Source organism: Hymenobacter lapidiphilus, assembly GCF_013377885.1.
GTDB lineage: Bacteria > Bacteroidota > Bacteroidia > Cytophagales > Hymenobacteraceae > Hymenobacter > Hymenobacter lapidiphilus.
In genome coordinates, this window is sequence record NZ_JABKAU010000014.1 from 1 (window position 1) to 57,671 (window position 57,671).

Consider the following 57,671-nt stretch of genomic DNA (forward strand, 5'->3'; position numbering starts at 1 on the left):
CGGGCTTTTCTGTTGGGCAGCGGGGTTATGTTAGGCCAAACTCCGCACTCGGGGTTGCTTACCGGCTCGGCAGCAGGTAGCCCAGCGAAACCTGGAACACTTGGTTACGGGCATTGGTCAGCTCGCCGTTGTTATAGGTATCGTTCTTGGCGAAATCGGTGAGGGCTCCGTTGTAGCGAACCCCCAGCATGATGCCCGAATCCGACTGGAAACCCAGACCGGCCACGTAGCCGAACTCGTTGCGGTTCACGTTTTTCAAGTCTTTCTCGGACTCCGTGCGGGCAATTACGGTGCCGCCGAGCGAACGGGTCGACTCATCTTTCACCTTCAGCAGGTAGCTGTACTGCGGGCCGGCTTCAAAAAACAGGTTGCCGGCTTTGACTTTCAGCAGCACCGGCACGTCGATGTAGTTGTACGTAACGTCGCCCTCGCGGCGGAACGCACCGAACGCCTGGTTGCTGTCGTACTTGTAGCCTTTCTGCGAGTACAGCACCTCGGGCTGCAGCGAAAGGAAGCCGTCGTCAACCAAACCAACGTTGAGCATCAGGCCGCCGTGGAAGCCGACTTTGTAGTCGTAGCCATCCTTGTTAACCAGGTCGCCGGAAAGATTGGAGAGGTTGGCACCGCCTTTCAGGCCAAGGCGGATGCCCTGCGCTTTGGTTTCGGTAACGGCGACAGTAGCGAGCAGAGCGGCCGCAGCCAGCAGAGACTTTTTCATAGGAGAAACCCGTTTAGTTGAGAAAAGTGGGTATAAACATGGGCAGGACGAAAAGCGTGCCAGAATAGCGGGTTTTCTCAGCTGGCGCATACTGGCCACCCGAATACGCTGTCCTGACACACTTTCCGGTGAATAAGTGCTGTTGCAGGCCAGCGCCCCGGGCAGCCCATCGGAAGGGCCGTGGCCAATCAGTTGGGCAGGGCGGGCGGCGTGGCGGCAGGAGCCGGTAATGGGGCGGGCGGGCGTTGGCGCCGCTGCACGACCCGGAACAACGCGCCTGGTGCCCGGCCTATCAGCCGTACTGCTCCAAGCGCACCCCGCCCAATGCCCCGGCCAGTGGCCACGGTAAGCTGGCCCACCTGCCGGGGCTCAAACACAAAATTCAGGTACAGCTCCAGGCTGCTGTTGCGCAGCCGGCGCTGGCCGGTACCGCTTATTTCGCCGGGCTGAAACACGGTGTTGAGCCCGCCCACGTAGCGCCAACCCACCGACACGCCCGAGCTGTCCTGAAAGCCTAGGCCCAACACGAAGTTCAGGTCGCGTGGCTCAAAGGCCAACTCGCTCAGCCGGAAAATGGGGGGCTCGTTGGGGGTGTCCTGCAGCAGGTGGCCGTATTGTGCGCCGCCCTCCACAAACAACCCGTCGCGGTGGTACTGCAACAGCAGCGGCACGGCCAGGTAGTCGAGGCGGTGGCCCACCGAAAAGCCGTAGCTGTTGCCGTTGTCGCCGCGCTGAGCGTACAGCCCTTCGGCCTGCAGCGCCAGGCCCGCCGGCAGTTCCAGGCGTAGCAGCAGCCCCGCAGTGGCTCCCAGGCGCAGCCGGCTGGCAGTGGCATCGGGGCCAATAGCGTTACTAAAAGCTCCGCCGCCTTTCAGGCCCAGCAGCACCCGCTGTCCCGAAGCAGCAGTACTCAGCAACAACAGTACAGGCAGCAGCAGCCGGCCAACGAGCAACATGGGCAAAGCGGAAATAATGGCTGGTGGCACTACCGGCCCTGGAACGAGAACGTGGCGTAAAGCTGGAATACACTGTTGCGGCGCTGGTTCTGGAACGTGACGTTGCCAACTGTTGCAGACTCAAGCACGTTGGTGAAGCCGCCGTTGTAGCGCAGCCCGATGCCGGGGCCGGTTTTGCGTTGGTATCCTAACCCAAACAGGTAGCCGAAATCGACTGTGTTGTAGAAGTCTTTCACATCGACAGTAGCATTGCCGATTTTGTCCTTCGCTGACACCAGGAAGCCCACCTGCGGCCCCGCCTCAAAGAACAGCCCGCCGGCGTTGGCGTGGAAAGCCAGCGGCACATCTACGTAGTCGAGCCGCGTGGTCAGGTCGGGCGTTTCGAGCTTGGCGCCTTTGCGTGAGTAGATAATTTCGGGCTGGAAGGCGAACAGCTTGGTGAAGCCGATGTTGGCGAAGCCGCCGGCCTGAAACCCCACAATGTCCTTGTAAGGCTTGGCATCCTTCCCCACAAAATTGGACAGTGAAGCCCCTGCTTTTAGGCCTAACGACACGTTGCGCTGGGCAACGGCCGTACCCGACAGGCCCACGGTGGCCCCGGTTAGTATCAAAGAAAGGAAAAGCTTGTTCATGTGCGTTGGCTTCGGAAATAGGCGGTAAAATCGGGGGCGAAGCTACGCGGAAAGTTTGTAGCGCTTCATCTCCCGAAGCCGTTTTCATAAGGCTCACAAGCTCTTTTCGGTCGCCGGCCGGTCGCCAATCTGGCTAACGGCTGCTCGCTAAACCCGCCCAGGCGGCCGGCACAGCCGGCTTATAAGCACACAAAAAAGGCTGCTCTCCCAGTAGGAAAGCAGCCTTTATAATTGCGACGCGTAGCGCCGGTTTAGCGGGTCGGAATCAGGTAGCCGACCTGCAGGGTGAAGGCGTTGTTGAAGGCCTTGGGCTCGTTGTCCTGGTTCTTGGTGTCGATGAGCGAGTTGAAGCCGCGGGCATAACGCAGGCCCAAGCTAATGCCGCCCTCCGTCATGTAGCCTACGCCAGCCACGCCGCTGATGTCGAACTGGGCCAAGTCAGACTTGTAGGCATCGTCGCGGCTTACACCGGTGTAGTCGCGGAAGCCGCTGTTGCTTTCTACTTTATCCTTGCTACCGTCCGTATACTTGGTCGTCACCTGGTTTTTCACCTTCGAACCGAACAGGTAGCTCACCTGCGGACCCAGCTCAAAAAACACTCCGCCGGCATTAATTCTGGCCAGCAGTGGCACATCGAGGTAGTGCAGCACGCGCTGCTGCTCGGTTTCCTGCTTGTCGATGGTTTTGCCGTTGACCGTGCCGGGGTTGAAGCCGCTCGACTGGGTAGAGGTCAGCTCGTAGCCCTTGCGGTTGTAGAGCAGTTCGGGGGCAAACGAGAAGAATCCATCGGACGAAATGGGGATGCTTGCGCCGATACCGGCATTGTAGCCCAGCTTATAGTCGCCCAGGTCGGCGCTGTAGTTGGCACCGGTAATCTGGCTCACGTTGTCGCCCGAGATGTTGGAGTAGGTACCACCAACTTTCAGCCCAATGCGGAAGCCACCGGCGTTCTGAGCGTGTGCAGCGGAAATGGAGGCAACGCCGATGGCGGCCAGGAGAGCAATCTTTTTCATAATCGTAAGGGAATTAAAAACGCGGGTTACAACCACTTCGCCGCCTATCACAGTCACGCTCCTCGTGGTTTCAGGGCCTCATATCGTAAGAGTGGCAGGCAAGGTTACTTCGCAGCCGAAGGTTGATACAATTGAGACTCAGTGGTTTCCCGCTAATCTGCACATTGCTAACGAATTGCCACAATTTGAAATACCTCAGGTTTCCGGCCCACGCTTTGGGCGCGTTTCATTACTTTTGATCTTTATGCCCGCACGCTTTTTATGATGAATCGGTACGTTTTGGGGCTGGTCGGCGGGCTGGCGGTGCTGGCCCTACGTGAGGCCCGGGGCCAGCAGTCGGCTAATGTACCAGCCGGGCCGCTGGTGGTAGGGGTACATGGGCTGGGCAGCTTTATCATTCCGCACACGCCCTCCATCCGCCACCTGGCGGTGTCACATCCTACGGGTATCGAGTTGAACGTGCAGCGCCAAACTAACGGCCAGGAACCCTGGCACGCCTGGTACCGCTACCCCAAAGTAGGCCTGGCCCTCACATATTATGACTACCACAACCCTACGCTGGGCCGCTCCTACGCCGCCGGGTTCTACCTCAACAAATCGTTCTGGCGCAGCCGGCGTACCGAGCTCAACTTCCGCATCGGCACCGGCGTGGGCTACTTTCCGAAGCGCTTCGACCAGGCCACCAACCACAAAAACAACATCATCAGCTCTCGGCTCAACGCCACCATCCAGGCCCGCCTGGAGTACGATATAGCACTCACCGAGCAGTTTGGCCTGCTGCTGGGGCTGGGGCTGAACCATTACTCGAACGGGGCTACCACCAAACCCAACTTCGGTATCAACCTCCCCACGGTGCTGGTAGGCATCAACTACCACCAGCAGCGCCCCTTCCGCCCCCTCAACCAACCGCCCGAGCCGATGCCCGAGGACGTGGGCCGCAACTTCCTCAACATCAGCACATCGGCTGGCTGGAAGCAGTGGAGCCAGTCGGACAACCAGAGCTACCTGGTAAACTCGGTAACCCTGGCAGCGGGCCGCCGCATCAACCGCAAATCCAACATCGTAGTCGGCCTCGAAGGCTTCTACGACCGGAGCCTGAACGCCCAGCAGCGCGACTCGGCCCGCACCACCGACCGCCTGACCGACGTGAAAAAGGCCGGGGTCTACGTGGGCCACGAGTTGCTGTTCGGGCGGCTGGCCTTCGTTTCGCACCTAGGCTTTTACGTCTATAATCCCTACAAGTCCAACAAGTTCTACTACGAGCGCCTGGGCCTCAAGTACCACTTCACGCCCCGCGTTTTCGGCAGCGTCGATTTGAAGGTACATCGCGGGGCAGCCGACGTGGTTGAGTGGCGGCTCGGCATGAAGCTGTAGCAGTTAGCGAACGAGGCAGCGCATGCAACACACCGGCTCGGCCCCTGCAGTTGCCGGTTGAGGCGGCCTATTTGTTAATTCGGTGACAAATACGTGCAATTAAACGGCCGAATGCTGTGCTTTGGTTTCTCATCTACCCAAGCTCGTTCGCCGATGGAAACCTTTCTGCACCTCAACCGCTGGCTGCATATTGCGGCGGGCTTCACAGGCTTTTTCGTGGCCCCGGTGGCACTACTTGTGCGTAAGGGTGGGGCAGCGCACCGACTCTGGGGACGCGTATTTTTCTGGGCTATGCTCGTGGCCGGTAGCACAGCACTGGTAGCAGCCATTTTCAAGGGCCTCACCTTCCTGCTCCTGACGGGTATTTTCAGCCTTTATCTGGCCCAGTTTGGCTACCGCTCGCTGCGCCACCAGGGCATGGGCCAGAGTACACGACCAGCACTGTACGATTGGGCCAGCGTACTGTTAGGGCTACTGATTTTTGCCGGTACGCTGGGCTACGGCCTGCTAAGCCGGCCTTTTAATGTGGTAGTGGTTATGTTCGGGGCCATCGGCATGTTCCTGACGGTACGGCAGCTGCAAGGGTTCCGGCGACCGGGGCCGTGGCCCGCCGGCCAGTGGCTACGCAACCACATTGCGGGGTTTGTGGGTGCTTACATTGCAGCCGTGTCGGCCTTCTCGGCTACCAGTCTCACCTTTATCCCCTTCCCCCTAAATTTCCTATGGCCCACGCTGGTTTTTGTGCCCCTGCTCGTCTGGCTCCAGCGGCATTACGTACCTGCCACTGGTATTCTTCCACAAGTAATTGTTACTCCATAAAGCAACCAACAACCTCACACAAAAAGCGCCACCCCGGCTGTGGGGTGGCGCTTTTTGTATTGCAGCCGGCTCAAAAGAAGCAGGCAACAGGGAGGAGTACTGGAAAACGAGCCGGCGGAAATGGGAGCATAACCAGCTACGTATACCTTCAGTTATTAATTAGTTACGGTAAGCTACTTCAGGTTCCATGCTTTTGGCGCGGTTTACAATATCGGCCATGTGGAGCATGTCCGGCACCTCATCTACCAGATTGCGTTTTTGGTTGATGGACACCATTTTACTGTGCAGGCTGAACGGTGAACGGCCGCGCAGATCCAGCATCGTTGTAATGCCAGCTTCCTCTAATAGGGTGGTCAGTTCCGGGTCCAGTCCGTCGATACGCGACAGGTCGGCATAATTGACCCACTTGAATAGCTTAATTTCCTCGATGCCTGTGGCAGAAGCCAAGGCCCGGCGGTCGGCTGGAGTGCGACCGGCATCCAACAAAGCATCGGCAGTTTTAATACCTTGCTCTTGGAGCTTCTTTACTTGATTATTGGGGATACTAGTAATTTCATTGATTGCGTACTGCATTTAATAGGATTAAGTGAATGATTTATTTTTGCTATAGTACAAATATAGATAAAAATAATATAAAATCCAAATATTACCTGAAATTACGCTTTGCTAAACACATACAAATCATTGTTTATTTGTTACAAAACATTGACCATATGCGTGTTATATTAAATTATCGTTAATTAATAAATATACTGATGCGAGTCAATTCATCTTAAATATTATTACGTCATATTAATAATAGATATTTCTTCATAATTATCGAGCGGTAAATATTCGATTGCACACTACCACCCATAAACAACAGACTAGGTTGCAGAGCATCCCGTCGTTCGCGCCGTTGGTTCGTCATCGTTCACCGAGAAGAAGCAAAGATGCAACTCGACAGCAGGCAGGGTACACTATTCGCAAACCTGCTAGCCTTATTGGTAGCCTGCTACTACAGTCGCTCAGCTGTTGCCTCTATTAAGGCTTGGTTGATTTGCTTGGTGAGCCCCGGGCCTTCGTAAATAAAGCCCGAGTACAACTGCAGCAATGACGCTCCGGCTTCGAGCTTCTCTTGCGCATCGGCCGCCGAATGAATGCCACCGACGCCAATGATGGGCAGCTGCCCGCGGCTGTGGCGGCTGAGGTAGCGGATAACGTCGGTGGCCCGCTGCCGCAGTGGGCGCCCACTGAGCCCCCCAGCCCCCAACGCGGCTACATGGGCGGTGGGCGTCGTCAGGCCGGTGCGGGCAATGGTAGTATTGGTAGCTACGAGGCCGCTGAGGTTGGTTTCGCGGGCAATGAGCAGAATATCGTCCAACTGCGAGTCGGTGAGGTCGGGCGCGATTTTGAGCAGCAGCGGCCGGGGCGTGGGCAGCGTCTGGTTGCGCTCCTGCACCTGCTGGAGCAGCTCAATCAGCGGCTCCCGCTCCTGCAGGGCCCGCAGGTTGGGCGTGTTCGGCGACGATACGTTGACCACAAAATAGTCTACCACCTCGTGCAGGGCCTCTATGCAGGCCACGTAATCGTGGGCGGCCTGCGCATTGGGCGTATCCTTGTTCTTGCCAATGTTGCCGCCGATAATCAGTCCCCGGTCGCGGCGGTGACGCAAGCGGGCGGCCACGGCTTCGGCACCGTCGTTATTGAAACCCATACGGTTGATAAGCGCGCCATCGGCCGGGAGCCGGAACAGCCGGGGGGTGGGGTTGCCCGGCTGGGGGCGGGGCGTTACCGTTCCTATTTCCACGAACCCAAAGCCCAGCGCCCCCAGTTCGTCCGTCAGCTCGGCGTTCTTATCGAAGCCAGCGGCCATCCCTACCGGGTTGCGGAATGGCAGCCCCAGTACCTCGCGCTCCAGGTTGGGGTGTCGCAGGTCGTAGAGGCCCCGTAGCAGCGCCCGCGCGCCCGGCACTTTGTAGGCCCGCCTCAGGTTGTCGAATACCAGGTGGTGCGCCTTCTCCGCATCGAGCTTAAAGAGCAACGGCTTAACGAGGGCGTGGTACATGCGGTGGGTGGATGACTCGATGGATAGAGAGGGCAAAGCTACTGCGCCGGCGCAGCACTGCCATCCTGAGCGCCGCGAAAGACCGGGCAAGAAGCTGTTACTTGCTGTTAGCTTCTTGCCCGGTCTTTCGCGGCGCTCAGCATGACACGAACTCGCCTCCCTCCTGCTCCGTCTTACCCGGCCCAGCCCTCCCGGTCGAGGCTGCGGTATTGGATGGCTTCGGCCAAGTGGGGCAGCTCGATGTGCTCGGCGGCGGCCAGATCGGCAATGGTGCGGGCTACTTTAAGAATCCGGTCGTAGGCGCGGGCCGAGAGACCGAGGCGCTCCATGGCCGTTTTGAGCAGCGCCCGACCGGCATCGTCGATGCGGCAAATATCCTTCACCATCTGCGAAGGCATCAGGGCGTTGGAATGGATATCGGGAAAGCTCTCGAAGCGCGCTGCCTGGCGCTGGCGAGCCTCCGCTACGCGCGCCTGCACAGCCCGGCTGGTTTCAGCGGGGCGCGTTTCGGTCATTTGGTCGAACGTAACGGGCGTTACCTCCACGTGCAGGTCAATCCGGTCGAGCAGCGGGCCGCTCACCTTGTTCAGGTACTTCTGCACCACGCCGGGGCCGCACACGCACTCTTTTTCGGGGTGGTTGTAGTAGCCGCAGGGGCAGGGGTTCATGGAGGCAATCAGCATGAAGTTGGCCGGAAATTCGATGCTGAGCTTGGCCCGGGCAATGGTTACCCGGCGCTCCTCCAAGGGCTGGCGCATCACCTCCAGCACCGTGCGCTTGAACTCGGGCAGCTCATCCAGAAACAGCACGCCGTTGTGCGCCAGCGAGATTTCACCCGGCTGCGGGTTGCTGCCCCCTCCCACCAGGGCCACATCGGAAATAGTGTGGTGCGGTGCCCGGAACGGCCGGGTATGGATGAGCGAGGCGTGGCTGCCGAGCCGGCCGGCCACCGAATGAATCTTGGTAGTTTCCAGCGCCTCCTGCATGTTAAGGGCCGGCAAAATACTGGGCAGGCGTTTGGCCAGCATCGTTTTGCCCGCACCGGGCGGGCCTATCATAATCACGTTGTGGCCCCCGGCGGCGGCAATTTCCAGGGCCCGCTTGATATTCTCCTGGCCCTGCACATCGGCGAAGTCGGCTTCGTACTGGTTGGCCGTCTGCTGGAACAGGTCGCGCGTGTCCATCGTGACTGGCGCAATTTCCAGCCGGCCCTCCAGAAAGTCCACGGCCTCCTGCATGGTGCCCACCGGAATAACGTCGAGGCTATTGACGATGGCGGCTTCCTGCGCATTCTCGCGGGGCAGAATCAGCCCTTTAAAGCCCTCCTTGCGGGCCTGAATAGCAATGGGCAGCACGCCCTTTATCGGCCGCAGCTCCCCATCGAGGGCCAACTCGCCCATAATCACGTAGTCGGACAGCCGTTCGGTATCCAGCTGCTGCGAGGCGTGCAGAATGCCCAGCCCAATGGGCAGGTCGTAAGCCGAGCCTTCCTTGCGGATGTCGGCCGGGGCCATGTTCACTACCACTTTGGTGCGCGGCATGCGGTAGCCCCGGAATTTCAGGGCCGCTTCTACCCGCTGCTGGCTTTCCTTGATGGCATTATCGGGCAGCCCCACCACGAAAAACCCGGTTCCCTGCGACACCACCACCTCGATGGTAATCGTGTAGGCATTCACGCCCTGCACGGCCGAGCCAAAGGTTTTCGTGAGCATAAGGTGGAGAGTTAGGCAGGAAAAGGCTTTGTGTGAGCAGCGCGACAACCGCGCATTTTCGGCAAGATATTACGTGCAGGTCAACCGATTGATATTCGCTCGTTTATCTACCAGTTTCCAGTCCTCAGCTATTCACGCGCCCACTTTTTACCTTAGGGCGGTAGCGCGACTTGTTGAGGATGCGTTGCGCGTCTTTTTCCACCATCAGCTGAGGCAGCGTCACCTTGGGGTTTTCGGCCATGTACTTGCGCACAATCTGCCAGCCCAGCCAGGCCCCTACCCGGCCAGGGGCCGTTTTATCGATTTCCGGAATATTAGGCCGTTCGCCAATGTACTTCTGAATCGTGAACGGGGCAGTATTGTAAAGCAGGCTTTTCTCGATGAAGTGGGCCCATATTTTCCCTTCATTGAACCCAACGCCCGCCATTTCGGCGGCGCTATAGCCGATCAGCAGCGAGTCGGGGGTGCAGGGCAGCATCTGCTCGGCAAAATACAGGGCCTTGCCAAAGTGCAGCATCTCGCCGAGCATTGTCTGGCCGGCGGCGGGCTTCTGGTTGTACTTGGTGCTGATGGCCAGCGCCAGCCCCGGCACCAGGTGCTCAGGCGTGTAGCGCCGCTGAATGTAGCCCGGTACGTTGGGCCGGTAAGCCGCCGTAGGCCCCACAAAATAGTCGGTGCTGATAACAATCAGGCTGTCGTTGACAAACAAATCCTGGCTCAGACCGCTCACGAATGTTTTTACGGGTGGCACCCGGAAGCCAGGATAATAGTAGCGGACGTGCTGGAACAGCTGCGTCAGGTTTTGCTGCAGCTGCGGACCCTGAAATGTGCTGTCGGCCTGGACGCCCAGCTTCTGGAGGCCGGCATTGGAGGCCAGCCGGGCCAGCGTGGTGCTCAGTACGCCCGGCGGGTATTGCCCGGCCTGCAAAAACTGCCGCGCAAACAGGCCGTTGTTTTGCAGAAACTGCTCGGCGTCGGCAGGAGTTTTCAGCTTGAAAAAAGGGGCTTCGAGCCGTTCAAGCGCAACGGGAGCTTCTACCTTGGCCACCTCGGGGTTCAGCTCACACCGGTCGTCGTTATTCGAGCAGGCTCCCAGACTTAGACCAACGGCGGCCGACGCCACGAGCAGCAGGGTACGCAAACGGGCAGAAATATGCATCACGGTTCTATCTTTGAGTCAAAAGTAGCCAAATCTACCGGCCTATCGTCGGCATTTGGCCTTACCCAACGCTTTTCCTCTCCCTTTATGAAAAAGGCTCTGTTTGCTCTTCTTATCAGCGCCGCCACACTCGGCACCGCCTCCGCTCAGGTCGAAATTGGCATCAAGGTATCCCCCTCGCTCACCAGCCTGCGGGCCGCCTCGCCCAACGGTGACGAGCTAAAGAATGAAAGCGCCAAGTTCAGCTTGGGCGGCGGCCTGATCATTGACTACTTCTTTGGCCAGAACTACGCTTTCAGCACCGGCCTGGAGTTGGTGGGCAAAGGTGGAACGGTTGGCTTTTACGATGCGGCCAGCCGTAGACGTTACGAGCAGAAACTGGGGCTGCAGTACCTGCAGGTGCCGCTTACGGTAAAGCTGTTCACCAACGATGTAGCCGAGGACACCAAGGTGTACTTCCAGCTCGGCGGAGCGCTGGGTGGCGTTATCGGAGCCCGTGTCGATGGCGACAAGTACTATACCCGCCCCGGCACAACCACTCGCACCAAGGCCACCAAGCACGTCATCATCCCCGATGCCAACCTGCGCCTCGGCGCCGGCATCGAGCGGCAACTGGGCCAGACGACCCGCTTCCTGCTCGGCGTCAGCTACCACCGCGGCCTGCTCAACATCGATAAGTACTTCGAAGACAACGCCGGTATTCAAGATGCCGAGCTGAAAAACAGCGAGTTCGCGCTGGATTTCGGTATTAAGTTTTAAGGAAATAGGGAGAAAACAGACTGTCATGCTGAGCTTGCCGAAGCATCTCTACCGCTTCGTTGCAATGGTGAGAATCCAATACAAGGATTACTCTTGCGGTAGAGATGCTTCGGCAAGCTCAGCATGACAGTCTGTTTCCTCGGATACCAACCATACCATATCCACCAACGAAAAACCCCCGCGTTGCTCTGAGCAGCGCGGGGGTTTCTTCTATCAGGAGGAGTTTTTTTCGCAGAAAAAATCCGTCAGTATTCAGTCAATTAGTCAACTATTTCCAATTCCCGGTCCTGCAACCGGCTCATGGCCGCCGCGGCCGAATGCAGCTCGATTTCCTCGCCGTTTTCGTCCTCGATGCGGTACTCGGTGAGACCCATACTGGTGTCTTTCATCACCTTTACCCACTTGTAATACTTCATGTACCATTTCATCTGCTTGCTTACCAGCCCTTTGGTATAGTAAGCGTGCAGGAAAGGGTGCACTGAAAGCGTAATGCCCGACTGGTTCTGGGCTACCAGCAGGTCGTCGATGCTGTTGTCGATTTCGTCCGTCACGAGGATGGAAGCCGAAATCTTGCCCGTACCGCCGCAGGTGGGGCACACCTCGCCGGTTACAATGGCTTCGGCCGGCCGCACACGCTGCCGGGTAATCTGAAGCAGGCCAAACTTGGTGATGGGTAGGATGGTATAGCGGGCCTTGTCGTGTTTCATCACGCTGTGCACCGCATCCTCTACCTTCTTGCGGCTCTCGGCCGATTTCATATCGATGAAATCGACAACGATGATGCCGCCCATGTCGCGCAGCCGAAGCTGGCGGGCTACTTCCTTGGCGGCGGCCATGTTCACGGCAAGGGCCGTGGCTTCTTGGTCGCCTTCCTGGTTGCTCTTGTTTCCCGAGTTCACGTCGATGACGTGCAGGGCCTCGGTGTGCTCGATAACCAGGTAACCGCCGCCGGGGGCCGTTACGGCCTTACCAAACAGCGTTTTGAGTTGCTTCTCGATGCCGTGCTGCTCAAACACCTTCACCTTGCCGGTGTGCAGTTTCAGCAGCCCGAGCTTGTCGGGAGCAATCTGTTGCAGGTAGCTGCGCATTTCCTCATACAGCGCCGGCGAGTCCACGGCAATGGCATCGAACGACTCGTTGAGCATGTCGCGCAGCATAGACGAGGTGCGGCCCAACTCGCCCAGAATCTTGTCGTTGGGCTTGCCCGCCCTCAGATTTCCGTGCAGTGTGTTCCACTTCTCGGTCATGTTCTGCATGTCCCGGTCGAGCTCGGCCACTTCGCGCCCTTCGGCCACGGTGCGGATAATCACGCCAAAATTGTCGGGCTTGATGGAGGCGATAAGGCGCTTAAGCCGGTCCCGCTCCGTGCGGCTGACAATCTTTTTGGACACACTAATGGTGTTGGAAAAAGGTACCAGCACCAGATACCGGCCGGCCATCGAAATATCGGTGGACAGGCGCGGACCTTTGGTCGAAATCGGCTCCTTGACAATCTGGACCACCAATTGCTGGCCCTTCTTGAGTGCGTTGTCGATCTTACCTACTTTGTCGAGCGGCGCTTCAAACTGAAAGTTTTTGAGCGACCCAACGGTAATTTTCTGCGATTGAACGCTCTTGTTCCACTTTACGAGCGAGGGGAAGCTTTCCCCCAGGTCGCCGTAGTGCAAGAAGGCGTCTTTTTGATACCCGATATCGATGAACGCGGCGTTCAGACCGGGCATAACTTTCTTGACCGTGCCCAGGAAAATGTCACCAACCGAGTAGGCGGTGTCGTTGCGGTCGAAATGGTATTCGATGAGCCGCTTATCCTGTAGCAGGGCAATCCGTTCTCCGTCCTGAGTAGAATTAATGATTAATTCGTTACTCAATGGATTAAGCCTTAGAAAGGCGCCTCCGAGCGGCAGCTACAAAAAACCTGTCGGCCCCGAAACCCGCAAAGGGAAGCCGGCGCACATGGGCGCCGGCTTCCCTTGTCAGCCTCGGGGAAAGCATGTTTCTGGCCACTCTCGGAAGAACCTAAGTGAGAAATAGACAGGTGTCTCTCAATCGAGAAACACCGTCAGCAAACCCCGCCGGGGCTTACTTCTTCTTGTGACGGTTCTTGCGCAGACGCTTCTTCCGCTTGTGAGTAGCAATCTTATGACGCTTTCTTTTTTTACCGCAAGGCATGTTGTTGGGGTTAAGTGGTTGAGTGATTTCTTGATTAGTTTGTAGCTATTGGCTTTTAGCTTCTGGCATCTCGACCATCAACTAAAGACGAATAGCCAAGCGCCAAAACTACTGAAGTTTCTGTAGCTGTTCATCTACCGACGCCGCCAGCGCCGGGTCGGAACTGATGCTTTTGGCGGCGAGGAAGGCTTCACGGGCCTCCTGCTTCGCGCCCGTTTGGGCTAACGAAACGCCAAGATAGAACTGCGCGTTGACGTTTTTCGGATTGATTTCCGTCAATTCCGCAAAACGCTCAGCAGCCTTATCGTACTGATTGCTCTGAACAGCCAGTAAACCAAGGTTATACAGCGCCTGCTCGTTGCGCGGATCGGCCACTAAAACTTCCCGCAACAGGGTAATGCCTTTCACCGGATTCTCGCTGGCCATGTAGGCCATGCCGAGGTTGGTTTTGGCATTGAGGTTGTCGGGGTTGTTTTTCAGCACCCGCTCATATAGCTCGCGGCACTTGGCACCCAGCAGTTTCTGCCGGGCCTCGGTGGTAGCAAAGCTGTAGGCCTCATAGTACTGGTCGGCGGCGCGCTGAAAAGTTTGTTCGCCGGGTCGTACGAGGGCAATCTGCTCCAGGTAGTAACCGGCACTATCAAAACGCTCCACTGCTTTGTACTTCTCGGCCAACTCGCGGGCTATACCAATTTTAGCACCCTGGTCGGCTTCGGCCGTATACTTGGCCACCAACGTGCTGATTTCCCGCCGCTGAGCGGTAGGCATCGTCATGTGGGGCTTTTCGGCGGTCGGGCCGCTGGGCTCGTCGTGGCTGCCGGCCGGGTGGCCATGCTCATCGAGTTCACCTACGGCGGGGGCAGCGGCCCCTTGGTCGCGGTTAGCGGTAGCAGCCCCGTCCTGAGCCAGCGTAGGCTGACCATCTTTGGGCTTCACAATCACCTTCGGCAACAGAAACAAGCCGGCTATAAAGGCCAGGGCCAAAGCCAGAATCAGTAATTGATGCTTGGAAGAAGAAGTGGTGAGAGCCATCGACTGGGCGGGGTAAAAGGCGGGTCGCCGGGGCACCTGCGGGCAGGGGTTCCCGGCAACCCGGCCGGCAATGGAAAATGACTACCTGCTTAGGCGGCCATTTCTTTGATTTTCTTGCTGTTTTTAATTTTCCCGATGAACGTCTTCGAGGGCTTGAAGCTCGGGATGAAGTGCTCGTCGATGATGATGGACGTATTTTTCGAGATGTTGCGGGCTACTTTCTTCGCGCGCTTCTTGTTTACAAACGAGCCGAAGCCGCGTACGTAAATGTTGTTGCCGTCGGCCATCGAGTCTTTTACAACTTTGAAGAAGGCTTCTACGGTAGCCGATACGTCGGCTTTCTCGATGCCGGTCTTGTCGGCAATTTCGGCAATTACTTCTGCTTTAGTCACGCTGGTAAGTGTACTAATGGTGAAAAAATAGGGGTTGGTACGGAGTACCGTCCTGAAAACGTAAGCACTTGCCCGGTAAGAGTTTGCCCACGTTTTGAGGGCCACAAAGGTAGTCCCCTTTTTTGGGATTACAAACCGTTATGCTGCAATCCGCCTTTCGCCCCAACCTTCATTCAACTAATTCTATATCAAAAACTTGGCCTTTTCTCCTACCGCATCTACAACGCCGGATTCCTATTTGTGGTTCGCCGAAGCCTTGCTGGCCTGGTACCCGCGCCACCGTCGCGACCTGCCCTGGCGCCACACCCGCGACCCATACTTCATCTGGCTGTCGGAAGTCATTCTGCAGCAAACCCGCGTGAAGCAGGGCCTTCCTTACTACCTGACCTTTAGCAGCAACTACCCTACTGTGCAGGCCCTGGCGGCCGCCCCGCCCGATGAGGTGCTGCGCCACTGGCAGGGGCTGGGCTACTACTCGCGGGCCCGCAACATGCACTACACGGCCCAGCAGGTAGTAGCCGAGTTCGGCGGCCAGTTCCCCGACTCTTACGCCAGGCTGCTGCTACTGAAAGGCGTGGGCCAATACACGGCCGCTGCCGTGGCTTCATTTGCCTACGATGAGCCGGTAGCGGTACTCGACGGCAACGTATTCCGGGTGCTGGCCCGGGTTTTCGGCCTGCACCACGACATTGCCGCACCTGCCAGCCGCAAGAAATTCCAGCAACTAGCCGACCAGCTGATTCCGGCCGAGCAGCCAGCCGAATTCAACCAGGCTATTATGGAGTTTGGGGCGCTGCAATGCACACCCGCCAAGCCCGACTGTATGTTCTGCCCCATACAAAGCAGTTGCTTCGCCTTCCAGCATGGAATGGCAGCGGAGTTGCCGGTGAAAAGCAAAGCCAAAGCGGCTCGCACCCGCTATTTCCATTATTTGGTGCTACGCCACGCCGATACGGTGTACCTGCGCAAGCGTGGGCCCAAAGACATTTGGGAGGGCCTCTATGATTTCGCCCTGCACGAAACTGAGTCGGCGGAACTACCCGGAGCGGAACTGCTGGCCGAAGTGGAGCGGCTGGGCGGGCGCGTGGCTACTGACCGGGTTGGGGAACCCGCTGTAGCGGCCCGCCATATCCTGAGCCATCAGAAGGTGGAAGCGCGGTTCCACGAAGTATGGCTGGCTGAACCGCTGTCGGCCACCGCTACGTCGGCCGGGCTGGCAGTGTACCGGAGCGAGGAGGTTGAGCAGTTGCCTAAATCCATTCTTATCACTAACTATATTAGCAACAAGCAAATTTAAACACCCAATTTTCTTGGCATTTACAGTATTCGTGTTTATCTTTATTGTGTTGAAAAAAATCTTCCACCAAGCCTAACCACTTCAACTCTATACACATGGCAAGCGTCAACAAAGTTATTCTGATCGGTCATTTGGGCAAAGACCCCGAGGTGCGACACCTGGAGGGTGGCACCATCGTAGCCAACTTCACAATGGCCACCAACGAGTATTATAAGGACAAACAGGGCACGCGCATCGAGCGGACTGAGTGGCACAACATTGCTGCTTGGCGCGGCTTGGCCGAGCTAGCAGAGAAGCATCTGCATAAAGGCCAGCAAGTATATGTGGAGGGTCGTATCCGCACCCGCCAGTACCAGGATAAGGACAACCAGACACGCTACGTTACCGAAATAGTAGCCGAGGAAATTTCATTGCTTGGCTCGCGGCCCGGCACGGCGGCTCAGCCCGCTGCTACAGCCGTAGCCGAGGAGCCCGTTACCTTCCGCCAGGAGCCGGAGCTTGACCAGCTGCCGTTTTAGGCTGCTGCACTCGTATCGTTACAGAAAAGCCCCGGCCCGGCCGGGGCTTTTTGCGTGCGGGCCGGCATGTTGCGCGGCATTTCGTGGCTACCTTTACTCCTTCACTCGTCCCGATTTTGCTGCATGGCCGTTTCCCGTTTCTCAGGCTTCTGGTGTATGGCCGCGGCCGGCTTGCTGCTGGCGGGCGGCTGCACTTCGCCCCCCGATTTTACGCCCAAGCCTAAAGGATACAACCGCATCGATTTGCCGGCCCACAGCTACCAGCAGTTGGCACCGGGCCGACCCTACACGTTCGAGTACTCGCGGGCGGCCAAAATCCTGCGCGACTCGTCGTATCTGGCCCAGCCGCACTGGATAAATGTGTATTACCCGCAGCTCAAGGCCAACGTGCAGCTCACCTACGCCGACGTCCGGGCCGACCGCAAGGCGTTCAACCGGTTGCTCGAAGACGCCCGCAAGCTCACCGGCAAGCACGAAATCAAGGCCTCGGCCATTGATGAGCGGGTACTGGAGATGCCCGGCGGCCTGCGGGCCACGGTGTTCGAGCTGCAGGGTGAGGTGCCCAGCCAGTTCCAGTTCTACACTACCGATAGCACCCGCCACTTCCTGCGCGGGGCGCTGTACTTCCGTACTGCCACCGCCAACGACTCATTGGCTCCGGTTATCGAGTACGTGAAGCAGGACATGATTCATTTGCTGAATACATTACGTTTTAAGTGAGCCTCAAGCTATAAGGCTTCGTTTATCGAGTAGGTAATCCGTCAAACCAGTTTTCGTTTAAAAGCTTGCGGCTTAAAGCTGGCAGCTTGAGACTCAACCAATGAGTTTTTTTCAGACCAAGATTGAATATCTGAAGGGTGTGGGCCTGCAACGGGCGCAGCTACTGCAGAAGGAATTGGGCCTGTTCACCTACGGCGACCTAATCCAGCGCTACCCCTTTCGCTACCTCGACCGCACCCAGTTCTACAACATCGTGGATTTGCACGACGACCTGCCTTACGTGCAGGTAAAGGGCATTCTGCGGAACCGGGAGGTGATTGGCGAGGGCCACAAGAAGCGCATGGTGGCCAAGGTAGCCGACGCCAGCGGCGAGTTGGAGTTGGTGTGGTTCAAGGGGGTGAACTACCTGGAGAAAATCATCAAAAATCACCAGGAGTACATCGTGTTCGGTAAGCCCACGATGTTCAACGGGCGGCCCCAGATGGCCCACCCCGAAATGGAGGAAGTAACCGAGCAGAAGCCCGGCCAGAGCTTTTTGCAACCGGTGTACAACACCTCCGAGAAGCTCAAGAACTACCACCGAGTAGATAGCAAGGCCATTGCCCGGATGGTGGCCGACCTGCTGAAGCTGGCCCTGCCCCATGTGCAGGAAACCCTCTCGCCGGCTCTCATTGAGCAGTATGGACTGATGAGCAAGGCGACGGCGCTGCAGCAGATTCACTTCCCGCAAACGCCCGATTTACTGCAGACGGCCCGCTTCCGGCTCAAGTTTGAAGAGCTATTCTACATTCAGCTCAAGCTGCTGCGCCAGCGCGACCAGCGCAAAGTGAGCCTGGCCGGGCAGATTTTTAAAGAGGTGCCCACGCTGGTCCACTTCTACAAAAACGTATTGCCCTTCGACCTGACCGGGGCTCAGAAACGGGTTATCCACGACATCTATAAGGATTTCTGTGCCGGCCAGCAGATGAACCGGCTCCTACAGGGCGACGTGGGCTCGGGCAAAACCATCGTGGCGTTCATCTCGATGCTGATGGCGGCCGACAATGGAGCCCAGAGTTGCCTGATGGCGCCCACCGAAATCCTGGCCAACCAGCACTACACCGGCCTCAAAGAGTTTGCCGACCTGTTGGGTCTGAATATAGGGCTGCTGACCGGCAGCACCCGCACGGCTGCCCGCCGGATGCTGCACGAGCAGCTGCGTTCGGGCGAAATGCATATTCTGGTGGGTACCCACGCGCTGCTCGAAGACGTGGTGCAGTTCAAGAACCTCGGCCTCACCATCATGGATGAGCAGCACCGGTTTGGGGTGGCACAACGGTCCAAGCTCTGGCAGAAAAACCCCCACGTTATCCCCCACGTGCTGGTAATGACGGCCACGCCCATTCCGCGCACCCTGGCCATGACGCTTTATGGCGACCTTGATGTGAGCGTGATTGACGAGCTGCCGGCCGGCCGTAAGCCCATCGTCACGGTCCACCGCTTCGACTCGAACCGGCTGAAGGTGTTCCAGTTTCTGCGCGACCAAGTGAAGCTTGGCCGGCAGGTATATATCGTGTACCCGCTGATTGAGGAAAGCGAGGCCATGGCCGACTACAAAGACCTCATGGATGGCTACGAGAGCGTAGCGCGGGCCTTCCCGGAACTACAGATCAGCATTGTGCACGGCCGCATGACGGCCGGCGAGAAGGACGCCGAAATGCAGCGCTTCGTGGAAAACCAAACCCAGATTATGGTGGCTACTACCGTAATTGAAGTAGGCGTAAACGTACCCAACGCTTCCGTAATGGTGATTGAGAGTACCGAACGGTTTGGCCTCTCGCAGCTGCACCAGCTGCGAGGCCGCGTGGGGCGCGGTGCCGACCAGAGCTACTGTATTCTGATGAGCGGCTACAAGCTCAGCAAGGATTCGCGCACCCGCATCGAGACGATGGTGCGCACCAACAACGGCTTCGAAATTGCCGACATCGACCTGAAGCTACGCGGCCCCGGCGACCTCATGGGCACCCAGCAAAGCGGCGTACTCGACCTGCTGATTGCCGATCTGGCCAAGGACGGTCGTATTCTAAGTGAGAGCCGGGCCGCGGCCCAAGCCCTGCTGGAAACCGACCCCAACCTGGCCCTGCCCGCCAACCAAGCCATCCGTCACCACATCGAGAGCCTGCCCGCTACGGCTGTCAATTGGAGCCGCATCAGCTAAAATAGCCAAACTACAGAGGCATAAAAAACGGCTCCTGAAGAGCCGTTAGGGGAAACTGATGCCGTTTATTCGTTCTTGGCGGAAGTGGTGCGGAGTAGCTGCCACGAGCGAAACTTGCCGCTTTCGGATAACAGTCGTGTTTCCGTATCAGCCGACATCTTGTGCAACGTGGTGCTGTGCACCGGAATTATCCACCGAGGTTCGTCGTTTGAAGCTAGCTGCGAATCGGCTGGTGTAGTATTTAGCTTCCCGATGACAACCAAGGAAATCATCAAGACAAAGCGGAGTAAAGATTTCATAAAGTAAGAGAACTTAAGCGTAAAAACCGGACAGCAAGAACTACGCCGCAACAGGTACAGAATTCGGCGCTTTCATATTTTAGGTAGTGAGCATCACTATATATGGCTGGCTCACTTTTAGAAACGTGGTAATAACGCCACCTCGATTAGCATGGCTTCCTTTACCGACGCCCGTTCAAACGGAAGGCTTTCGACTGGGTTGCCTTTCGGCCCGCAAAAGCAGTCTTTTGCACTATTATCATTTAGTTAACACCTTGAAAATTGCGCAGATAGCATTCTGAATTTTGTTCAATTAAAAGTTAGGTACCTTTGAAGAGTACAACTGTGCGGGACTTAACCCGTTGCGTCATAAAGCCTTTTCTGCCCGTGCGTTTTACTTTCCTGCTCGTCGCCAGCTTTACACTGGCTTCCCTGGCCTACCAGCCGGCCTCGGCCCAGCGCGTGAAATCAGCCGCTTTCAACTACTTGCCCGAAACCCGCACCGACCGCTATAACCAGCGCGTGAACCGCAAAACCCTGCCGCTGCCCGATGGCGGTTTCCTTATTCTGGCCCACCAAACTGCCGACCAATATGCCGTGGAGCGCTACGACGCCGACCTGAAGCGCCGCTGGAGCACGGCCCTGCCGCTGGGTGCGGGTGAAGTGGTAGATGGCTTCGGCCAGAGCAGCGAACAGGCGACGGTAGTGGTTTACCAGAACACAGCCGGAACCCAGCGCCTGGTGGCCTACACCCTAAGCCTGGCCGATGGCCGCAAGAGTCCGGCCCAGAAGCTGGTGGAAGCGAATGCCCGCGACCGGCGTCCCGGCGTAGCCTTCTCGCCCGATGGCAGCCGGCTGGTAGCTTGGCGCTACCTCACCCAGAGCAATCAGATCAAGGCCATCAGTGCCAGCGTGTACGATGAAAAGCTCCAGAAGCTGAAGGACCGCAGCTACGATTTTCACGACCAGGGCGACTTTTTCTCGGTAACCGTGCATGTCGGCAACGACGGTACCCAGTTTGTAACGCTGGCCGGCGACCAGATGAAGAAACTCAGCGTGCGCCGCTACCGCAACGACTCGCCCGATGTGAAGGTGATGTCGGTATCGGTGGGTGGTACGTTTGGAGGGAAGGTGGTGAACATCTTCGATTCGCGCTTCGTGTTGCGCCCCGATAACACGCTGTATGCCGCGGCTATCTGCAACGAGCGGGCCACTGGCCTTTACCACAGCCTGAAGCTGGTGAAGTTCGATTTTGCGGGCGAAAGCGACATGAAGTTTGCCCCCGAAGTGCTGCTGGCGGCCGATTACCTGGCTGAGGTGAATAAGGCTGTGGGCGGAACGCCCGCCAAGCGCCTCGAAGACGTGTACCTGACCGACGTGCTGCTTACCGACGACAAGCAGGTGGTAGTGCTGGCCGAAAAGAAGTATGAGGAGGGCGGCGAAGGCTCGCCCGGGCACACCCGCGAGTTGCACCTGTTCGGCTACAACGAGTTCCTGACGCCCAGCTGGCGCAGTATTGTAGCCAAAGACCAGGTGGCTCCCGCCGCCGACGGCTACAGCAGCATTGGCTACCGTGCCGCCATATTCGGCTCCGAAGTGCAGTTGCTTACCTGGGAGAAGATCAAGGGTAAATCCGACCTCTACCTGCGCCGCCTGAACGTGCCGACGGGCGTGGTAAGCGAGCCGAAAGGCCTGGGCCTGAACGTGGCCGCCGACCAGAACCTGGCCTATGTAAAAGACTTTACGGCCTGGCTCGACCCCAAAACCATCATCGGCGTCAGCCGCCCCAGCAAGAAGTCGGCGGCCCTGATGCTCAATAAAATCGCGCTCAAATAAGGACTACGGATCAGCACTTATTTTTCGGATTACACTTATTTTGTGGCCAGCACCGTGTAAACCATTGCTTTGCTTCCCTCCCAAAACTGTAAGCGCCCCTTCCCAGCAATTGTGGGAAGGGGCGCTTTTGGTTAACCGCTAAGCTAACAGCTAACCGTTACGGGAAGATGCCAAGCGACTGGTAGCTGACGCCGATTTTCTCGATGGCGGTGTAGAAGGCGGCCGTGCGCATATCGGTGATGCCGGGCACTTCGTCCATCACTTTGCGGATAGACTGGTAGGCGGTAATCATCGTGTCTTCGAGGCCCGAGTGTACGAGGTCGATTTCGTCGGCACCGTGAATGATGGACTGCCGTTCCTCTTCCGAAACGGTGCGGCCAGTGGTACGCTCAATAGTGGCTACCAGGCGGCGCATGGCACCTTCCTCGGCTCGCTTGCCCATACGCCCGAAGCGCACATTCGACAGGTTTTTCAGCCACTCGAAGTACGATACTGTTACGCCACCGGCATTCAGGTAGAGGTCGGGCAGAATCAGGATACCGCGCTCCAGCAGGATTTTTTCGGCCGGTTGGGTAGTGGGGCCATTGGCACCCTCGGCTATAATTTTGGCCTTTATTTTGGCCGCGTTGCCTTCATGAATCTGGTTTTCCAGCGCGGCGGGCAGCAACACGTCGCACTCATATTCAAGCAGTTCCAGCGAGTCTATTACGTCCTTAGCGCCTTCGAACCCCAGGATGGAACCCGTTTCTTCGCGGTGCTTGAATACGGCAGCTACATCCAAGCCCTTTTCGTTGTAGATGCCGCCTTCGCGCTCGGCAATACCGGTGATGAACGCGCCGGCTTTCTGGCAGAAATTGGCAGCATGGTAACCCACGTTGCCCATGCCCTGCACAATAATTCGCTTGCCCTCAATACCCGGCGTGAGGCCCGCCTTTTTGGTCATCGGCTCATCCAGCAGCATTTCGCGCAGACCGAAGAACACGCCCAGGCCGGTGGCCTCAGTCCGGCCTCGGATGCCGCCCTGGCCCACAGGTTTACCCGTTACGCAGCCCAGCGCGTTGGTGTCACCGTACTTAAAGGTCATGTAGGTATCGGCAATCCAGGCCATTTCGCGGCCGCTGGTGCCGTAGTCGGGCGCGGGCACGTCCATGCCGGGACCAATCAGGTTCTTCTTGATCAACTCGCTGGCGTAGCGGCGCGTAACGCGCTCCAAGGTATGTACCGGAGTTGTACGCGGGTTGATTTTCACGCCGCCCTTGGCTCCGCCAAAGGGTACGTCCACGAGGGCACACTTAAAGGTCATGAGTGTAGCCAGGGCCATTACCTCATCCTCATCTACGTGCATACTGTAGCGGATACCGCCTTTGCTGGGTAGTTTGTGGTGGCTATGCTGCACTCGAATGCCCTCAAACACCTGCACCTGCCCATCTACCTCAACCGGGAAGTTGACCTTGTAGATGCTGTTGCAGGTCCGGATTTGAGCAATAATACCGGGAGCCAGCTTCGAAAAGCTGGCCGCGTGGTCATAGAACTGCAGGACGCTGTCGTAAAACGCCTTGCCCTTCGCTTGTTCGTCGGCCATAATTTGGGAGAAATGGGTGGGATAGTAACCTCAGCAAACGGCAGATGCCCCCGCTGCGTTGTGTGGGGCCGTTAAGCTACTCAAAAGAAACAGCCGCCCCCAATATGGGAGCGGCTGTTTCTCTTAATCCTGTTTTGCATCAGGTAGCGGAATCACAAGGCTATGCACGTGGTCCGTACAAGCCGAAGAAATCCGTGCTAATCCGTGGCTCTAATAGGCGTACTCGTTGGCTGCAATCAGCTTGTCGGCAATACGACGACGGGCTTCCTTGGCGTTGAACAAGTCGGCCTTGGTGAAGCGCTTGAGGCCCATGGCCAGCAAACGCTGCTCGTCGCCCTCGGTCATGGTACCAATGGCATCCTTGCCGGCCTTGTTCACCTGGTCCACGGTGTCGTAGAGGAACACGCGGGCAATGTCAATCTGAGTCGAAAGCTCGTCTTCGCCTTTGGCAGCGGCTTCCTTCTCCACGCGCAGCAGGGTGCTTTCGGCAGTGTACACTTTGATAGCCATATCGGCAATGTTCATCAGTACCTCCTGCTCCTTAGCGAGCGAGTTCATGTACTTCTGTACAGCCGTGCCAGCTACCATCAGAATAGCCTTTTTAAGCTTGGCAATGGTCTTTTTCTCGGCGGCAAACAGGCCGGTTTCCTCTTCTGGGTTGAAATCCGGAATGGCCATCAGCTCCTGCTGAACAGCCTGAGCAGGGCCCATCAAGTCCAGCTCGCCTTTCATGGCCTTCTTCAGAATCATATCAACAGCCAGCATGCGGTTGATTTCGTTCGTGCCCTCGAAGATGCGGTTGATGCGCGAGTCCCGGTAAGCGCGGTCCATGGGGTAATCGGCCGAGAAGCCGTATCCGCCGTAAATCTGCACGCCTTCGTCTACTACATAGTCGAGCACTTCCGAGCCCTCCACTTTCAGGATGGCGCACTCCACGGCAAACTCGCGGGCGGCACCCAGCAAGGCTTCGTTGTGGCTCTGGCCCTTGGCCAGCAACTCCTGCTCCATACGGAAGATGTCCATACCGGCCCGGTAAATAGCCGACTCGACGGCATAAATACGGATGGCCTGCTGGGCCAGCTTGAACTTGATGGCGCCGAACTTGCTGATGGGCATCTTGAACTGCACCCGCTCGTTGGCGTAACGCACGCTCTGGGTGGCGCACATTTTGGTGGCGCCCAAACAGGCAGCAGCCAGCTTGATGCGGCCGATGTTGAGAATGTTAAAGGCAATCAGGTGGCCCTTGCCAATCTCGCCCAACACGGCCGATTTCGGCACTTTGGCATCAGAAAGAAACACCTGGCGAGTCGAGGAGCCCTTAATACCCATCTTGTGCTCCTCGTTGCCGAGGGTCAGGCCGGGGGTTTCCTTGTCTACAATAAAGCCGGTGAACTTGTCGCCGTCAACCTGGGCAAAAACGATGAATACGTCGGCGAAACCACCGTTCGTAATCCACATTTTCTGGCCGTTGAGCACATAATGCTCGCCGTCTTCAGTCGGCATGGCCTTGGTTTTGGCACCCAGCGCGTCGGAGCCCGAGCCGGGCTCGGTGAGGCAATACGCGCCCATCAACTCGCCATTGGTAAGGCCGGGCAGGTACTTAGCCTTCTGCTCGTCGTTGCCGAAATATAGAATGGGCAGCATGGCAATACCCGTGTGGGCCGCAAAGGCTACCGGGAACGAGTGGCCACCACCCACGCCTTCGGTTACCCGCAGCGAGGTAGGGAAATCCATGTCGAGGCCGCCGAACTGCTCAGGAACGCTCACGCCGAACAGGCCCAACTCGCCGGCCTTTTCCATCAGGCCGCGCATAAGTCCTTCTTCGTGGTTGTCGAGACGGTCGAGCAACGGCGATACCTCCTTCTCCACGAAGTCGAGCGCCGTCTGGTGCATCATGTTCTGCTCCTCCGAAAAATCGGCAGGGGTGAATACGTCCTGGGCGTCGGTTTCCTTGATGATAAACTCGCCGCCTTTTACAAGCTGGTTAGCTACTTCCATGATAGTGTGAGATTTGAAGTGGGAAATCGAGAGAAAAACTGTTCGGCTTGCCTACTACTTAGGGTAAGGCGGCGGGCCGTTACTCGTAGCGCAAGATAGCAAAATTTGTTATGCTTGCCGAGTACTTTGTTAAAAGAAAACCCCGAAATGCCTTCCGGGGTTTTCGAAATCACCGGTTATCCTTCGCGGATAAAGAATGCCCCGCGGCTGCTACTTCAGCAGCTCGTAGATGCCGGCTACGCCCTGGCCGCCACCTACGCAGGCGGTTACCATGCCGTACTTCTTGTTCTGAGCACGTAGTTCGTGGAACAGCTGGATGCTGAGCTTGGCGCCGGAGCAGCCGAGTGGATGGCCGAGGGCAATGGCGCCACCGTTCACGTTCACCTTGCTCTGGTCCATTTCCAGTTCGCGCATTACGGCCAGGCTCTGCGAAGCAAAAGCCTCGTTTAGCTCGAACAGGTCGATATCCTGCAGCTTCATGCCGGCCTGCTTGAGGGCCTTCGGGATGGCTTTCACGGGGCCCATGCCCATGATGCGCGGGTCGATGCCCTCGGTGGCATACGTCACCATGCGCGCAATTGGCTCCAGGTTCAGCTCCTTCACCATCCGCTCCGACATCACGATAACGAAGGCAGCACCGTCAGAAGTCTGCGAGGAGTTGCCGGCCGTTACCGAGCCGTTGGCGGCGAAAACCGGCCGGAGCCTGCCCAGTGCTTCCACCGAGGTGTCGGCGCGGGGGCCTTCGTCGGTGTCTACTACGTAGGAGCGGGTTTTCTTCTTGCCGGTGGCTTGGTCGAGGTAGGTTTCGTTGACCGTGATGGGCACAATCTGCTCCTTGAACTTGCCCTCTTGGATGGCCTTGATGGCCTTCTGGTGAGAGTTGTAGGAGAACTGGTCCTGGTCTTCACGCGACACCTTGTAGTCCTGCGCTACAGCTTCGGCGGTCAGGCCCATGCCGAGGTAGTAGTCGGGGTGCTTCTGGGCCAGGTTGTAGTTGGGCACGGTTTTCCAGCCTACGGTGGGCACCATGCTCATGCTTTCGGTGCCACCAGCCACGATGCAGTCGGCCATGCCAGCCGCGATTTTACCAGTTGCCATGGCAATGGTTTCCACACCCGAGCCGCAGTAGCGGTTCACAATGAGGCCCGATACGTTCATCGGCAAGGCCAACAGCGAAATCAAGCGGCCCATTTGCAGGCCCTGCTCGGCTTCCGGCACGGCGTTGCCCACAATCACATCATCAATGCGGGTGGGGTCGAGGGCGGGCACCGAGGCCACGAGGTGCTTGATAACGTCGGCGGCCAGGTCGTCGGGGCGGGTGAAGCGGAAACCGCCGCGGGTGGCTTTGCCCACGGCCGTGCGGTAACCAGCTACGATATATGCGTTCATATGATGAGTTCTTAGAGAAGGTGGAATGTTAAAATCCGTCTGTCATTCCGAGCGAAGCCGAGGAATCTCGCGTGCCGACGGATGAGTAGTGACTCAACGAAGCGGTAGAGATGCTTCGACAAGCTCAGCATGACAGCGACTCAACAATTAATTCCGCAACGGCTTGCCAGTCGTGAGGATGCTCTGGATGCGCTCCAGCGTTTTCCGCTCGCCGGTGAGGCTCAGGAAAGCTTCGCGCTCCAGGTCCAGCAGGTACTGCTCCGATACTTCGGTAGGCGCGCTTAGGTCGCCGCCGCACATAATGAAGGCCAGTTTGTTGGCGATTTTCATATCGTGGTCGGAGATGTAATTGCCCTGGCGCATGGCGTGTACGCCCGTCATGAACATGCCCAGAGCGCCTTTGCCGTGCACCTTGATGTTCGTTTTCTGCACCGGCTGGGTGTAGCCGGCGTCGGCCAACTCAATGGCAGCAGACTTGGCTTGGGCAATTACGCGGTTGGAATTCACCACTATTTCGTCGCCGGGGCGCATGAAGCCCAGGTCGAAGGCTTCGGCGGCTGACGTCGAAACCTTGGCGGTGCTCACCGTCATGAACGTGTTGCGGAGCAGGTTGTACTCGGGCTCGCCTTCCTCGTATTTGAGGGCGGTGCGCAGGGTCATTTCCTTGGTGCCGCCGCCGGCCGGAATCAGGCCTACGCCGAATTCCACGAGGCCCATGTAGGTTTCGGCCGCGGCCACTACCTTGTCGGCGTGCAGGTTCAGCTCGCAGCCGCCGCCCAAGGCCAGGCCGTGGGGCGCGCTTACCACCGGAATGCTGCTGTAGCGCATCCGCATCATGGCCTGCTGAAACTGGGCAATCATCAGGTTCAGCTCGTCGTACTCTTGGTCGAGGGCGAACATGTACACGAGGCCCAGGTTGGCACCGGCCGAGAAGTTCGGCGCGTCGTTGCCCACCACGAGGCCGCGGAAGTCCTTTTCAGCCAGCTCCACGCCTTTCAGCAGGCCCTGGATTACGTCGGAACCCAGCGCGTTCATCTTGCTATGGAACTCCACGTTCAGGATACCGTCGCCGAGGTCGAGCACCGAAGCGCCGGCGTTTTTCCAGAGCACTTTGCCGGTGGCGCGCACGTTGTCGAGAATGATGAAGTTCTCGACGCCCGGAATGGCCTGATAGGCTTTGCTTTCGATGTCATAGAACTGCTTCACGCCCGCCTCGTTCACCTTATAGAAGGTTTCGTGGCCGGCGGCCAGCATTTCCTCTATCCAAGGGGCGACCGTTTTGTCTTCGGCCTTGGCCAGCTCCAGACCCTTCTGCACGCCCAGGGCATCCCAGGTTTCAAACGGACCCATATCCCAACCAAAGCCGGCGCGCAGGGCGTCGTCAATCTTGTAGAGGGCATCGGTGATTTCCGGAATCCGGTTGCTCACGTAGGCAAACAGGCCCGCGAAGGTCTTGCGGTAGAAGTCACCGGCTTTGTCTTTGCCGGCTACCAGCACCTTGAAACGGTCGGCCAGCTTCTCGATGGGCTTGGTGCTTTCGAGGGTGGCGAACTTGATTTTCTGGCTGGCCTTGTACTCCAGCGTGTTCAGGTCGAGGGCCAGAATGGCGGTTTTGCCCTTGTCGTCCTTGGTTTTCTTGTAGAAACCCTGACCGGTTTTGTCGCCCAGCCACTTGTTCTCGCCCATCTTCTTCAGATAGTCGGGCAAGGCAAATACGGCTTTAGCTTCGTCGTTGGGCAGGTTTTGAGCGAGACCATTGGCCACGTTCATCAGCGTATCAAGGCCCACCACGTCGGAAGTCCGGAAGGTGGCCGACTTGGCGTGGCCGATGACCGGACCGGTCAGCTTATCCACTTCCTCTACCGAAAGGCCAAGCTCCTGCATCACTTGGATTACATCCATGATGGCAAACACGCCCACGCGGTTGGCGATGAAAGCGGGCGTATCCTTGGCCAGCACGGTGGTTTTGCCCAAGTACAGGTCGCCGTAGTGCATCAGGAAATCCACCACCGCTTGGTCCGTGTCCGGGGTCGGGATGATTTCGAGCAGCTTCAGGTAGCGCGGCGGGTTGAAGAAGTGGGTGCCGCAGAAGTGCTTTTTGAAGTCGTCGGAACGGCCTTCGGTCATCATATGAATCGGGATGCCCGAGGTGTTGCTCGTAATCAGGGTGCCGGGCTTGCGGAACTGCTCCACACGCTCGAACAGGCTCTGCTTGATATCGAGCCGTTCCACCACTACCTCAATCGTCCAGTCGCAGCCGGCAATGTCCTTGAGGTTATCATCGAAGTTGCCGGTTTTGATGCGGCTCACGTCGGCCTTGCGGTAGAGCGGCGAAGGGTTGGCCTTCACCGTAGCCTCTAGGGCGCTATTGACGAGGCGGTTCTTCACGGCCGGCGAGTCGAGCTTGAGGCCCTTGGCCTCCTCGGCGGGCAGCGGCTCCTTCGGCGCAATGTCGAGCAGCAGCACCTGCACGCCGATGTTGGCGAAGTGGCACGCAATGCGCGAGCCCATCACCCCGGAGCCCAGTACGGCTACTTTCTTGATGGTACGATTCATATTGGTGGGTAGTGGTTAGTGCTTAGTTGTTGGTATGTAGTGCTTAAGTGGTTTCATTAGAATCTATGTACCGGCCTCATTTCTGAATGACCCAGACCCCAATAACTAAGCACTAATAGCCCTTACGCGGCCGATGATTCGGCGGGGCGCAGGGGCTTGAGTTTAAAGTTGTCGTAGAGTGTTTTGCCCTCAATCATTCCCGTAATCTGGCTTACCACGCGGAAAAACACGTCCAACTCGCTCTGCGGAATTTCCTCGCGCACCTTTAAGTTGAAGTGGCGCACAGTCTGGCGCGAGATTTCCTTGTTACGCAGGCCATCCTCGGTCAGGAAAATGCGCACCGAGCGTTTGTCGTGAGCGTCGGCCTGCTTATAAATAAGGCCTTTGTCTTCCATCGAGCGTAGAATACGAGTCAGGGAGCGGGTTTCGAGTCCCAGCAGGGGCGCAATTTTGGTTGCGGGCGTGCCGTTCTCCTGGTCGATGTTCAGCAGCACGAAACCGATGCTGGTGGTAATATCGTGCTTGGCCGCCTGCGTATTGTACATGCGCGAAATGGCATGCCAGGCAACCTTGATATTATAATCGACGGTTTCTTCGGGGGTCATAGGGGAGTGTCGCAAGTCCGGTAAACATACGGATAATATGTTATGCTTGCATACTATATACCCCGAAAAAAGTTTTGGCTCGCTCCTAATTCCGATGCGCTACAGGCGGGCCCGACTGCCGACAATTTTGCCGAACGCCATAGCTTACAGAACGAAGCTTACTACGTTGGAGGGGGTAGAATTCAACGAAGGGTAGACAACCTGACCCGTAGCCGGATTTTGGTAGTACATCAGTTGCACAGGAACTCCATAGGCTACCAGATATACCGTACTGCCCGGCGCAAAGCCCGCATTGCGCACTACATCCCGACTAAAAATACTGTTTTTTTGACCCACAGCACTACCGAAATCATAGGTAATGAGCAGTTCGCCAGTTGCGGCCGTTACTGCGGCCGTTTTTCCAGCAAAAAACACGACTCGATAAGTTGTATTAGCTGGATCAGAGTTAGACACTTTTAAGCTGAATGGTATTCCTGAAGAGTTGGGGACCCCAGCCGTCAGGTTGCTCACAATAGTGCTTGACGGCACCGTAACAGAAACATCCCTTACAACTGTGGGAGCATTGCCGCCGGCATGCGAGACACCGAATTCTTTATACGTAGCGTAACCTGTACGAGTGTAAGTGAGGTTGTAGGTTCCGGCACGCACGTTCAAGAACTCGAAGCGTCCATCTGCATCTGTAGTTGATTTCTGATTGTCGATACCCTCCAATTCGACCGTAAAACCAGCTTTACTCACCGGTGTTCCATTCTGGTCGCTGGCTCGCACAAATCCATATATGCTCCCCCTGGGCTCTGGTTGTACCGGAATAGGATTCCTGTCTTTAGCACCGCAACTACCAAGTAAAGCCAGCACCCAGATACAGGCCAGCAGGAGAGTGGAAGTATTTTGCATAGTGGGAGAACAAATAGTTTGAGGGGCATTTACTGCCCTTATTTATTACTGATTACCAGCCTAATACAGTTACATACAGGCAGCAAAAGCTATGCCCGAAACTTGCGTCCCGGGCATAATCCTTTCTCTGGAATACAGCATCAACTGCGGCGGCTGTTGGCACTCACTTCAGCGCTAAGCAGCCTATTGGTACATGCCCTCAATAATGTCCTTATTGTTGGCAGTAATGGCCTTACGCTTCACTTTCATGGTGGGCGTCATCTCGCCCGACTCCACGGTCCAGTGCTCGGGCAGGAGCACGATTTTCTTCACCTGCTCCCACTTGGCGAAGCTTTCGTTGTACTTGTGCACGAGGTCTTCGTACATCTTCACCACCTTCTCGTTCTTCACCAGCTCGCCCGGCGAGCCGTCGCAAGGCACGTTGTTGCGCTTGCACCAGCCTTTCAGGTCGTCGAAGGACGGCACAACGAGGGCCGAAGCGAACTTCTGCCCGTCGCCGACCACCATGCACTGCTCGATGAGCGGCGACTCTTTCATCTTGCCTTCCAGCACCTGCGGGGCAATGTATTTACCGCCCGAGGTCTTAAACATCTCCTTCTTGCGGTCGGTGATTTTGAGGAACTTACCGTCCACCATCTCGCCGATGTCGCCGGTATGGAACCAGCCGTCGGCATCGAATTCCTTGGCCGTGAGCTCGGGCTGGTTGTAGTAGCCCTTCATCACCGATTCCGACTTGGTCAGAATTTCGCCGTCGGCGGCAATTTTCACTTCGGTGTTATCGATGATTGGACCTACGGTGCCAATCATGTTGTTTTCGGGGTCGTAGCCGCCCACGGCAATTACGGGCGAGGTTTCGGTGAGGCCGTAGCCTTCCATTACCGGAATGCCAGCCGACCAGAACACTCGGGCCAACCGGGGCTGCAGGGCCCCGCCCCCACTCACGATGCAGCGGAGCTTGCCCCCCAGCGCCTCGCGCCACTTATTGAAAATAAGCTTATTAGCAAGCTTCAGCTGGGTGTTGTACAGGAAGCCGTGGTCTTGCTGGTTGTCGTATTTGAGACCCAGGTTGAGCGCCCAGAAGAACATGTTTTTCTTCACGCCTTCCAGCGCGTGGCCCTTAGCCACGATCTTGTCGTACACTTTTTCGAGCAGGCGCGGCACGGTGGTGAAGATTTCGGGCTGCACCTCGCGCAGGTTGTCGGCAATGGTTTCCATACTCTCGGCGTAGTAAATGCTTACGCCGTTGATGAGGTAGAGGTGGGTAACCATGCGCTCGAAGATGTGGCAGAGCGGCAGGAAGCTCAGGGCCTTATCGTCTTTGGTAACCGGCACAAACCGCTGGGCATTGCGGCAGTTGCTGAGCAGGTTGTTATGCGTGAGCATCACTCCCTTGGGTTTGCCGGTGGTACCCGAAGTGTAGATGAGCGTGAGCAGATCGTCGGGCTGCACGGCGGCTTTAAGCGGCTCCAGATCGGCCAGGTTGCCTTTCTTTCCCATATCCAGCAGCTCGCCGAAGTAGCGGGCCCCGTCGAGCTTATCGAAGCTGAACACGTTTTCGGTCGGAATATCGAGGCTCTCAATGGCCTCAGTTACCTTCTCGAGCAGCTTCTGGTCGGATACCAGCACGGCTTTCACCCCGGCATCTGCGAAAATGAACTTGTAGTCTTCGGTAGTGATGGTGGGGTACATGGGTACACTCACGGCCCCAAGTTGGGCAATGGCGAAGTCGGCAATCATCCACTCAGGCCGGTTCAACGAAATCAGGGCCACCTTGTCGTCTTTGCCGATGCCGAGCGCGCGCAGGCCCAAACTGGCCTCGTTCACCTGCCGCACTACTTCGTCGGTGCTCATGGGCTGGTAACGGCCGTCTATTTTGGCAGCCAGGCAGTCGGCTTTATTGTACTTCTGCTGCAGTAGGGGCAGAATATCGAACGTGCGGCGGATTTCCATGGGCAACAAACTATGCGAGGATGGGAGTGGAGGAGATAAAGACAGGCGCAAAGCGGCAGCGCATTGGTCCCGACCAGGGTATAAGGCACCTTAAATAACTGCTTTTTTCTGTAAACCTCAGTCATACGGCCCTAAAAACCACCGGCCGCGTGGCAGGCTTTTGCGTAGCTTTGTCCAACGCCCCTTCCGCGCCCGATGAATCTGGCTATCTTTTTCGATCCGCTGCCTGAAGAACTTGTTCCGGCCGGTGCTCCGGCTACCGTGCTGGCTGGGGCCATCTCGGCTTTTACCGGCGGCACTTTCCCCGATTGGCGCGCCGCCGACCTGGCCCTGATTGGCCTGGACGAGTGGCGCGGCAGTGTAGCCGGCGAACCGGCCGGCCATGGGGCCAACGCCGTGCGCGGCCAGCTCTACCAGCTTCAGAAAAGCAGCAGCCCCTGCCGCCTCGCCGATTTGGGCAACTTGCGCCCCGGCCTTACCCTGGAAGACACTTACCAGCGCCTGCGCGAGATTATTGCTGCTTTGCTTGAACAGGGCACCGTGGCAATCCTGCTGGGCGGCTCCCACGACCTCGACTACGGGCAGTTTCTGGCCTACGAAACCCTGGAGCGGGCCATCAGCTTCGCTACTGTGGATGCCCGCGTGGATATGGCCGAGCCCGATGGCAGCGGGGCGGCGCCCGAAGACACGCACCTGCGCCGCATGTTGCTCCACGCGCCCAGCTTCCTGTTCAACTTCTCGCAGCTGGCCCACCAGCAGTATCTGGTGGCTCCCGACGTGCTGGCGGCCCTCGAAAAGCTGCACTTTGAAACCCTGCGCGTAGGCCAGATTCGCGACGACATCAGACAGGCCGAGCCACTGCTGCGCCAAGCCGACTTCGTGAGCTTCGATGTGGCCGCCGTACGCTGGCAGGACGCGCCGGGCTACCAGCCGGCCAACCCGTTCGGCCTCACCAACGAGGAAGCGGCCAAGCTGGCCTGGTACGCCGGCTGCAACGACCAGCTCACCTCCTTCGGCCTCTACGGCTACCGCCCCGACCACGACCCGCACGGGCTGGCCGCCATGGTGCAGGCCACTATGCTGTGGTATTTTGTGGAAGGCTTCTATTACCGTCGTCGCGAAATCGACTTCCGCGGACCCACTTTCCTGCGTTACGCCGCGGGTCTGCACGGCCCGGTTCGCTACACGCAGTCGCACCCCGGCGGGCCCACCGATGAGGAGGAAGAGGATGGCCCTGACCGTATTGTGTTTTATAAGTCGCGCCAGACGGACCGCTGGTGGATGGAAGTGGTGAACCTGACTGGCAACGCCCGTCGCATTGTACCCTGCAGTTACCAAGACTACCTGCGCGCCGCCCAGGGCGACGTGCCCCACCGCTGGATTCTCACGCAGGCCCTACTGGGGTAAGCCGAAGTCGGAAATCAACAGAAAAAACTAAACATGGATAGCCCAGAAGCCGATTTTGAGCAGATTACGGGCGATGGGCGGCCGGTAGCGGAACAGCCCTTTTATACGCGCGGGCAACTAGCCCTGCGCAACGGGCAGGACCGCGACGAAATATGGGTGGCCTTCCGGGGGCTGATTTACGACGTAAGCCGGTCGCGCCTGTGGAAGCGCGGCAACCACTACGAACACTGGGCTGGCCAAGACCTGACGCCCGAAATGGCCCAGGCCCCTCACCTACCCACTGTATTCGACCGGTTTCCGGTGATTGGCCGGTTGGCATAAACCAGTTGATGGCGCGTAAAGGCAACTTCGTGCCGTTTGTGCAGTATTGCTTATTCTCCCTTATCTCTCCCCGATGACTACTGAAAGCGCCTCCGAATACAACAACCTCGAAACGCTACCCACCGCCGCGCTGCTGGCCGGCATGAACCAGCTCGACCAAACCGTGCCGCAAGCCGTGGCCCGGGCGCTACCACAGCTGGAGGCGTTGGTAGAAGCCACCGTGGCGCGGCTGGGCGCAGGCGGCCGGTTGTTCTACATCGGGGCGGGCACCAGTGGACGGCTTGGGGTGCTCGATGCTTCGGAATGCCCACCGACCTTCGGCGTGCCCCACGGCGTAGTTATCGGCATCATTGCGGGCGGCGACACAGCCATCCGCAAGGCGGTGGAAAATGCCGAGGATGACGCCCAACAGGCCTGGCAGGATTTGCAGGCCCACGACATTACCGATAAGGATATCGTGGTGGGCATTGCCGCCTCGGGCCGCACGCCCTACGTGATTGGCGGGCTGGAGCAGGCCCGGCAGCATGGGCTGGCCACGGGCTGCATTGTGTGCAACGCCAATTCGGCAGTAGCGGCGGCGGCCGAGTTTCCGGTGGAAGTGGTGACCGGCTCCGAGTTCGTGACCGGCAGCACCCGCCTCAAGGCTGGTACCGGCCAGAAGCTGGCCCTCAATATGCTTACTACCGCCACCTTTATCCGGCTGGGCCGCGTGAAGGGCAACAAAATGGTGGACATGCAACTCAGTAACGCCAAGCTGATAGACCGCGGCGAACGGATGCTGATGGACGAGCTGGGCCTGGAGCAATCCAAGGCCGCCGAGTTGCTGGAACTGCACGGCTCAGTGCGGGCCGCGCTGGCGGCATACAGCGGACACTAAGCTATTGGGGGGTTAGCTGATAGCTGTTGGCTTTTTTTCTGAGCAGCTGAGTTGATAGTGAAGCTGTTTAGGAAGTACCTGGAATCAATCAGAACGTCATGCTGAGCTTGTCGAAGCATCTCTACCGCTTCGCTGAGCGACTGTAACGAAACGGTAGAGATGCTTCGACAAGCTCAGCATGACGTCCTTTTGACTTTTTAAACAGCTTAAGTGTGACCTACAATCAGGAGCGGTAGGAAACCAGCGGGCTTTTTTCGGAGTTAGCAGGAACCGGCAACCGTGGCTTTCTGCAGGTGCGGCATTTTCTCCTTTCGCCTTTCTCTCATGCATACTATTGAGCCGCACTACGCTTGGGTAGATCAATACTCGGCCTCCGAGGACCCGCTTTCTCCGTTGCATGAAGCCGAGAACAGCCTCGATTCCTACGTCAATACCATTTACGGCTACTACATCCATCCGCAGTGGGACAGCATGGGGTCGGAGACGCTGTTTCTGAAGATTCTGTTCGTGGATTACGAGCTGGGCGCGGCCGTTATCGAATTCATTGGGGAGTGGAACGATGCCATCGAAAACGATATCATGGAGCTCAAGCGCAACATCATCGACCTGATGACGCACGAAGGCATCCGCAAATTCATCCTCATCGGCGAAAACGTGTTCAACTTCCACGGCTCAGAGGATGATTACTACGAGGAGTGGTTTGAGGACGTGGAGGATGGCTGGATTGCGGCCGTGAACTTCCAGGAGCACGTGAGCCGCGAAATGCGCCAGTACAATATCGACTCCTACCTCAACTTCGGTGGCCAGCTCGACGAGTTACCTTGGCGCACCTACCCGCCCAATAAGCTGTTTGAAATAGTAGACGGCCTGCTACAACGCCGGCTGGGCTGAAGGTATTTGCGAAGGAACGGGGCTTGTCCCCGCCCGCCTTTCGCACCGCCTTAACGGTACCGCTCAACAAGATGAATGGCGAGCGGGAACAAGGCCCGCCCATATGCTACCAGCAAAAAAAGAGGCCTTCCGCAAGCGGAAGGCCTCTTTTTTACATCCGGTGAAGGATGTTGCCGTAATTACTGGGCAGGAACGGTAGCAGGAGCGTCCATGGCATCAGCCGAGTTCTCCATAGCATCAGCCTTAGCATCAGCCGAGTCACGTACCATGTCAGCCTTCTCTTCCATAGCGTCAGCCTTCATTTCGCCGGCCTCTTCTACGTTGTCAGCCGAGTTTTCTACTGCATCTTCAGTCTTGCTGTCGCACGAAGCGAACGAGAACGAAATAGCAGCCAGGGCGAGGAACAGTACTTTTTTCATGATGGGGGGTTGTTGGAATTTGAAAAGTCGATTTGAACAAACCAGCCCGGAAATCCTGGCTGATTTGGGTCTTTATACCCGAACTGCCGACAGGTAACCCGCAGGTTTGAAAAAAAACCATTCTTTTTTCAGCTGTTGATCTAACCTATTGATAAACTGTCGATAGGACTGTTTATTTTTTACGGAATACGATACCGATAGGTACGCCGGTGAAGTCGAAATGCTCGCGCATGCGGTTTTCGAGGTAGCGCGAGTAGCTCTCCTTCACGTACTGAGGCAGGTTACAGAAGAAGGCGAATACCGGGTTGTGCGTCGGCAGCTGGGTAACGTACTTGATGCGTACCAGCTTACCCTTCTGAATGGGCGGCGGGTACTTCTCAATCTCCTTCAGCATCACCTCGTTCAGCTCCGAAGTCGGGATTTTGCGCCGCTTGTTGTTGTACACTTCCACCGCCGTTTCGATGGCCTTGTGCACGCGCTGCTTGGTGAGTACGGAGGTGAAAATGACGGGTGGATACGCGATAGGCGCAATCTTCTCCATGATTTTTGCCTCGAACTCCTTGGCCGTGTTGGTTTCCTTGTTTTCGATCAGGTCCCACTTGTTCACCAGAATCACGATGCCCTTGCGGTTCTTGTCGGCCAGGCCGATGATGTTCACGTCCTGCGACTCGATGCCACGGGTGGCATCCAGCATCACCACGCATACGTCGGCTTCTTCCAGGGCCCGCAGCGAACGGAGCACCGAGTAAAACTCTACGTCTTCGTGCACTTTGGTTTTACGGCGCAGACCGGCCGTGTCCACCAGCATGAACTCGTTGCCGAAGGCGTTGTAGCGGGCCTGAATGGAGTCGCGGGTGGTGCCGGCAATATCCGTTACGATGCTGCGGTCGGTGCCCAGCAGCAGGTTCACGAACGACGATTTACCCACGTTGGGCCGGCCCACGATGGCAATTTTCGGAATGCCCAGATCGGGCTCCTCCACGCCTTCGTCTTCGAAGTGGCTAACCACGGCATCGAGCAAGTCGCCGGTGCCCGAGCCGCTAGCTGAGGAGATGGGGTAGATTTCGCCGTCGCCCACGCCCAGGGCGTAGAACTCGCCGGCCGCGTGGATGCGGTTGTTGGTGTCGGCTTTGTTGGCGACGATGTAGATGGGCTTTTTGCCCTGGTAGCGGCGCAGTACGCTGGCAAACTCCTCGTCGAGGCTGTGTACGCCGGCAATGGTATCTACCATAAACAGCACCACGTCGGCTTCGTCAATAGCCAGCTTTACCTGCTTGTTGATTTCGCCCTCGAAGATGTCGTCGGAGTTGTGCACGTAGCCACCGGTGTCAATTACGGTGTAGTACTTCCCGATCCAGTCGCCGTAGCCGTAGTGCCGGTCGCGGGTTACGCCGCTCTCGTCGTCCATGATGGCTTTGCGCTGACCGACAAGGCGGTTAAAAAGGGTCGATTTGCCCACATTGGGGCGCCCGACAATGGCAATGGTGTTCTTCATATGTCTGACTCCAGCCGCCGGCCCGACCAAGTTCGGCAGTGCCCGGAGTAGTTAAGTGAGTTGTTGAGTGGTCGGTTGTGTTGATATTTTTTGTTGGAACGTCATGCTGAGCGGAGTCGAAGCATCTTTACCGCTTCGTTGCCATAGCAATTGGTTACCGTTGCGGTAGAGATGCTTCGGCTCCGCTCAGCATGACGTTCTTTTCTCCTTATTGGCTGTACCCAAAGCGGTTCAGGGCTTTGGGATCGGTGCGCCAGTTTTCATCGACCTTAACATAGGTTTCGAGGAAGACTTTCTTCTGGAAGAACTTCTCCATTTCCTCGCGGGCCCAGGTACCTACCTTTTTGAGGGCCGCGCCCTGCTGGCCGATGATGATGCCTTTCTGGGAGTTGCGCTCCACGTAAATCACGGCCCGGATACGGATGATGGTTTCGTCTTCTTTGAACTCCTCGATGCCTACTTCGCAGCTGTAGGGCACCTCTTTCTTGTAGAGCTTGAAGATTTTTTCCCGAATCATCTCGGCCGCGAAAAACCGCTCGGGTTTGTCGGTTAGCTCGTCTTTGGGGTAGTAAGGTGGGTGTATGGGCAGGTAGGCCAGCACCAGATCGAGCAGCTCGCCGGTACCAAACTTTTCGAGGGCCGAAATTGGTAGTACCCGAGCAGCGTTGGGCAGGTGTTCGCGCCAGTATTCCACCTTTGCCTCTACCTCCTCCTGGTCGGCCTGGTCTATCTTGTTCACCAGTAGCAAAATAGGCGTATTCACCATTTTGCGCAGGCGCGCCACTACCGGCTCCTCATCGTGCTTCTCGTAGATATCGGTTACGAACAGCACTACATCGGCATCTTCCAAAGAAGAGTACACAAACGACATCATGGCGTTGTGCAGCTCGTACTTGGGTTGAATGATGCCCGGCGTATCGGAATACACGAGCTGGAAGTCGTCGCCGTTGAGGATGCCCAGAATGCGGTGGCGCGTGGTCTGGGCTTTGCTGGTTACAATGCTCAGCCGCTCGCCCATCAGGGCGTTCATGAGCGTGGACTTGCCCACGTTGGGCTTGCCGATAATGCTCACAAAGCCAGCACGGTGCGGGGTAGGTTCGGTAGTCATTTCAGTAACTGAAATTTGGGGTGCAAAGGTACGAGTTTTCTGAACCGTTAACTATTGGCTGTTAGCTCTTCGCTTTTTTGCCCTCTCATTAAAGATAACCGGCCAACTTTGCGGTTACATAGCAAATCAACAGTTGCTAGTTCGTGGGGCTGGCAGCTTTATCTAAAAAAGCTAGCAGCTAACAGCTAATAGCTATCAGCTCAATCAAATGTCTGCTTCCAACCAAGGCCGCATTGGCGTGCTGCTCGTCAACCTCGGTACGCCCGACTCGCCTAAGACGCCCGACGTGCGTCGCTACCTCAACGAATTCCTGACCGATGGCCGCGTGGTGGATATGCCGGCTGCCATCCGTTACCCGCTGTTCCGGGGGCTGGTGGTACCGCTACGGGCGCCCAAATCGGCTAAAATCTACCAGCAGCTCTGGACTGAGCGCGGCTCGCCCCTACTCTACCACGGCCTCGATTTGCAGAAAAAGGTACAGGAGCAGTTGGGTTCCGACTACCTGGTGGCTTTCGGGATGCGCTACCAGAACCCGAGCGTCGAAAGTGCCTTGCTAGAGTTGCGCGACGCGGCCGTGAGCCGGATTATCGTACTGCCGCTGTTTCCGCAGTATGCCTCGGCCAGCACCGGCTCGGTGCAGGAGAAGGTAATGGACATCGTAAAAGACTGGTGGATAGTACCGAGCATCAGCTTCATCAGCAGCTTTGCCGACGACCCCGACTTCATTACCTGCCTCGTGGCGCGGGGCCGCGCCGAAATGGAGGGGCATGACTACGACCACTTTGTGTTCAGCTACCACGGCATACCAGAGCGGCACATCCTCAAGGGCAGCCACAATAACTACTGTAAGCTGGGCACTTGCTGCGCCAGCTACAACAAAAACAACCGCTACTGCTACCGGGCGCAGTGCTACGCCACCTCGCGCCTGCTGGCCCAGGGCCTAGGCCTGCGCGACGACCAGTATACCGTTACCTTCCAGAGCCGCCTGCAAAGCCGCCTCCGCGACCCGTGGCTGCAACCTTACACCGACGAAGTAATTAAGGAGTACCCCGCCAAGGGCATCAACAACGTGCTGGCCTTCTCCCCCGCCTTCGTGGCCGATTGCCTCGAAACTACCATCGAAGTAGGTGATGAATTCAAGGAGCTGTTTGAGGAAGCCGGCGGCAAGCACTGGCAGCTTGTGCCCAGCCTCAACTCCGAGCCCATGTGGGTAGAAGCCGTAGCCAGCATGATCCGGCGGAATTAAGGTCGGTTTTCGGATAAGTAAAACGTCATTCAGCGCGCAGCGAAGAATCTCGCCTGCCACGGCAATCCTTATATGAGGAAATACTGTGGCAGGCGAGATTCTTCGCTGCACGCTGAATGACGTTCTGCGTTGATTCATTCCCTCCTACTTCAGCCGGCGGCGCTGGTAGAACGTGGCGGCGTCGTAGCTGGGCTGGTTGTAGAAGTCGGGTTCGGTAGAGGCGGCGGGCAGGCCCGGGTTGAGGGCGCGGAGCATGGCCTGCTCGTACTCGCGGGTTATCTGGATTTCGGTGTAGGGTGGGTATTGCACCACCGAATCGTAGGTGAGCGAAGGCACGAACACGTTGTCGGCCTCTTCATCGAGGGCGGCCACCCCGATGGGTAGCAGGATGTGATTGTCGCGGGCATCGAGGCCCAGGCTATCGTCGAGCTGCAGGTCGAGGTAGCGCACTTTCAGCGCGTCCACGTCCACAATCAGCTCGAACACCTGGCCGAACTGGCGGCCGTCGGCCCCGCGCACGGCCCAGCCGCGCACATCGGGGTTGTCGTCGGCTACTTCAAACTCGGTTAGGTCGCGCAGGCGGCGCAGGTGCAGGCCCTGGGACGAAGGAATAGGGTCGGAAGGGGTTTCCATGGAAGAAAGCAGGATTGAAATCGGGAAGAGGAAAACCGGCGAAACCTAGCGGCTCGCGGGCGGGGCATTGAAGGCCCGCAGCAGCTTGGTGGCCCGCTCGAAATAGCTACGTAGCGCCTGCTGCTCCTCGGTTGTGGCGGTCTGGCCGCTCAGGTCGGTGGCTTGGGCGTTGAGGCGCTGGGCTTCATCCTGCAACTCAGGGTAGCCCTGCTGCTGAATGGCCTGCATCAGGTTGGAAGCGGCCACCAGCCCGGGGCGCAGGCGGGCGGCAGGCTCGTCGAGGCGGGCGGTGGCGCTGGTCAGGTCGTCGCGGCGGGTCTGGATTTCGGGTGTGCGCAGGTCGTCGCGGTCCACTAGTCCCACCAACGACGAGGAGAGCAGGCGCAGGGCCTCGCGGCCGTAGCCGGGCCGGGCCGCGTCGCCGGCCACGAAAGCTGCCAGCACATCGGGCGTTACCGGGGCGGTAGCCGCCATATCGGCGTCCACATCGGTAGCAGGCCGGGGGCCGGTTTCGGCCCCGACGAGCGTATCGGCCGGCACGAGCGGGGTTTCGGCGGGCGGCGGCGGGGGTGGTGGCGGTGTACTGCGGGTAGCGTTTATTTCGGCTTTGAACAGAAACCAGGCGCCTAAGCCCACTACGGCCAGCACTACCAGCAGCAGCAGCCAGGGGCTGGGCGTATTTTTCTTGCGTTGAATATTGATGTCGGCCATAGGGGAAGAGATAAGTCGTGCGCTAGCCTTACGCTGTCGGAGCCGATTATGATTCGGCCGGAGCAACAGCCAGCCGCAACGAGCCGGCGCAAGAACGCTATATTCAGCTTTTTACTTGCTTCTGCCCCATGCGTGCTGCCCCTTTTATAGCCGAACTCCGCGACCGGGGCCGGCTGACGCCCGAACAGGCCGCTGCTATCGAAACCGACGAGCGGACCCGGCCTTTCTCGCTGCACTACGAAATCCGCACGCTGCTTTACCTGGGCATTACGCTGCTCAGCGGCGGGCTGGGCGTGCTTATCTACGAGCACCTCGATGAGCTAGGACACGGCGTGGTAGTGGCCGTGGTGGCGCTGCTAACGGCAGCCTGTTTCGCCTACGCCGCCCGCCACCGCCCGCCATTCAGTTGGGGCCTGGTGGCTGGCTCCAGCCTGCTGGCCGACTATCTGCTGCTGCTCGGCTGCCTGTTGTTTCTGGTGCTCGAAGGCTATCTGCAGGCCCAGTATGCGCTGTTTGGCACCCGCTACGGCCTGGCGCTGGCACTGCCGGCCGGGCTGTTTTTCTACCTCGCCTACCGCTTCGACCACCGCGGCGTGCTTTCGATGGCCATTACTGCTTTGGCGGCTTGGGTGGGCCTGAGCGTGGAGCCGCTGGCCGTGTTTAAAAACGAATTTCTGACTGGTTCGGTAAGCCGGGCAGCCATAGCGGTGGGGGCGCTGCTGCTGCTGGGCGGCTGGCTAAGCGAAACCCGTCACCGCAAGGTCCATTTCGCCTACACCTACCTGTTGCTGGGCGGCAACCTGCTGCTGGGCACGGCTACGGCCGCCATGTTCACCGAAGTACTGCAGCCGCTGGCCCTACTGGTAATACTGATTCTGGCCGTGAGTGCGGGGCTTTTTTGGTATGGCCGACGGGTGCACTCGCACTTGTTTCTGCTGCTGGGGGCCACTTATGGCTACGTGGCGCTTACTTACGGGCTGGCACAGTTGCTCTCAGCCACGGGCCTGAATATAGTCCTTGCGCTGGGCCTCTATTACTTCATCGGTTCCACAGTAGCCGCCGTCTGGTTTCTCACGCACCTCAAACGCCTAGCCGGCACCGCTGCCCATGAACAAGGCCTATAACCCAGTCTGGGCCCGCAACGAGGCCCTGCGCACGGCCGCCCAAAGCTGGCACCGCCGGGGCCTGCTACCACTACCGCAGCTGCAGGCCATTCGCGAAGCGTATCCGCTCGACTTCTACCGGCCCAACATCTACCTGCGGATTCTGCTGTTTCTGCTGACGACGCTGGGCTATCTGGCCGCCGGGGGGTTCGTTGCTTTGTTTGCCTACGACCTATTCGATTCAGTTGTGCCGTGGAGAGAACAGGCCAAGATTGGGGTGGTAGCCCTGCTGGCCGCTTTGGCCGGACAATTTGTGCTGTATGGCATCATCAAATTGTCACGCACCTACCGGGCCGGCTCCGATCAAGCATTGCTCTACCTCAGCCTGAGCTTTGCGGGCACCGCGCTGTACTGCTTTGTGCTGATGCTGTTTCCAGCCAGCACCGATTTATTTACGCTGACTTCGCCCTATCTGGCCCTGTGGCTGGTGCTGGTGCTGGCCCTGCTACTGTGGGCCACCGCCCGTTTCGGCGACGCGCTGGTGGCAGCCCTGGCCTATGTGGTGGCGCTGCTGCTGCTGGCCAATGCGCTGCTGCAACTCACGGCCGGCCGGCTGGTGCTGCCCTTTGCCGTAATGGCGCTGGCGGCCGGGCTGTATCGGCTGGTGCGCTACCTGGCCGCCCGCACCGACTACTGGTATTACCGCACCTGTTTCGTTGCGCTCGAAGTGCTGGCGCTGGCTACTTTTTACCTGGGCGGCAACTACCTCGTCGTGCGCGAGGGCAACGCGGCCATCGGGGGGCTGCTGGTTTCTGAACCGATTCCATTTGCGCCCGTCTTTTACCTGCTCACGGCCCTTATTCCGCTGTTCTACCTTTACCAGGGCCTGCGTCGCCCCAGCCGCATCTGGCTGCTCACGGGGCTGGCGACGCTGGCGTTTTCGGGCTATACCTTACGTTTCTACCACTCGGTGCTGCCACCGGCCGTGGCCGGCGCCCTGCTCGGAGCCTTTCTCATCGGCCTGATGGCCGCCGCCCTGCGCTACCTGCGCACGCCCCGCCACGGCCTCACCGCCGCCCCCAACAACGACGCCGGTGAGCGGCCCGGCCTCAACCTCGAAGCCCTCGTAGTTGCCCAGACCGCCCACGCCCCGCAAGCTCCTGAACCCGGCCTGCAGTTTGGGGGCGGCCAAAGCGGCGGCGGCGGCGCGCAGGGGCAGTACTGAGTTGGTGGAGTGCGCCGTGCGTCAGCCGAACTATTGCACAGCGAAACGCTTTGCTAGCTGACTACCTCACTTTTGCGGTACATCCTGGCCAGCTGCTCCACGGCGTAGTCCACTTCCTCCTCGGTGTTGTATTTGCTCATGGAGAAGCGGATAGTACCGCGGGCTGGGTCGCAGCCCAGGGCGCTGAGCACATGGGAGCCGGCGTTGGCCCCGCTGGTACACGCCGATCCACCCGACACGGCCACCCGGTTGATATCGAGGTTGAAGAGCAGCATCTCGTTGAACTCGGAAGGTGGCAGGCTCACGCTCAGCACCGTGTACAGGCTCTGGTCGGCTTCGGCTGAGGTTCCGTTGAACTCTACCCCATCTATTTCGGCCCGAAGCTTGGCAATAAACCGGTCTTTGAGGCCCTGGATGTGGCGCTGATGGTCGGCCATGTCGCGGTAGGCTATTTCCAGCGCTTTGGCCAGGCCCACGATGCCGTACACGTTTTCGGTGCCGGCGCGCTGGTTACGCTCCTGCGAGCCGCCCTGAATCAGCGCGTCCACGGCCTGGCCCGCGCGGCGGTACAGGAAGCCTACGCCTTTTGGACCGTGGAACTTGTGGGCCGAACCCACCAGGAAATTCACCGGCAGCTGCTGCACATCGTGCCGGTAGTGGCCCATCGTCTGCACCGTGTCGGTGTGAAATATGGCTTGGTGACGGGCACATATTTCGCCGATGGCAGCCAAATCGTTGAGGTTGCCAATTTCGTTGTTGGCGTGCATCAAACTCACGAACGTGCGCGGGTTGGCAGCCAACAGCTCTTCCAGATGGGCCAGGTCGAAGCGGCCGCTTGTATCGTGGCGCAGGTAGCTCAGCTGTATCTCGCCGCTTTTTTCCAGCGTCTGCATGGTGTGCAGCACCGCATGGTGCTCCATTTTCGAGGTGATGCCGTGCTTCAACCCCAACGGGCGCACTGTGCCGAAGGCGGCGTAGTTGTCGGCCTCGGTGCCGCCCGAGGTAAAGATAATTTCAGCCGGGGAGGCATTGATCAGGTGCGCAACCGTTTTGCGGGCGTTTTCGATGGCGGCGCGCACCTGCCGGCCGGGACCGTGGATGCTGCTGGGGTTGCCGTAGTGATTCTGCAGAAACGGCAGCATGGCGTCCAGCACTTCGGGGTCCAGCGGGGTAGTAGCGGCGTTATCGAAATACACGTTCATGAGCAAAACATAAAGGCAGTAAAAACCAGCCGGACAGACCGGGCAGCCGAAGTCACCCGCAAAAATAGCGGATTCGCGGCGGCTACCGAACAGCCCGACCCACCGGGCCATCCAAAACCCTTGGCAACCGGGCACAAAAAACCAGCCGGTACCCAGCCCTATTGGGTTGGTGCCGGCCGGTTTTAGTCTGGCCACGCCGCTAAGCAGCAGGCTAGCGGCTAATTATTTCCTTGATGTCGCCAATTATTTTGTTGGCCAGATGGTCGGCCGTGGCGTTGGACTCCGACTCAGCATAGATGCGGATGATCGGCTCGGTGTTCGATTTGCGCAGGTGCACCCACTCCTTATCGAACTCGATTTTCACGCCATCAATGGTATTTACTGGCTGGCCGGCGTAGCGCTGCTCCATCTGGGTCAGCACCTGATCGGTATTGATTTCGGGGGTCAGCTCAATCTTGTTCTTCGAGATGAAGTAGTTTGGGTATGAGGCCCGCAGGCGGGTCATGGGCAACCCGAACTTCGCCAGGTGGCTCAGAAACAGCGCAATGCCTACCAGCGAATCGCGGCCATAGTGTAGCTCGGGGTAGATGATGCCACCGTTGCCCTCGCCACCGATAACGGCCTGGGTCTCTTTCATTTTGTTCACCACGTTCACTTCGCCCACGGCCGAAGCCGCGTACTGGCCACCGTGCTTCTGGGTTACATCGCGCAGGGCGCGGGTGCTGCTCAGGTTGCTCACAGTGTTGCCGCCACCCAGCTGGCCCAGCACGTAATCGGCCACCGCTACCAGTGTGTATTCCTCGCCGAACATGCTGCCGTCTTCATTCACCAGCGCCAGCCGGTCTACATCGGGGTCCACCACAATGCCCAGGTCAAACGAGCCTTTTTCCATTAGGCGGGCAATGTCGCGCAGGTTTTCGGGCAGCGGCTCGGGGTTGTGGGCAAAGTCGCCGGTAGGCTCGCAGAACAGCTTTTCAATGGTTGTTACCCCCAGCTGCTCCAGTAGCATCGGCACGGCAAAGCCCCCGCAGGAGTTTACTGCATCTACTACTACCCGGAAGTTTCTGGCCTGAATGGCAGCTTTATCGACCAGCGGCAGAGCCAGAATGGCGTCGATGTGGGTTTGCAGAAACGTGTCGTCGGTTGCGTAAGTGCCCAGCTTGGTAACGGGCGCAAAGTCGAAGGCCTCCGCGTCGCCCAACGCCAGCACCTGCTGACCGTCGGCTTCCGAAATAAACTCGCCTTTGTCGTTGAGCAGCTTCAGCGCGTTCCACTGCTTGGGGTTGTGCGAGGCCGTGAGAATAATGCCGCCGCCAGCCTTTTTGGCGGGCACGGCCATCTCAACGGTGGGCGTAGTACTCAGGCCCAGATCGATAACATGGATGCCCAGCCCCTGCAGCGTAGCGGCCACCAGTCGGCTCACCATATCGCCCGAAAGGCGGGCGTCGCGGCCGATAACGATGGTATTGTTCTGCGTCTGCTGGAGCACCCAGGTGCCGAAGGCCGCCGCGTATTTCACAACGTCGATGGGCGTAAGGCCCTCGCCGGCCGCGCCGCCGATAGTACCCCGTATGCCGGAAATAGATTTGATAAGAGCCACGGAAAGTGCTGCTGAAGGTAGAAGGGGCAAAATGGCCCGTAAGCGGCCGCAAAAGTAACCAGCCGCCGCTGCTTTCCCTACGTAAGCGGCTACCTCTTCGGTTGAAGCAGCATGCATTACTGCCCGGCTGCTTCGGCCCAATGACCACCCGCTTTGTATATTTGGCCTGATGCAAAACGCCACCCCCAACCGCCGAACTGAACAGTTGGCCGCTTTTGGCCGCCTGCTCGACGTGCTCGACCGCCTGCGCGCCGAGTGCCCCTGGGACCGAAAACAAACCCTCGAAAGCCTGCGCCACCTCACTATTGAGGAAACTTACGAGCTCAGCGACGCCATCATCCGCCACGATCTACCCGACCTGAAAAAGGAACTCGGCGACGTGATGCTGCACTTACTGTTCTACGCCAAAATTGCCAGCGAGCAGGGTGCTTTCGATGTTGCCGACGTGCTCAATGCCCAGTGCGAAAAGCTCATCTTCCGCCACCCCCACATCTACGGCGATGTGCAGGCCGAAACCGAGGAAGAAGTAAAAAGGAACTGGGAGCAACTGAAATTGCGCGAGAAAGGCAACACTTCGGTGCTGGGCGGCGTACCCGCTTCTCTGCCGGCCCTCATTAAGGCTATGCGCATCCAGGAAAAAGCCCGCGGCGCGGGTTTCGACTGGGAGCAGCCCGAACAGGTGTGGCAGAAAGTGCAGGAGGAGCTGGCCGAGTTTGGGGAGGAGTTTGCCGATACCCCCGCCGACGCTACCGCCCCCGCCGACGTTGCGCGCACCGAACGGGCCGCCGCCGAATTCGGCGACCTGCTGTTCTCGCTCATCAACTTTGCCCGTCATGCCGGCATTAATCCGGAAGAAGCGCTGGAACGAACCAACCGAAAATTCATTCAGCGTTTTCAGTATCTTGAAACGCAATCGGCCCGCCAAGGTCATCAGTTAACCGACCTAACACTGGCGCAGATGGACGTGTATTGGGAAGAAGCGAAGCGTTTGACAGGCCGTCAAAGCGTCTAATTTTTTAGGACAAACCGCTTTTTTTTGCGGATTATGTCGGTTTAGCGCGTTTAAACACGATTTTCTTTTGGTAGCAGTCAGCTTTTTTAAGTAGGTTTGCCAAGGCTAACTTAGCTTTCTCACCCATTTCGCTGCCAAAGTCATTGTCTGTTTCTTTCTAAATGGCCAGTAACTATAACCAACTAAATGGGTCGGGCGGCAGGCAGTCCACCCACTTTTTTTACCATTTTTCAACAAGCACCTCAACCTTTCACCAACAACCCCTAATTCTCCGGACCAATGGAACAAAAGAATGCTATGAATAAGCCCGCGGCCCGGCCTGCCGCTGCCGCTACGCCAAAAGGCGACTCGAAAGGCAGTGGCTCGTCCGCATTTGCCATCATTGCCATCATCGCGGCATTCATCGTAAGCGTGCTGGTCTACATCTTCATTTTCGGTAACGGCAGCCACTTCCAGGGCGGCGACAACGCCAACAACCCTATTCCAGGTGACTACTTCGGTGTAGTGTACAAGGGTGGTCCGGTAGTACCGGTACTGATGACCATGTTCCTGTTGGTAATCATCTTCTCGATTGAGCGGGCCCTGACGCTGAGCCGTGCCAAAGGTTCGAAGAGCATCGAATCGTTCGTACGCACCATCCGTCAGAAGCTGAACGTAAACGACATCACCGGTGCCATTGCTACCTGCGACCAGCAGAAAGGCTCGGTAGCCAACGTAGTACGCGCTGGCCTGGTGAAATACCAGGAGATGTCGCGTGACCGTTACCTCGAGAAAGACCAGAAAGTACTGGCTATCCAGAAGGAAATCGAGGAATCGACGGCTCTGGAACTGCCCATGCTGGAGAAAAACCTCGTTATCATCTCGACCCTGGCTTCTATCGCCACGCTGGTAGGTCTGATTGGTACGGTACTGGGTATGATCAAGGCCTTCTCGGCTCTGGCCCAGGGTGGTGCTCCCGATGCAGTAGGCCTCGCCAACGGTATCTCGGAAGCTCTCATCAACACGGCCCTCGGTATTACCGGTTCGGCCCTGGCTATCGTTGCCTACAACTTCTTCACCAGCAAAATTGACGAGCTGACTTACAGCATCGACGAGGCTGGCTTCAGCATCATTCAGACCTTCTCGGCCCAGCACGGCGCTACCGACCACTCGGCCCCGGTTAACACGACCACCGTTTAGTTTTAGCGCCTTTGTGCACTAAAACCGCGAGTTGTTCGTTTCTGAATCACGCGTTTAATAACTCCAGCAATGCCTAAAGTAAAGCCTCACAGAACATCCCCGTCGCTCGATATGACGCCGATGGTGGATCTGGCCTTCCTGCTGGTGACTTTCTTCATGCTCACCACCAAGTTTGCCCCGGAAGAGGCCGTGGTGGTGGACACGCCTTCCTCTACTTCTGAAATCCGGCTGCCCGATTCGCATGTGCTCACCGTAGCCATCGACAAGGATAAGCGTATCTTCTTTGGCGTCAGCGACGACGAAATCAAGGAAGAGTTGCTCAAGCAGATGGGTGCTAAGTACGGTATCAGCTTTACAGCGGCTCAGTCGAAAGCTTTCCGTGGGGCCGGTGCCAGCTTTGGCACGCCCATCGAAAAGCTGCCTGCCTTGCTGAGCCTCGATCCTGAACAGCGGAAGGAGGTTAACCAAGACGGTATCCCGGCCGACTCGCTGAACAACCAGCTGATTGAGTGGGTAATTGCGGCCCGCTCGCTTAGCCAGAAGCAGTTCAACACGGCCCCTTACATCGCCATTAAGGGCGACGGACAGGCCGATGTACCGACGGTAAAGAAAGTCATCAAACTGATGCAGGAGAAGAACATTAACCGGTTCAATCTCATTACCGACCTCGAAACTAAACCGGTGGCCGGTAAATAATCCGCACAGAAATTATGGCAGAAATCCCACAAAGTGGCGGCGGCGGCGGAAAAGGCGGGAAAAAGCGGGCGAAAAAAATGTCGACCAAAATCGACATGACCCCGATGGTTGACCTGGCCTTTCTGTTGCTGACCTTCTTCATGCTGACGACCACGTTCAGCAAGCCCACCGTCATGGAAATCAACATGCCGGTGAAGCCCAAGAACGAAGAGGAGAAATCGGAAATTAAGGCATCCAATGCCTTTACCGTTCTGCTCAGCGCCGATAACAAGATTTTCTACTACGACGGACTACTTAGCGGCGACGTTAAGCCAGAGTTGAAGGAATCGAGCTACGGAGCCGATGGCATCCGGAAAGAGTTGCTCTCTCGCCATACCAACCCCAACCTCGTGGTGTTGATCAAGCCGGCTGACGACTCGAACTACAAAAACATGGTCGATATCCTCGACGAAATGAACATCACCGACCAGAAAAAGTATGCGTTGGTAGACATTTCGAAGGCTGATACCGAACTGATTAAATCTTCTGGATTATGATGGACAACACGCAGTTGGCCAATGCCTCCCTCGACGATATCGTCTTCGAGGGGCGCAATAAGGCCTACGGGGCTTACATAATCCGGCGGGTGTATGGCAAGCACGTAACCCGGGCTGTTTTGATTTCCGTAGCCATTGTCGCCATTCTGATTGCTTTCCCGCTTGTTGCGCGGATGCTGAAGAAGGACGATGTGGTAGTGGAAGACAAGATGCTCAAGGTAAACGAGCTGATGGAAGCGCCCCCGCTGGACAAAAACATTCCCCCGCCCCCACCGCCACCACCACCGGAGGCGCCACCACCGCCACCACCCAAGCTCTCCACCATTAAGTTCACCCCGCCCGTTGTAAAGAAGGACGAGGAGGTACGTAAGGAAGAAATTCCGGACCAGGAAGAGCTGAAGGAGAAAACAGTGGCCGCGGTGACGATTAAGGGCAACACCGACAACCCTGCCGACCTGAAAGGGCTGGAGCCCGGTGAGGGCGACAAGGCAGTGGAAGCGGTAGTTGAAACCAAGCCGTACACCTACGTAGAGCAGATGCCGGTATTCCCCGGCGGACAAGAAGCGCTACTGGCATACATTGCCAAGAACACCAAGTACCCGGCCATGGCTCTGCGCAATCAGGTAGAAGGCCGCGTATTCGTTAAGTTCGTAGTAGGTCCTGATGGATCTGTTTCGAATGTAGAGGTGCAGAAAGGCATTGGTGCCGGTTGCGACGAAGAGGCTATGCGGGTTGTTAAAAGCCTGCCGCGTTTCACACCGGGCAAGCAGAACGGCCGGGCAGTATCGGTTTACTACACAGTGCCGATTACCTACTCGATCAAGTAACGCTGGCTGACCGCTTGCGGCAACCAATTTCTTAAACCCCAAACCCGACACTCGTCTGGTTTGGGGTTTTTGCTTTTACGGTTATACCCGTTTGGGTCTATAAGTATCGGTTTCGAAAAATATAGTCGGCACGCATACTACCCGTAACAGCGCAGGCGTTTACTATCTGAAAGCCAGCGCATGGGGAGTAGCAGAGGGTAGGCATGGCTTGGGAAGTTTAACGTGTTTCGTTCACTTAATTCCTATACGCCATGACCACCAACGCACCTATTTCTCTACCCTCCCTCGACGACATCGTGTTCGAGGGACGCAATAAAGCCTACGGGGCCTACGCGCTACGTCAGCTTTATGGCCGCCACCTCTTCCGGGCCGTAGCAATGGCCGTGGCCCTGGCGGCGCTGCTTATTGCCGTGCCGCTTGGCATCAGCTACTTGTGGCCGGCGGTGGTGGTGGTGCCGCCCATTGTACCAACCGGACCGGTAATCGATATTCTGCCACCGCCTACCATCGCGCAGCCGCCGGTGGTAACGCCGCCACCCAGCTCGCAGGCTACTATCACGCTACGCACGGAGCTCAGCGAAAACCTGCCGCCCACGGTAGTTGATGATGTGCAGCCACAAAAGCCCCAGCAGCCCGATGTAGCTGCGCCAGATATAAACGGGCCGGTGGCGCTGGGCAGCATCAACCGCGACGGTACCGGTGGTTTTGCCGATACGGCTGGTCCTGGCGCACCGGGCAACGACTCGGCAGCTAACCCGGCGGCTCCGGCCGTTACCAAGCCTTTTGTTTCGGTAGAGGTGATGCCTGAGTTTGCCGGCGGCCAGGCAGCGCTGGCCAAATACCTGCAGCGCAACCTCCACTACCCTACCCCGGCCCTTAAAGCGGGCGTTGGCGGCCGGGTGTACATTGCTTTCACCGTGAACACCGACGGCTCCATTACCGATGTGGAAGTGCTCAAGGGCTTGGGCTACGGTACCGATGAGGAAGCCAGCCGGGTTATCCGGAAGATGCCCGCCTGGAAACCCGGCTACCAGAACAACCGCGCTGTGCCAGTGCGCTACAACCTGCCCATTACGTTCACTTATCAATAGTTCTGGCAACCAGCTGCGGGCAGCCCGTAAAATCATCTTTTTTGTCGTTGGCACCCAACTGGTGAAATAACCAGTTGGGTGTCTGCGTTTCTGCCTACCAGTGTACAACGGCAACCGGCAGCCGAACAAAAAGCGCTTATTTTTACGTTTGCTCCTTACCCGGATCTTTTTGCTCTGCTTCACTCAGTTATTATGTCCAACCTGCCGCATACCCACGAACGCCTGGGCCGTCCTAGCCAGTCGCCCGGCCTGATACGCTACTTCACCCTGTTTATGGCTGTGCTTTACATGGCGCTGGGGATAAGCTTATGGCTGGTGCCGGCCGGTATGCTCCGGCTCGACGAGATGGCCCGTAAACTGTTGTCTGGTGTCTTCGTATTTTACGGAATCATTAGATTTGTTCGCACCTATCAACAGTACTTCAAAAAGAACCGGCATGAAGCATAGCATTCTTACGGGCCTGACGGCTGGTTTGCTCGGAGTAACAGGCCTCGCTGGCTGCAACGGCGACAATAAGTCGGCGGCGGTTCTCGACACACCAACCAGTGGCAACATCCGCATCGGAGTAGATGAGACCTTTGCCCCCATCATCAAGTCGGAGGTCGATACCTTTCAAAAGCTGTACCCGGGTGCCCGCATAGAGGCCGTTTACCAGCCCGAGCGCGACGTAATGCAGGCTTTCCTGGATGACAGTGTGCGGCTGGCTGTTGTATCGCGCCAGCTGACGGAGGCCGAGTTGGCTCGCTTTAAAAGTATCCAGATAGTACCCCGCGCCATTCGGATCGGGGTAGATGGCGTTGCCATCATCCTGCACCCCAGTAACCCCGATTCGTTGCTGACGACGGCCCAGCTGCGCGGTATTTTCACGGGCCAGCTTACCCAGTGGAACCAGCTGAGCCCCGGCAATAAGAAGGGCGAGATTACGGCCGTTTTCGACAACAATAATTCCAGTACTGCCCGCTTTGTGCAGGATTCCATCACGCGCGGCGCGGCACTGGCCAAAGGTATTTTTGCCTCCGAGTCGAACCCGGCCCTACTGGATTACGTTGCGAGTCATCCGAACGCTATTGGCGTAATTGGCGTGAACTGGATTTCGGACCGCGACGATAAGGGAGTTCAAAAGCTACTTGGACGCGTGCGCGTTGCGGGCATCAGTGCCAAAGCTGGCAATAGCACTCCCGACGACTACGTGCAGCCCTACCAAGCGTATCTGGCCCAGAAAACATACCCACTCCGACGCGAGCTGTATATCATCAGCCGCGAGGCCCGGGCAGGTCTTGGCACCGGTTTTGCATCGTTCGTGGCAGGCAACAAGGGCCAGCTCATTATGCTCAAGTCCGGTTTAATGCCCGCCACCGGCCAGGTTCGTATCATTGACGTGAAATCGAACTGATTTTTTCCTTACAATACACCAACCACTTCTCTTATGAACATTAAGCCCTGGAAGCTCACACTCCTCGCTGCTTTATCTGTTTCCGGCACTGCCGCCCTGGCCCAGAACACGGCCGTGGAAAAGGCGCTGCAAATGGAGCGCTACAATGAAGCCCGGTCTACGCTTCTTCGGCAGGGTCAGTCCAACGAAACTTCGTTTCAGTTGGGCCGCCTGTATCAGTTGCGCCAGATGCCTGATTCGGCTGCGTACTACTTCAGCCGTATCAGCTTCGACAAGAAGGAACCGATGACCATGATTGCCGCCGGCCGTGCCGCGCTGGCTAAAGGCAACGCCACGGAGGCGCAGGCCAAGTTCGACGAAGCCGTAAAGGCCTCGAAGGGTAAAGACCTCAGTGTATTCACCATGATTGCCCAGGCGTATGCCGAATCGGGCACCAAGGACGTTAGCAAGGCGCTGGAATACGTGAAAGAAGGCGAGAAATTCGCTGCCAAGACCGGCAAAGACGATGCGGCTCTTATGATTGCCCGCGGCGACCTGTATCAGAAGATCGAAACAGGTGGCGGCGAGGCCATGAACAGCTACGAGCGCGCCAATACCGGCGAGCCGAACAACGTGCAGGCATACGTTCGGCGCGGACAGCTGGCGTTACGCTCCCGCGACTACAACCGCGCCAAGGAGAACTTCGAGAAGGCCATCAGCATCGACGCAAATTACGCGCCGGCTTACAACGCCCTGGCCGAAACCTATTACTTCGCCGGCCGCTACGACGACGCGTTGGCTCAGTTCCAGAAGTACACCGCTCTGGCCGAGAATTCGACCGAAACCACAGCCAAGAACGCGGCCTTCCTGTACCTGACCGAGAAGTATCCGGAGGCAATGGTGGAGATTGACAAAGTGCTGGCCACCGACCCTAATAACCTCGCCATGAACCGCATCAGAGCATACTCGTTGTACGAGATGGGCAAGAACGATGAGGCGATGACCGCTATGCAGCAGTACATGACTGTAGCCAAGGCGCAGGACAAGCTGATTGCCGACGACAACGTATACTACGGCAAGATGCTGATCAAGAGCGGTAAAACGGCCGAAGGTGCCGCGCTGGTTGATGCCGCCATCAAGGCTGACCCCAAGAAGGCAACCGAGCTGCGCAAGGAGCTGGCCAAGGCCTACCTTGCAGCCAAGGACTACCCCAAGGCCATCGCAGCTTACCGGCAGATGATGCAGGAGAACAACGGTGGAGAGCTGACCGACAAAGTGTACCTCGCCCGGGCTTACGAGCAGAACGAGCAGTACATGCCCGCCGACAGCCTCTACGGTGCCTTGCTGAAGGAGCGCCCCGAGTACGTGCCCGGATACCAGATGCGCGCCCGCGCCAACGCCAACCTCGATCCTGACTCGAAGAAGGGCTTAGCCAAGCCTTACTATGAGGAGTATATCAAGATGGCTACTGCTTCTGACAAGCCCGAGAGCTACAAGTCGGGCCTTGTAGAAGCCAACAAGTACCTGGGTTACTACTACTACCAGAAGGGGGATAAGACTGCCTCGCTGCCCTACTGGCAGCAGGCCCTGACCCTGAACCCCGCCGACGAGCAGGCCAAGACGGCTATCGATGCCATCACCAAGCCCGCTAAAGCTCCGGCCCGTCGGAAGTAGAGCACGCAACAGGCTGCTTTATCAAGCTAAAAAAGGAAAAGCCCGCTACTTCGGTAGCGGGCTTTTTTCGTGTCTTGTCGAAAACCTCTGTTAGCTGGTGGCCGGTGCGTCGGCGTGCTCCTCCCACATTTTCAGTACGTCTGCAAAATCGGCCGGTAGCTCGGCTTCGAACTGCATGAACTCGCGGCTGATGGGATGCTCGAAGCCCAGGGATTTGGCGTGCAGGGCCTGCCGGGGAAGCAAGGCCAGGGCTTTCTCAGCAAATGCCTTATAAGCCCCCGTACGTTGCCCATATACCACCCGGTCGCCGCCATAGGTAGCGTCGCCGAACAGTGGGTGGCCGATATGCTTCATGTGCACCCGAATCTGGTGGGTGCGGCCGGTTTCGAGGTTGCACTGCACCAGCGCCACCTGCCCAAAGGCTTGCAGCACTTTATAGTGCGTAACCGCCGTGCGGCCATAATCCCCCTCAAACGGAAACACGGCTTGCACCTTACGGTCCTTTATACTGCGGCCGATGTTGGTGCTGATGGTACCCTGCGCCTCGGCGGGCACGCCCCATACCAGCGCCAGGTAGGTACGCTCAATAGTATGGTGGAAAAACTGGTTCGACAGGTAGGTCATGGCATACTCCGACTTGCCGATAACAAGCAGCCCCGACGTGTCCTTATCGATGCGGTGTACAAGGCCGGGGCGCACTTCGCCATTACGGCCAGTGGGCAGGTTGGCGAGGTGGTGCGCCAACCCGTTTACCAGCGTGCCCTGCCAGTGCCCGAAGGCCGGGTGCACGACCAACCCGGCCGGCTTGTTCACCAGCAACAGTTCCGGGTCTTCGTAACGAATATCGAGGTCCATAGGCTCGGGCATCACCTTGAACTCGCGAGGCGGCTCCGGCAGCGTCACCGTGATAATATCGAGCGGCTTGACGCGGTAGTTGGATTTCACCGCCTGGCTATTGACCTGCACAGCTCCGGCCAGAATAGCATTTTGAATGCGGGTGCGCGACGTTTTAGGGATGCGCAGCAGCAGAAACTTATCCAGCCGTAGCAGCTCCTGCTTGCGGTTGGCCTGAATGCGGTGATGCTCGTACAGTTCGTCGCCCCCTTCACTGTCATCACCCTCATCATCGGCCAGCTCTCCGGCAGGGAGTTCCTTGGGGGTAGGCGTGTGCATATTGGGCGCAGGGAATTCTTGTTCCAGTTCTGCCATATAGCGGAAAAATTGGTGGTCCGGAGTACGCCCGTGAGGGGGGCGCGACGTGGTAGCAAACAGCAGCAGCCGGGGCAAAAGCCCCGGCTGCGCCGGTAAAGCCGTAAGGTAACGCGCCGGGGCGCTTACTTCTTAGTTTTAGTCTTGGTTTTGGTAGCGGCGGCGGGCACGGCCGAAGCAGCTGGAGCAGCTGGTGTGGTTACCTTGGCAGCACTGGCAGCACCGGGCGTAATACCCATTTTCTTCAGCACCAGATCCGAAATATCACCCTCCTTGGGACCGTGCAGCAGTACTGGGCTGGCACCGTCGGAGTTGAGCACATACGTAAAGCCGTTTTCATTCGCTACGGCATCAATGGTCTGCTGCAGCTTGTCGAGAGCAGGCTTGAGCAGGGTCTGCTGCTTCTGCTGCAACGACGTTTCGGCGCTCTGCTGGAACTCCTGAATCGACTGCTGCAGGTTCTGCAACTCCTTCTGCTTGTCGGCCCGCACGGGGTCGGGCATGGTAGCGGCACCCTTCTGGAAGGCTTCGCCCTTGGCCTGGTACTCGGCGTATTTGGTGTCGAGCTGGTTTTTGAGCTGGGTGCTATAATCTTTCAGCTGCGACTCAATCTGCTTGCTTTCGGGCATCTGGCTCAGCACATACTCCACGCTGGTGTAGCCGATTTTCAGCGGCGCCTGGGCCAACGATGCGGTAGCGGTAGTGAGGGTAAGAGCGGCAATAGCCAGAGCAACGCGGATTTTGTTCATGGTAGTCGTCATCAAAAAAGGAAAAAGTCAGAAAGTTGAATATACAAAGTTACTTCTTTCGGCTGGCTGGACGGGCAGCGGGCTGGCGGGGGGCCGGTTCGTCGTTGTCGGCCGTTGGGGTGTTGCCGGCGGGGGTAGTAGGGGGCGTAATGGTTTTTACCGGTCCCTTCTGGCCCGGCTGGTTGGCATCGGGCGAGGCCAGGCCTAACTCCTCAAGCACAAATTCGGTGTAGTCGTGCACGGGATTGGTATAAAGCATGGTCAGGTCGCCCGATTTATCGAAAACAATGGCCAACTGCTTTTTCTTGGCCACCTTCTCGATGGCCTCGAATACTACATCCTGCACTGGCTTGGTTAGTTCCTGCCGTTTGCGGAACAACTGGCCTTCAAAGCCAAATATCTTGTTAGTGTTGGTTTTGATGTCCTGCTCTTTGGCCAGAATTTCGTCCTGACGCTTTTTCTTCATGGCTTCCGTCAGAACGACTT

Annotated in this window: 52 protein-coding genes (1 of these 52 running past the window's edge); 24 read left to right on the forward strand and 28 right to left on the reverse strand. The window is 57.7% G+C overall.

What is annotated here, in order from left to right:
• Positions 1–58: 58 nt before the first annotated feature.
• The 4 genes from HW554_RS09290 to HW554_RS09305 form a co-directional block, all read right to left on the reverse strand.
• On the reverse strand, positions 59–718 hold the full coding sequence (locus HW554_RS09290) for a porin family protein (protein WP_176908312.1): 660 nt from the start codon (positions 716–718) through the stop codon (positions 59–61).
• Positions 719–906: 188 nt separating this feature from the next.
• The gene (locus tag HW554_RS09295) at positions 907–1,674 is read right to left on the reverse strand and encodes an outer membrane beta-barrel protein (RefSeq protein WP_176908313.1); all 768 of its coding nucleotides are present in this window, start codon (positions 1,672–1,674) and stop codon (positions 907–909) included.
• A 29-nt stretch (positions 1,675–1,703) separates the two neighbouring features.
• Complete coding sequence (locus HW554_RS09300) at positions 1,704–2,306, reverse strand: porin family protein (RefSeq protein ID WP_176908314.1); 603 nt, start codon at positions 2,304–2,306, stop codon at positions 1,704–1,706.
• Between the two features lie 251 nt (positions 2,307–2,557).
• Positions 2,558–3,319: a porin family protein gene (locus HW554_RS09305; RefSeq protein ID WP_176908315.1), complete on the reverse strand. Its 762-nt coding sequence runs from the start codon at positions 3,317–3,319 to the stop codon at positions 2,558–2,560.
• 261 nt (positions 3,320–3,580) lie between these two features.
• Between HW554_RS09305 and HW554_RS09310 the strand changes: the two genes are divergently transcribed.
• Entirely contained in the window at positions 3,581–4,693 is a 1,113-nt protein-coding gene (locus HW554_RS09310; RefSeq protein WP_176908316.1) for an acyloxyacyl hydrolase, read from the forward strand.
• A 153-nt stretch (positions 4,694–4,846) separates the two neighbouring features.
• On the forward strand, positions 4,847–5,512 hold the full coding sequence (locus tag HW554_RS09315) for a DUF2306 domain-containing protein (RefSeq protein WP_176908317.1): 666 nt from the start codon (positions 4,847–4,849) through the stop codon (positions 5,510–5,512).
• Between the two features lie 159 nt (positions 5,513–5,671).
• Here HW554_RS09315 and HW554_RS09320 read toward each other — a convergent pair whose 3' ends face one another.
• The 4 genes from HW554_RS09320 to gldB form a co-directional block, all read right to left on the reverse strand.
• Positions 5,672–6,085 (reverse strand): DUF4332 domain-containing protein, encoded by a 414-nt coding sequence (locus HW554_RS09320; protein WP_176908318.1) that lies wholly within the window; start codon positions 6,083–6,085, stop codon positions 5,672–5,674.
• A 424-nt stretch (positions 6,086–6,509) separates the two neighbouring features.
• The gene (locus HW554_RS09325) at positions 6,510–7,559 is read right to left on the reverse strand and encodes a quinone-dependent dihydroorotate dehydrogenase (RefSeq protein ID WP_176908399.1); all 1,050 of its coding nucleotides are present in this window, start codon (positions 7,557–7,559) and stop codon (positions 6,510–6,512) included.
• Positions 7,560–7,732: 173 nt separating this feature from the next.
• Entirely contained in the window at positions 7,733–9,271 is a 1,539-nt protein-coding gene (locus tag HW554_RS09330) for a YifB family Mg chelatase-like AAA ATPase (RefSeq protein WP_176908319.1), read from the reverse strand.
• Between the two features lie 124 nt (positions 9,272–9,395).
• Complete coding sequence (gene gldB, locus HW554_RS09335; RefSeq protein ID WP_176908320.1) at positions 9,396–10,430, reverse strand: gliding motility lipoprotein GldB; 1,035 nt, start codon at positions 10,428–10,430, stop codon at positions 9,396–9,398.
• Between the two features lie 87 nt (positions 10,431–10,517).
• Here gldB and HW554_RS09340 point away from each other — a divergent pair, with 87 nt between their 5' ends.
• Positions 10,518–11,189 (forward strand): porin family protein, encoded by a 672-nt coding sequence (locus tag HW554_RS09340; protein WP_176908321.1) that lies wholly within the window; start codon positions 10,518–10,520, stop codon positions 11,187–11,189.
• 260 nt (positions 11,190–11,449) lie between these two features.
• Here the strand turns inward: HW554_RS09340 and HW554_RS09345 are convergent, their stop codons facing one another.
• The 3 genes from HW554_RS09345 to HW554_RS09355 form a co-directional block, all read right to left on the reverse strand.
• On the reverse strand, positions 11,450–13,057 hold the full coding sequence (locus tag HW554_RS09345; RefSeq protein ID WP_176908322.1) for an Rne/Rng family ribonuclease: 1,608 nt from the start codon (positions 13,055–13,057) through the stop codon (positions 11,450–11,452).
• Between the two features lie 409 nt (positions 13,058–13,466).
• On the reverse strand, positions 13,467–14,390 hold the full coding sequence (locus HW554_RS09350; RefSeq protein ID WP_246285172.1) for a tetratricopeptide repeat protein: 924 nt from the start codon (positions 14,388–14,390) through the stop codon (positions 13,467–13,469).
• Positions 14,391–14,479: 89 nt separating this feature from the next.
• Positions 14,480–14,800 (reverse strand): HU family DNA-binding protein, encoded by a 321-nt coding sequence (locus HW554_RS09355; protein WP_176908401.1) that lies wholly within the window; start codon positions 14,798–14,800, stop codon positions 14,480–14,482.
• A 220-nt stretch (positions 14,801–15,020) separates the two neighbouring features.
• Between HW554_RS09355 and mutY the strand changes: the two genes are divergently transcribed.
• The 5 genes from mutY to HW554_RS09380 all read left to right on the forward strand — a co-directional run bounded on the left by mutY (position 15,021) and on the right by HW554_RS09380 (position 21,628).
• Positions 15,021–16,079, forward strand: coding sequence for an A/G-specific adenine glycosylase (gene mutY / locus HW554_RS09360; protein ID WP_246285173.1), 1,059 nt, complete (start codon positions 15,021–15,023; stop codon positions 16,077–16,079).
• Positions 16,080–16,174: 95 nt separating this feature from the next.
• Positions 16,175–16,597: a single-stranded DNA-binding protein gene (locus HW554_RS09365; RefSeq protein ID WP_176908324.1), complete on the forward strand. Its 423-nt coding sequence runs from the start codon at positions 16,175–16,177 to the stop codon at positions 16,595–16,597.
• 123 nt (positions 16,598–16,720) lie between these two features.
• Positions 16,721–17,317 (forward strand): gliding motility lipoprotein GldD, encoded by a 597-nt coding sequence (gldD, locus tag HW554_RS09370; protein WP_176908325.1) that lies wholly within the window; start codon positions 16,721–16,723, stop codon positions 17,315–17,317.
• Between the two features lie 100 nt (positions 17,318–17,417).
• Complete coding sequence (recG, locus tag HW554_RS09375) at positions 17,418–19,514, forward strand: ATP-dependent DNA helicase RecG (protein WP_176908326.1); 2,097 nt, start codon at positions 17,418–17,420, stop codon at positions 19,512–19,514.
• A 665-nt stretch (positions 19,515–20,179) separates the two neighbouring features.
• Positions 20,180–21,628 carry a hypothetical protein gene (locus HW554_RS09380; protein ID WP_176908327.1) on the forward strand — a complete coding sequence of 483 codons (1,449 nt, stop codon included), beginning with the start codon at positions 20,180–20,182 and terminating at the stop codon, positions 21,626–21,628.
• Positions 21,629–21,785: 157 nt separating this feature from the next.
• On the opposite strand, the gene HW554_RS09385 is transcribed toward HW554_RS09380, so the two are convergent.
• The 7 genes from HW554_RS09385 to HW554_RS09415 all read right to left on the reverse strand — a co-directional run bounded on the left by HW554_RS09385 (position 21,786) and on the right by HW554_RS09415 (position 32,602).
• Complete coding sequence (locus HW554_RS09385; RefSeq protein ID WP_176908328.1) at positions 21,786–23,210, reverse strand: Glu/Leu/Phe/Val family dehydrogenase; 1,425 nt, start codon at positions 23,208–23,210, stop codon at positions 21,786–21,788.
• Between the two features lie 210 nt (positions 23,211–23,420).
• A complete protein-coding gene (locus HW554_RS09390) occupies positions 23,421–25,208 on the reverse strand; it encodes an acyl-CoA dehydrogenase family protein (protein WP_176908329.1) in 1,788 nt (595 codons plus the stop codon).
• 210 nt (positions 25,209–25,418) lie between these two features.
• A complete protein-coding gene (locus tag HW554_RS09395; RefSeq protein ID WP_176908330.1) occupies positions 25,419–26,597 on the reverse strand; it encodes an acetyl-CoA C-acyltransferase in 1,179 nt (392 codons plus the stop codon).
• Positions 26,598–26,744: 147 nt separating this feature from the next.
• The gene (locus HW554_RS09400; RefSeq protein WP_176908331.1) at positions 26,745–29,153 is read right to left on the reverse strand and encodes a 3-hydroxyacyl-CoA dehydrogenase/enoyl-CoA hydratase family protein; all 2,409 of its coding nucleotides are present in this window, start codon (positions 29,151–29,153) and stop codon (positions 26,745–26,747) included.
• Positions 29,154–29,275: 122 nt separating this feature from the next.
• Positions 29,276–29,758 (reverse strand): MarR family winged helix-turn-helix transcriptional regulator, encoded by a 483-nt coding sequence (locus HW554_RS09405; protein ID WP_176908332.1) that lies wholly within the window; start codon positions 29,756–29,758, stop codon positions 29,276–29,278.
• 144 nt (positions 29,759–29,902) lie between these two features.
• A complete protein-coding gene (locus HW554_RS09410; RefSeq protein WP_176908333.1) occupies positions 29,903–30,652 on the reverse strand; it encodes a carboxypeptidase-like regulatory domain-containing protein in 750 nt (249 codons plus the stop codon).
• Between the two features lie 183 nt (positions 30,653–30,835).
• The gene (locus HW554_RS09415) at positions 30,836–32,602 is read right to left on the reverse strand and encodes an AMP-dependent synthetase/ligase (RefSeq protein WP_176908334.1); all 1,767 of its coding nucleotides are present in this window, start codon (positions 32,600–32,602) and stop codon (positions 30,836–30,838) included.
• Positions 32,603–32,797: 195 nt separating this feature from the next.
• On the opposite strand from HW554_RS09415, the gene HW554_RS09420 reads away from it, so the two are divergent.
• From HW554_RS09420 to HW554_RS09435, 4 genes are all read left to right on the forward strand, one after another.
• A complete protein-coding gene (locus HW554_RS09420) occupies positions 32,798–34,009 on the forward strand; it encodes a formimidoylglutamase (RefSeq protein ID WP_176908335.1) in 1,212 nt (403 codons plus the stop codon).
• Positions 34,010–34,042: 33 nt separating this feature from the next.
• Positions 34,043–34,330: a cytochrome b5 domain-containing protein gene (locus HW554_RS09425; RefSeq protein ID WP_246285174.1), complete on the forward strand. Its 288-nt coding sequence runs from the start codon at positions 34,043–34,045 to the stop codon at positions 34,328–34,330.
• 73 nt (positions 34,331–34,403) lie between these two features.
• Positions 34,404–35,207, forward strand: a complete 804-nt coding sequence (gene murQ / locus HW554_RS09430) for an N-acetylmuramic acid 6-phosphate etherase (protein WP_176908336.1) — start codon at positions 34,404–34,406, stop codon at positions 35,205–35,207.
• 324 nt (positions 35,208–35,531) lie between these two features.
• Positions 35,532–36,098, forward strand: a complete 567-nt coding sequence (locus HW554_RS09435) for a hypothetical protein (protein ID WP_176908337.1) — start codon at positions 35,532–35,534, stop codon at positions 36,096–36,098.
• Between the two features lie 179 nt (positions 36,099–36,277).
• Here the strand turns inward: HW554_RS09435 and HW554_RS09440 are convergent, their stop codons facing one another.
• The 3 genes from HW554_RS09440 to era form a co-directional block, all read right to left on the reverse strand.
• Positions 36,278–36,517, reverse strand: coding sequence for a hypothetical protein (locus HW554_RS09440; protein WP_176908338.1), 240 nt, complete (start codon positions 36,515–36,517; stop codon positions 36,278–36,280).
• A 172-nt stretch (positions 36,518–36,689) separates the two neighbouring features.
• Positions 36,690–38,012, reverse strand: a complete 1,323-nt coding sequence (gene der, locus HW554_RS09445) for a ribosome biogenesis GTPase Der (RefSeq protein WP_176899544.1) — start codon at positions 38,010–38,012, stop codon at positions 36,690–36,692.
• A gap of 208 nt (positions 38,013–38,220) precedes the next feature.
• Positions 38,221–39,120: a GTPase Era gene (gene era / locus HW554_RS09450; RefSeq protein WP_176908339.1), complete on the reverse strand. Its 900-nt coding sequence runs from the start codon at positions 39,118–39,120 to the stop codon at positions 38,221–38,223.
• Positions 39,121–39,328: 208 nt separating this feature from the next.
• On the opposite strand from era, the gene hemH reads away from it, so the two are divergent.
• Complete coding sequence (hemH, locus tag HW554_RS09455; RefSeq protein ID WP_176908340.1) at positions 39,329–40,366, forward strand: ferrochelatase; 1,038 nt, start codon at positions 39,329–39,331, stop codon at positions 40,364–40,366.
• A gap of 144 nt (positions 40,367–40,510) precedes the next feature.
• On the opposite strand, the gene HW554_RS09460 is transcribed toward hemH, so the two are convergent.
• Both HW554_RS09460 and HW554_RS09465 read right to left on the reverse strand, forming a co-directional pair.
• Entirely contained in the window at positions 40,511–40,999 is a 489-nt protein-coding gene (locus HW554_RS09460; RefSeq protein ID WP_176908341.1) for a PRC-barrel domain-containing protein, read from the reverse strand.
• A gap of 45 nt (positions 41,000–41,044) precedes the next feature.
• The gene (locus tag HW554_RS09465) at positions 41,045–41,710 is read right to left on the reverse strand and encodes a hypothetical protein (RefSeq protein WP_176908342.1); all 666 of its coding nucleotides are present in this window, start codon (positions 41,708–41,710) and stop codon (positions 41,045–41,047) included.
• A gap of 128 nt (positions 41,711–41,838) precedes the next feature.
• Between HW554_RS09465 and HW554_RS09470 the strand changes: the two genes are divergently transcribed.
• Both HW554_RS09470 and HW554_RS09475 read left to right on the forward strand, forming a co-directional pair.
• On the forward strand, positions 41,839–42,834 hold the full coding sequence (locus HW554_RS09470) for a DUF2157 domain-containing protein (RefSeq protein WP_176908343.1): 996 nt from the start codon (positions 41,839–41,841) through the stop codon (positions 42,832–42,834).
• Positions 42,818–44,038 (forward strand): hypothetical protein, encoded by a 1,221-nt coding sequence (locus HW554_RS09475; RefSeq protein WP_176908344.1) that lies wholly within the window; start codon positions 42,818–42,820, stop codon positions 44,036–44,038. The genes HW554_RS09470 and HW554_RS09475 overlap by 17 nt, the downstream gene beginning before the upstream one ends.
• A gap of 53 nt (positions 44,039–44,091) precedes the next feature.
• Here HW554_RS09475 and HW554_RS09480 read toward each other — a convergent pair whose 3' ends face one another.
• Positions 44,092–45,240, reverse strand: coding sequence for a cysteine desulfurase family protein (locus tag HW554_RS09480; RefSeq protein WP_176908345.1), 1,149 nt, complete (start codon positions 45,238–45,240; stop codon positions 44,092–44,094).
• 211 nt (positions 45,241–45,451) lie between these two features.
• Complete coding sequence (glmM, locus tag HW554_RS09485; RefSeq protein ID WP_176908346.1) at positions 45,452–46,840, reverse strand: phosphoglucosamine mutase; 1,389 nt, start codon at positions 46,838–46,840, stop codon at positions 45,452–45,454.
• 169 nt (positions 46,841–47,009) lie between these two features.
• On the opposite strand from glmM, the gene mazG reads away from it, so the two are divergent.
• From mazG to HW554_RS09530, 9 genes are all read left to right on the forward strand, one after another.
• Complete coding sequence (mazG, locus tag HW554_RS09490) at positions 47,010–47,852, forward strand: nucleoside triphosphate pyrophosphohydrolase (RefSeq protein ID WP_176908347.1); 843 nt, start codon at positions 47,010–47,012, stop codon at positions 47,850–47,852.
• A 297-nt stretch (positions 47,853–48,149) separates the two neighbouring features.
• Positions 48,150–49,031 carry a MotA/TolQ/ExbB proton channel family protein gene (locus HW554_RS09495; RefSeq protein ID WP_176908348.1) on the forward strand — a complete coding sequence of 294 codons (882 nt, stop codon included), beginning with the start codon at positions 48,150–48,152 and terminating at the stop codon, positions 49,029–49,031.
• 69 nt (positions 49,032–49,100) lie between these two features.
• Positions 49,101–49,727 carry an ExbD/TolR family protein gene (locus HW554_RS09500; protein ID WP_176908349.1) on the forward strand — a complete coding sequence of 209 codons (627 nt, stop codon included), beginning with the start codon at positions 49,101–49,103 and terminating at the stop codon, positions 49,725–49,727.
• 77 nt (positions 49,728–49,804) lie between these two features.
• Complete coding sequence (locus tag HW554_RS09505; protein ID WP_317170861.1) at positions 49,805–50,263, forward strand: ExbD/TolR family protein; 459 nt, start codon at positions 49,805–49,807, stop codon at positions 50,261–50,263.
• On the forward strand, positions 50,260–51,090 hold the full coding sequence (locus HW554_RS09510) for an energy transducer TonB (protein ID WP_246285176.1): 831 nt from the start codon (positions 50,260–50,262) through the stop codon (positions 51,088–51,090). The genes HW554_RS09505 and HW554_RS09510 overlap by 4 nt, the downstream gene beginning before the upstream one ends.
• Positions 51,091–51,341: 251 nt before the next feature.
• A complete protein-coding gene (locus tag HW554_RS09515) occupies positions 51,342–52,181 on the forward strand; it encodes an energy transducer TonB (protein WP_176908351.1) in 840 nt (279 codons plus the stop codon).
• A 192-nt stretch (positions 52,182–52,373) separates the two neighbouring features.
• Positions 52,374–52,628: a hypothetical protein gene (locus HW554_RS09520; RefSeq protein ID WP_176908352.1), complete on the forward strand. Its 255-nt coding sequence runs from the start codon at positions 52,374–52,376 to the stop codon at positions 52,626–52,628.
• Entirely contained in the window at positions 52,618–53,574 is a 957-nt protein-coding gene (locus tag HW554_RS09525; RefSeq protein WP_176908353.1) for a PstS family phosphate ABC transporter substrate-binding protein, read from the forward strand. Before HW554_RS09520 ends, HW554_RS09525 begins: the two co-directional genes overlap by 11 nt.
• Before the next feature lie 33 nt (positions 53,575–53,607).
• Positions 53,608–55,227 (forward strand): tetratricopeptide repeat protein, encoded by a 1,620-nt coding sequence (locus HW554_RS09530; RefSeq protein ID WP_176908354.1) that lies wholly within the window; start codon positions 53,608–53,610, stop codon positions 55,225–55,227.
• 90 nt (positions 55,228–55,317) lie between these two features.
• Here HW554_RS09530 and HW554_RS09535 read toward each other — a convergent pair whose 3' ends face one another.
• The 3 genes from HW554_RS09535 to HW554_RS09545 all read right to left on the reverse strand — a co-directional run.
• Positions 55,318–56,436 carry an RluA family pseudouridine synthase gene (locus tag HW554_RS09535; RefSeq protein ID WP_246285177.1) on the reverse strand — a complete coding sequence of 373 codons (1,119 nt, stop codon included), beginning with the start codon at positions 56,434–56,436 and terminating at the stop codon, positions 55,318–55,320.
• 125 nt (positions 56,437–56,561) lie between these two features.
• Positions 56,562–57,197, reverse strand: coding sequence for an OmpH family outer membrane protein (locus HW554_RS09540; protein WP_176908355.1), 636 nt, complete (start codon positions 57,195–57,197; stop codon positions 56,562–56,564).
• A 37-nt stretch (positions 57,198–57,234) separates the two neighbouring features.
• Positions 57,235–57,671, reverse strand: the 3' portion of a protein-coding gene (locus HW554_RS09545) for an OmpH family outer membrane protein (protein WP_176908356.1). 238 nt of this gene lie beyond the right edge of the window; the window shows 437 of its 675 coding nt (coding positions 239–675); the start codon falls outside the window, past its right edge; its stop codon occupies positions 57,235–57,237.

Coding starts and splice junctions, on each gene's coding strand:
- murQ (WP_176908336.1), top strand. CDS start 34,404: ATGACTACTGAAAGCGCCTCCGAATACAACAACCTCGAAACGCTACCC.
- HW554_RS09400 (WP_176908331.1), bottom strand. CDS start 29,153: ATGAATCGTACCATCAAGAAAGTAGCCGTACTGGGCTCCGGGGTGATG.
- mazG (WP_176908347.1), top strand. CDS start 47,010: ATGCAAAACGCCACCCCCAACCGCCGAACTGAACAGTTGGCCGCTTTT.
- HW554_RS09540 (WP_176908355.1), bottom strand. CDS start 57,197: ATGACGACTACCATGAACAAAATCCGCGTTGCTCTGGCTATTGCCGCT.
- der (WP_176899544.1), bottom strand. CDS start 38,012: ATGAAGAACACCATTGCCATTGTCGGGCGCCCCAATGTGGGCAAATCG.
- HW554_RS09310 (WP_176908316.1), top strand. CDS start 3,581: ATGATGAATCGGTACGTTTTGGGGCTGGTCGGCGGGCTGGCGGTGCTG.
- HW554_RS09480 (WP_176908345.1), bottom strand. CDS start 45,240: ATGAACGTGTATTTCGATAACGCCGCTACTACCCCGCTGGACCCCGAA.
- HW554_RS09425 (WP_246285174.1), top strand. CDS start 34,043: ATGGATAGCCCAGAAGCCGATTTTGAGCAGATTACGGGCGATGGGCGG.
- HW554_RS09350 (WP_246285172.1), bottom strand. CDS start 14,390: ATGGCTCTCACCACTTCTTCTTCCAAGCATCAATTACTGATTCTGGCT.
- HW554_RS09325 (WP_176908399.1), bottom strand. CDS start 7,559: ATGTACCACGCCCTCGTTAAGCCGTTGCTCTTTAAGCTCGATGCGGAG.
- HW554_RS09435 (WP_176908337.1), top strand. CDS start 35,532: ATGCATACTATTGAGCCGCACTACGCTTGGGTAGATCAATACTCGGCC.
- HW554_RS09385 (WP_176908328.1), bottom strand. CDS start 23,210: ATGGCCGACGAACAAGCGAAGGGCAAGGCGTTTTACGACAGCGTCCTG.
- recG (WP_176908326.1), top strand. CDS start 17,418: ATGAGTTTTTTTCAGACCAAGATTGAATATCTGAAGGGTGTGGGCCTG.
- HW554_RS09440 (WP_176908338.1), bottom strand. CDS start 36,517: ATGAAAAAAGTACTGTTCCTCGCCCTGGCTGCTATTTCGTTCTCGTTC.
- HW554_RS09530 (WP_176908354.1), top strand. CDS start 53,608: ATGAACATTAAGCCCTGGAAGCTCACACTCCTCGCTGCTTTATCTGTT.
- HW554_RS09295 (WP_176908313.1), bottom strand. CDS start 1,674: ATGTTGCTCGTTGGCCGGCTGCTGCTGCCTGTACTGTTGTTGCTGAGT.
- HW554_RS09515 (WP_176908351.1), top strand. CDS start 51,342: ATGACCACCAACGCACCTATTTCTCTACCCTCCCTCGACGACATCGTG.
- gldB (WP_176908320.1), bottom strand. CDS start 10,430: ATGCATATTTCTGCCCGTTTGCGTACCCTGCTGCTCGTGGCGTCGGCC.
- HW554_RS09510 (WP_246285176.1), top strand. CDS start 50,260: ATGATGGACAACACGCAGTTGGCCAATGCCTCCCTCGACGATATCGTC.
- HW554_RS09465 (WP_176908342.1), bottom strand. CDS start 41,710: ATGGCCGACATCAATATTCAACGCAAGAAAAATACGCCCAGCCCCTGG.
- HW554_RS09410 (WP_176908333.1), bottom strand. CDS start 30,652: ATGCAAAATACTTCCACTCTCCTGCTGGCCTGTATCTGGGTGCTGGCT.
- HW554_RS09460 (WP_176908341.1), bottom strand. CDS start 40,999: ATGGAAACCCCTTCCGACCCTATTCCTTCGTCCCAGGGCCTGCACCTG.
- HW554_RS09420 (WP_176908335.1), top strand. CDS start 32,798: ATGAATCTGGCTATCTTTTTCGATCCGCTGCCTGAAGAACTTGTTCCG.
- HW554_RS09405 (WP_176908332.1), bottom strand. CDS start 29,758: ATGACCCCCGAAGAAACCGTCGATTATAATATCAAGGTTGCCTGGCAT.
- HW554_RS09415 (WP_176908334.1), bottom strand. CDS start 32,602: ATGGAAATCCGCCGCACGTTCGATATTCTGCCCCTACTGCAGCAGAAG.
- gldD (WP_176908325.1), top strand. CDS start 16,721: ATGGCCGTTTCCCGTTTCTCAGGCTTCTGGTGTATGGCCGCGGCCGGC.
- HW554_RS09395 (WP_176908330.1), bottom strand. CDS start 26,597: ATGAACGCATATATCGTAGCTGGTTACCGCACGGCCGTGGGCAAAGCC.
- HW554_RS09365 (WP_176908324.1), top strand. CDS start 16,175: ATGGCAAGCGTCAACAAAGTTATTCTGATCGGTCATTTGGGCAAAGAC.
- hemH (WP_176908340.1), top strand. CDS start 39,329: ATGTCTGCTTCCAACCAAGGCCGCATTGGCGTGCTGCTCGTCAACCTC.
- HW554_RS09300 (WP_176908314.1), bottom strand. CDS start 2,306: ATGAACAAGCTTTTCCTTTCTTTGATACTAACCGGGGCCACCGTGGGC.
- HW554_RS09290 (WP_176908312.1), bottom strand. CDS start 718: ATGAAAAAGTCTCTGCTGGCTGCGGCCGCTCTGCTCGCTACTGTCGCC.
- HW554_RS09305 (WP_176908315.1), bottom strand. CDS start 3,319: ATGAAAAAGATTGCTCTCCTGGCCGCCATCGGCGTTGCCTCCATTTCC.
- era (WP_176908339.1), bottom strand. CDS start 39,120: ATGACTACCGAACCTACCCCGCACCGTGCTGGCTTTGTGAGCATTATC.
- HW554_RS09315 (WP_176908317.1), top strand. CDS start 4,847: ATGGAAACCTTTCTGCACCTCAACCGCTGGCTGCATATTGCGGCGGGC.
- HW554_RS09340 (WP_176908321.1), top strand. CDS start 10,518: ATGAAAAAGGCTCTGTTTGCTCTTCTTATCAGCGCCGCCACACTCGGC.
- HW554_RS09330 (WP_176908319.1), bottom strand. CDS start 9,271: ATGCTCACGAAAACCTTTGGCTCGGCCGTGCAGGGCGTGAATGCCTAC.
- HW554_RS09500 (WP_176908349.1), top strand. CDS start 49,101: ATGCCTAAAGTAAAGCCTCACAGAACATCCCCGTCGCTCGATATGACG.
- HW554_RS09505 (WP_317170861.1), top strand. CDS start 49,805: ATGTCGACCAAAATCGACATGACCCCGATGGTTGACCTGGCCTTTCTG.
- HW554_RS09525 (WP_176908353.1), top strand. CDS start 52,618: ATGAAGCATAGCATTCTTACGGGCCTGACGGCTGGTTTGCTCGGAGTA.
- HW554_RS09470 (WP_176908343.1), top strand. CDS start 41,839: ATGCGTGCTGCCCCTTTTATAGCCGAACTCCGCGACCGGGGCCGGCTG.
- HW554_RS09475 (WP_176908344.1), top strand. CDS start 42,818: ATGAACAAGGCCTATAACCCAGTCTGGGCCCGCAACGAGGCCCTGCGC.
- HW554_RS09390 (WP_176908329.1), bottom strand. CDS start 25,208: ATGGAAGTAGCTAACCAGCTTGTAAAAGGCGGCGAGTTTATCATCAAG.
- HW554_RS09535 (WP_246285177.1), bottom strand. CDS start 56,436: ATGGCAGAACTGGAACAAGAATTCCCTGCGCCCAATATGCACACGCCT.
- HW554_RS09495 (WP_176908348.1), top strand. CDS start 48,150: ATGAATAAGCCCGCGGCCCGGCCTGCCGCTGCCGCTACGCCAAAAGGC.
- HW554_RS09520 (WP_176908352.1), top strand. CDS start 52,374: ATGTCCAACCTGCCGCATACCCACGAACGCCTGGGCCGTCCTAGCCAG.
- HW554_RS09320 (WP_176908318.1), bottom strand. CDS start 6,085: ATGCAGTACGCAATCAATGAAATTACTAGTATCCCCAATAATCAAGTA.